This window comes from Halorubrum sp. Eb13, from assembly GCF_002252895.1.
Classification (GTDB): Archaea; Halobacteriota; Halobacteria; order Halobacteriales; family Haloferacaceae; genus Halorubrum.
Genome location: NZ_NHPE01000042.1, coordinates 1 through 56,797 on the forward strand (window position 1 = coordinate 1; position 56,797 = coordinate 56,797).

Annotated in this window: 51 protein-coding genes, 1 tRNA gene and 2 pseudogenes (1 of these 54 cut by a window edge); 14 read left to right on the forward strand and 40 right to left on the reverse strand. The window is 69.3% G+C overall.

Features of this window, described 5'->3' with window-relative positions:
* Positions 1 to 318 precede the first annotated feature (318 nt).
* Positions 319 to 1,515 carry a hypothetical protein gene (locus DJ75_RS04580; protein ID WP_094522976.1) on the forward strand — a complete coding sequence of 399 codons (1,197 nt, stop codon included), beginning with the start codon at positions 319 to 321 and terminating at the stop codon, positions 1,513 to 1,515.
* A 74-nt stretch (positions 1,516 to 1,589) separates the two neighbouring features.
* Here DJ75_RS04580 and DJ75_RS18105 read toward each other — a convergent pair whose 3' ends face one another.
* Positions 1,590 to 1,787 carry a rubrerythrin-like domain-containing protein gene (locus tag DJ75_RS18105; RefSeq protein WP_321169153.1) on the reverse strand — a complete coding sequence of 66 codons (198 nt, stop codon included), beginning with the start codon at positions 1,785 to 1,787 and terminating at the stop codon, positions 1,590 to 1,592.
* A gap of 159 nt (positions 1,788 to 1,946) precedes the next feature.
* Here DJ75_RS18105 and DJ75_RS04585 point away from each other — a divergent pair, with 159 nt between their 5' ends.
* Positions 1,947 to 2,150 carry a hypothetical protein gene (locus tag DJ75_RS04585; protein ID WP_094522978.1) on the forward strand — a complete coding sequence of 68 codons (204 nt, stop codon included), beginning with the start codon at positions 1,947 to 1,949 and terminating at the stop codon, positions 2,148 to 2,150.
* Positions 2,151 to 2,181: 31 nt separating this feature from the next.
* Here DJ75_RS04585 and DJ75_RS04590 read toward each other — a convergent pair whose 3' ends face one another.
* From DJ75_RS04590 to DJ75_RS04635, 9 genes and pseudogenes are all read right to left on the reverse strand, one after another.
* Positions 2,182 to 3,399 (reverse strand): DCC1-like thiol-disulfide oxidoreductase family protein, encoded by a 1,218-nt coding sequence (locus tag DJ75_RS04590; RefSeq protein ID WP_094522980.1) that lies wholly within the window; start codon positions 3,397 to 3,399, stop codon positions 2,182 to 2,184.
* Positions 3,400 to 4,845: 1,446 nt separating this feature from the next.
* Positions 4,846 to 4,918, reverse strand: a tRNA-Thr gene (locus DJ75_RS04600).
* Positions 4,919 to 5,516: 598 nt separating this feature from the next.
* Positions 5,517 to 5,906, reverse strand: coding sequence for a peptide ABC transporter ATP-binding protein (locus DJ75_RS04605; protein WP_094522984.1), 390 nt, complete (start codon positions 5,904 to 5,906; stop codon positions 5,517 to 5,519).
* A complete protein-coding gene (locus tag DJ75_RS04610) occupies positions 5,893 to 6,114 on the reverse strand; it encodes a hypothetical protein (protein ID WP_094522986.1) in 222 nt (73 codons plus the stop codon). Before DJ75_RS04610 ends, DJ75_RS04605 begins: the two co-directional genes overlap by 14 nt.
* 131 nt (positions 6,115 to 6,245) lie before the next feature.
* A pseudogene (locus DJ75_RS04615) lies at positions 6,246 to 7,163 on the reverse strand (class I SAM-dependent methyltransferase); the annotation flags it as partial.
* Positions 7,164 to 7,256: 93 nt separating this feature from the next.
* Positions 7,257 to 8,759 (reverse strand): MATE family efflux transporter, encoded by a 1,503-nt coding sequence (locus tag DJ75_RS04620; RefSeq protein WP_094522990.1) that lies wholly within the window; start codon positions 8,757 to 8,759, stop codon positions 7,257 to 7,259.
* Between the two features lie 104 nt (positions 8,760 to 8,863).
* The gene (locus DJ75_RS04625; protein ID WP_094522992.1) at positions 8,864 to 9,295 is read right to left on the reverse strand and encodes an EamA family transporter; all 432 of its coding nucleotides are present in this window, start codon (positions 9,293 to 9,295) and stop codon (positions 8,864 to 8,866) included.
* Positions 9,296 to 9,353: 58 nt separating this feature from the next.
* A complete protein-coding gene (locus DJ75_RS04630; RefSeq protein WP_094522994.1) occupies positions 9,354 to 11,102 on the reverse strand; it encodes a histidine kinase N-terminal 7TM domain-containing protein in 1,749 nt (582 codons plus the stop codon).
* Between the two features lie 86 nt (positions 11,103 to 11,188).
* Positions 11,189 to 12,307 (reverse strand): UbiA family prenyltransferase, encoded by a 1,119-nt coding sequence (locus DJ75_RS04635; RefSeq protein ID WP_094522996.1) that lies wholly within the window; start codon positions 12,305 to 12,307, stop codon positions 11,189 to 11,191.
* Positions 12,308 to 12,536: 229 nt separating this feature from the next.
* On the opposite strand from DJ75_RS04635, the gene DJ75_RS04640 reads away from it, so the two are divergent.
* Entirely contained in the window at positions 12,537 to 13,307 is a 771-nt protein-coding gene (locus DJ75_RS04640; protein WP_094522998.1) for a VOC family protein, read from the forward strand.
* Positions 13,308 to 13,310: 3 nt separating this feature from the next.
* On the opposite strand, the gene DJ75_RS04645 is transcribed toward DJ75_RS04640, so the two are convergent.
* The 9 genes from DJ75_RS04645 to DJ75_RS04685 all read right to left on the reverse strand — a co-directional run bounded on the left by DJ75_RS04645 (position 13,311) and on the right by DJ75_RS04685 (position 20,987).
* Positions 13,311 to 16,058, reverse strand: a complete 2,748-nt coding sequence (locus DJ75_RS04645) for a PAS domain S-box protein (RefSeq protein WP_094523000.1) — start codon at positions 16,056 to 16,058, stop codon at positions 13,311 to 13,313.
* An 87-nt stretch (positions 16,059 to 16,145) separates the two neighbouring features.
* Entirely contained in the window at positions 16,146 to 16,619 is a 474-nt protein-coding gene (locus tag DJ75_RS04650; RefSeq protein ID WP_094523002.1) for a Zn-ribbon domain-containing OB-fold protein, read from the reverse strand.
* Positions 16,616 to 17,782 (reverse strand): thiolase domain-containing protein, encoded by a 1,167-nt coding sequence (locus DJ75_RS04655; RefSeq protein ID WP_094523004.1) that lies wholly within the window; start codon positions 17,780 to 17,782, stop codon positions 16,616 to 16,618. The genes DJ75_RS04650 and DJ75_RS04655 overlap by 4 nt, the downstream gene beginning before the upstream one ends.
* An 80-nt stretch (positions 17,783 to 17,862) precedes the next feature.
* A complete protein-coding gene (locus DJ75_RS04660) occupies positions 17,863 to 18,615 on the reverse strand; it encodes a proteasome assembly chaperone family protein (protein WP_094523006.1) in 753 nt (250 codons plus the stop codon).
* Positions 18,616 to 18,691: 76 nt separating this feature from the next.
* The gene (locus DJ75_RS04665) at positions 18,692 to 18,874 is read right to left on the reverse strand and encodes an RNA-protein complex protein Nop10 (protein WP_094523008.1); all 183 of its coding nucleotides are present in this window, start codon (positions 18,872 to 18,874) and stop codon (positions 18,692 to 18,694) included.
* 25 nt (positions 18,875 to 18,899) lie between these two features.
* A complete protein-coding gene (locus tag DJ75_RS04670; protein ID WP_094523010.1) occupies positions 18,900 to 19,700 on the reverse strand; it encodes a translation initiation factor IF-2 subunit alpha in 801 nt (266 codons plus the stop codon).
* Between the two features lie 18 nt (positions 19,701 to 19,718).
* The gene (locus tag DJ75_RS04675) at positions 19,719 to 19,892 is read right to left on the reverse strand and encodes a 30S ribosomal protein S27e (RefSeq protein ID WP_008004084.1); all 174 of its coding nucleotides are present in this window, start codon (positions 19,890 to 19,892) and stop codon (positions 19,719 to 19,721) included.
* 2 nt (positions 19,893 to 19,894) lie between these two features.
* Entirely contained in the window at positions 19,895 to 20,176 is a 282-nt protein-coding gene (locus DJ75_RS04680; protein ID WP_053771189.1) for a 50S ribosomal protein L44e, read from the reverse strand.
* A 115-nt stretch (positions 20,177 to 20,291) separates the two neighbouring features.
* Positions 20,292 to 20,987, reverse strand: coding sequence for a cyclase family protein (locus tag DJ75_RS04685; RefSeq protein WP_094523012.1), 696 nt, complete (start codon positions 20,985 to 20,987; stop codon positions 20,292 to 20,294).
* Between the two features lie 203 nt (positions 20,988 to 21,190).
* Here DJ75_RS04685 and DJ75_RS04690 point away from each other — a divergent pair, with 203 nt between their 5' ends.
* Positions 21,191 to 23,362, forward strand: a complete 2,172-nt coding sequence (locus DJ75_RS04690; RefSeq protein ID WP_094523014.1) for a S9 family peptidase — start codon at positions 21,191 to 21,193, stop codon at positions 23,360 to 23,362.
* A 36-nt stretch (positions 23,363 to 23,398) separates the two neighbouring features.
* Here DJ75_RS04690 and mce read toward each other — a convergent pair whose 3' ends face one another.
* Positions 23,399 to 23,782 (reverse strand): methylmalonyl-CoA epimerase, encoded by a 384-nt coding sequence (mce, locus tag DJ75_RS04695; protein WP_094523016.1) that lies wholly within the window; start codon positions 23,780 to 23,782, stop codon positions 23,399 to 23,401.
* 120 nt (positions 23,783 to 23,902) lie between these two features.
* Here mce and DJ75_RS04700 point away from each other — a divergent pair, with 120 nt between their 5' ends.
* Both DJ75_RS04700 and DJ75_RS04705 read left to right on the forward strand, forming a co-directional pair.
* Positions 23,903 to 24,706, forward strand: coding sequence for a formate/nitrite transporter family protein (locus tag DJ75_RS04700; protein ID WP_094523017.1), 804 nt, complete (start codon positions 23,903 to 23,905; stop codon positions 24,704 to 24,706).
* Between the two features lie 77 nt (positions 24,707 to 24,783).
* Positions 24,784 to 25,098, forward strand: a complete 315-nt coding sequence (locus DJ75_RS04705) for a YbjQ family protein (RefSeq protein ID WP_094523019.1) — start codon at positions 24,784 to 24,786, stop codon at positions 25,096 to 25,098.
* 9 nt (positions 25,099 to 25,107) lie between these two features.
* Here the strand turns inward: DJ75_RS04705 and DJ75_RS04710 are convergent, their stop codons facing one another.
* From DJ75_RS04710 to DJ75_RS04725, 4 genes are all read right to left on the reverse strand, one after another.
* The gene (locus DJ75_RS04710) at positions 25,108 to 26,784 is read right to left on the reverse strand and encodes a methylmalonyl-CoA mutase (RefSeq protein WP_094523021.1); all 1,677 of its coding nucleotides are present in this window, start codon (positions 26,782 to 26,784) and stop codon (positions 25,108 to 25,110) included.
* A 164-nt stretch (positions 26,785 to 26,948) separates the two neighbouring features.
* Positions 26,949 to 28,103, reverse strand: coding sequence for a DUF63 family protein (locus DJ75_RS04715; protein WP_094523023.1), 1,155 nt, complete (start codon positions 28,101 to 28,103; stop codon positions 26,949 to 26,951).
* 103 nt (positions 28,104 to 28,206) lie between these two features.
* Complete coding sequence (locus DJ75_RS04720) at positions 28,207 to 28,656, reverse strand: Lrp/AsnC family transcriptional regulator (protein ID WP_094523025.1); 450 nt, start codon at positions 28,654 to 28,656, stop codon at positions 28,207 to 28,209.
* Positions 28,657 to 28,818: 162 nt separating this feature from the next.
* Positions 28,819 to 29,583 carry a phosphopantothenate/pantothenate synthetase gene (locus tag DJ75_RS04725; RefSeq protein WP_094523027.1) on the reverse strand — a complete coding sequence of 255 codons (765 nt, stop codon included), beginning with the start codon at positions 29,581 to 29,583 and terminating at the stop codon, positions 28,819 to 28,821.
* 110 nt (positions 29,584 to 29,693) lie between these two features.
* Here DJ75_RS04725 and DJ75_RS04730 point away from each other — a divergent pair, with 110 nt between their 5' ends.
* On the forward strand, positions 29,694 to 29,930 hold the full coding sequence (locus DJ75_RS04730; protein WP_094523029.1) for a hypothetical protein: 237 nt from the start codon (positions 29,694 to 29,696) through the stop codon (positions 29,928 to 29,930).
* A gap of 68 nt (positions 29,931 to 29,998) precedes the next feature.
* On the opposite strand, the gene DJ75_RS04735 is transcribed toward DJ75_RS04730, so the two are convergent.
* Positions 29,999 to 31,699, reverse strand: coding sequence for a methylmalonyl-CoA mutase (locus DJ75_RS04735; RefSeq protein WP_094523031.1), 1,701 nt, complete (start codon positions 31,697 to 31,699; stop codon positions 29,999 to 30,001).
* Between the two features lie 122 nt (positions 31,700 to 31,821).
* Between DJ75_RS04735 and DJ75_RS04740 the strand changes: the two genes are divergently transcribed.
* Entirely contained in the window at positions 31,822 to 32,178 is a 357-nt protein-coding gene (locus DJ75_RS04740; protein ID WP_094523033.1) for a hypothetical protein, read from the forward strand.
* A gap of 58 nt (positions 32,179 to 32,236) precedes the next feature.
* On the opposite strand, the gene DJ75_RS04745 is transcribed toward DJ75_RS04740, so the two are convergent.
* From DJ75_RS04745 to DJ75_RS04795, 11 genes and pseudogenes are all read right to left on the reverse strand, one after another.
* The gene (locus DJ75_RS04745) at positions 32,237 to 33,931 is read right to left on the reverse strand and encodes a potassium transporter TrkG (RefSeq protein ID WP_094523035.1); all 1,695 of its coding nucleotides are present in this window, start codon (positions 33,929 to 33,931) and stop codon (positions 32,237 to 32,239) included.
* 1 nt (position 33,932) lies between these two features.
* Positions 33,933 to 34,616: a TrkA family potassium uptake protein gene (locus tag DJ75_RS04750; RefSeq protein WP_094523037.1), complete on the reverse strand. Its 684-nt coding sequence runs from the start codon at positions 34,614 to 34,616 to the stop codon at positions 33,933 to 33,935.
* A 68-nt stretch (positions 34,617 to 34,684) separates the two neighbouring features.
* Positions 34,685 to 35,524: pseudogene (locus DJ75_RS04755) on the reverse strand (universal stress protein); the annotation flags it as partial.
* Between the two features lie 89 nt (positions 35,525 to 35,613).
* Positions 35,614 to 37,989 carry an amino acid permease gene (locus tag DJ75_RS04760; RefSeq protein WP_094523039.1) on the reverse strand — a complete coding sequence of 792 codons (2,376 nt, stop codon included), beginning with the start codon at positions 37,987 to 37,989 and terminating at the stop codon, positions 35,614 to 35,616.
* On the reverse strand, positions 37,986 to 38,426 hold the full coding sequence (locus DJ75_RS04765) for a universal stress protein (protein WP_094523041.1): 441 nt from the start codon (positions 38,424 to 38,426) through the stop codon (positions 37,986 to 37,988). Before DJ75_RS04765 ends, DJ75_RS04760 begins: the two co-directional genes overlap by 4 nt.
* A gap of 119 nt (positions 38,427 to 38,545) precedes the next feature.
* Positions 38,546 to 40,084: a TrkH family potassium uptake protein gene (locus tag DJ75_RS04770; protein ID WP_094523043.1), complete on the reverse strand. Its 1,539-nt coding sequence runs from the start codon at positions 40,082 to 40,084 to the stop codon at positions 38,546 to 38,548.
* Positions 40,085 to 40,196: 112 nt separating this feature from the next.
* Entirely contained in the window at positions 40,197 to 41,699 is a 1,503-nt protein-coding gene (locus tag DJ75_RS04775; RefSeq protein ID WP_094523045.1) for a TrkH family potassium uptake protein, read from the reverse strand.
* 7 nt (positions 41,700 to 41,706) lie between these two features.
* Positions 41,707 to 43,044 (reverse strand): Trk system potassium transporter TrkA, encoded by a 1,338-nt coding sequence (gene trkA, locus DJ75_RS04780; RefSeq protein WP_094523047.1) that lies wholly within the window; start codon positions 43,042 to 43,044, stop codon positions 41,707 to 41,709.
* Positions 43,045 to 43,114: 70 nt separating this feature from the next.
* On the reverse strand, positions 43,115 to 44,032 hold the full coding sequence (locus DJ75_RS04785) for a mechanosensitive ion channel family protein (RefSeq protein ID WP_094523049.1): 918 nt from the start codon (positions 44,030 to 44,032) through the stop codon (positions 43,115 to 43,117).
* The gene (locus tag DJ75_RS04790; RefSeq protein ID WP_094523051.1) at positions 44,032 to 44,277 is read right to left on the reverse strand and encodes a YhbY family RNA-binding protein; all 246 of its coding nucleotides are present in this window, start codon (positions 44,275 to 44,277) and stop codon (positions 44,032 to 44,034) included. The genes DJ75_RS04785 and DJ75_RS04790 overlap by 1 nt, the downstream gene beginning before the upstream one ends.
* Positions 44,278 to 44,380: 103 nt before the next feature.
* Positions 44,381 to 44,809 carry an SHOCT domain-containing protein gene (locus DJ75_RS04795; protein ID WP_094523053.1) on the reverse strand — a complete coding sequence of 143 codons (429 nt, stop codon included), beginning with the start codon at positions 44,807 to 44,809 and terminating at the stop codon, positions 44,381 to 44,383.
* A gap of 151 nt (positions 44,810 to 44,960) precedes the next feature.
* Between DJ75_RS04795 and DJ75_RS04800 the strand changes: the two genes are divergently transcribed.
* From DJ75_RS04800 to DJ75_RS04810, 3 genes are read left to right on the forward strand one after another with little or no spacing between them, the layout of a single operon-like run.
* Positions 44,961 to 46,025, forward strand: a complete 1,065-nt coding sequence (locus DJ75_RS04800; RefSeq protein WP_094523055.1) for a metal ABC transporter substrate-binding protein — start codon at positions 44,961 to 44,963, stop codon at positions 46,023 to 46,025.
* Positions 46,022 to 46,777, forward strand: coding sequence for a metal ABC transporter ATP-binding protein (locus DJ75_RS04805; protein ID WP_094523057.1), 756 nt, complete (start codon positions 46,022 to 46,024; stop codon positions 46,775 to 46,777). The genes DJ75_RS04800 and DJ75_RS04805 overlap by 4 nt, the downstream gene beginning before the upstream one ends.
* Entirely contained in the window at positions 46,774 to 47,847 is a 1,074-nt protein-coding gene (locus DJ75_RS04810) for a metal ABC transporter permease (RefSeq protein ID WP_094523059.1), read from the forward strand. The genes DJ75_RS04805 and DJ75_RS04810 overlap by 4 nt, the downstream gene beginning before the upstream one ends.
* Here DJ75_RS04810 and DJ75_RS04815 read toward each other — a convergent pair.
* Both DJ75_RS04815 and DJ75_RS04820 read right to left on the reverse strand, forming a co-directional pair.
* Entirely contained in the window at positions 47,844 to 50,342 is a 2,499-nt protein-coding gene (locus tag DJ75_RS04815) for an RND family transporter (RefSeq protein ID WP_094523061.1), read from the reverse strand. The genes DJ75_RS04810 and DJ75_RS04815 overlap by 4 nt on opposite strands.
* Before the next feature lie 69 nt (positions 50,343 to 50,411).
* A complete protein-coding gene (locus tag DJ75_RS04820; RefSeq protein ID WP_094523063.1) occupies positions 50,412 to 52,118 on the reverse strand; it encodes a COG1361 S-layer family protein in 1,707 nt (568 codons plus the stop codon).
* Positions 52,119 to 52,287: 169 nt separating this feature from the next.
* Here DJ75_RS04820 and DJ75_RS04825 point away from each other — a divergent pair, with 169 nt between their 5' ends.
* Entirely contained in the window at positions 52,288 to 52,974 is a 687-nt protein-coding gene (locus tag DJ75_RS04825; protein WP_094523065.1) for a TetR/AcrR family transcriptional regulator, read from the forward strand.
* Between the two features lie 75 nt (positions 52,975 to 53,049).
* Here the strand turns inward: DJ75_RS04825 and DJ75_RS04830 are convergent, their stop codons facing one another.
* Positions 53,050 to 53,751, reverse strand: a complete 702-nt coding sequence (locus tag DJ75_RS04830; RefSeq protein WP_094523067.1) for an HD domain-containing protein — start codon at positions 53,749 to 53,751, stop codon at positions 53,050 to 53,052.
* 246 nt (positions 53,752 to 53,997) lie between these two features.
* Between DJ75_RS04830 and DJ75_RS04835 the strand changes: the two genes are divergently transcribed.
* A complete protein-coding gene (locus DJ75_RS04835; protein WP_094523069.1) occupies positions 53,998 to 54,930 on the forward strand; it encodes a cation diffusion facilitator family transporter in 933 nt (310 codons plus the stop codon).
* A 295-nt stretch (positions 54,931 to 55,225) separates the two neighbouring features.
* The gene (locus DJ75_RS04840) at positions 55,226 to 55,912 is read left to right on the forward strand and encodes a YqjF family protein (protein ID WP_094523071.1); all 687 of its coding nucleotides are present in this window, start codon (positions 55,226 to 55,228) and stop codon (positions 55,910 to 55,912) included.
* A gap of 105 nt (positions 55,913 to 56,017) precedes the next feature.
* Here DJ75_RS04840 and DJ75_RS04845 read toward each other — a convergent pair whose 3' ends face one another.
* On the reverse strand, positions 56,018 to 56,797 hold the 3' portion of the coding sequence (locus tag DJ75_RS04845) for a Glu/Leu/Phe/Val dehydrogenase (RefSeq protein ID WP_094523073.1). 531 nt of this gene lie beyond the right edge of the window; the window shows 780 of its 1,311 coding nt (coding positions 532-1,311); its start codon lies beyond the right edge, outside the window; the stop codon is at positions 56,018 to 56,020.

A 56,797-nucleotide genomic window follows, 5' to 3' on the forward strand; every position in this document is an offset into this window, starting at 1 on the left:
GTCCGCGCCCGCCGGCGACGACCGCGGCGCCGGCGACGACCGCGGCGCCGGTAACGACTCAGTCCCCGGTGCCAGCGCCGCGAGCGCCGTCGACGCCGTCGCTGACCGTCTCGCCGGATCGCTGACGGACGGCACCGACTTCTTTCGAGGGGTCGTCGGCGGTGTCGATGGCTGAGTCGCGGCGGCTCCGGCCGCGGTCCGAGGCGACCGAGACGGAGCCGAGCGGCTCCGTCGCGCGCCCGCCGAGCCGCCCGAATCGCGGGCGGTCTCGTTTTGAAGATAGGAAGCGATTTATCCGAGCCTCGTAACTGTCCGCCCGTGCAGCGAACGGTACTCCTTCTCGTCGTCGCGCTCGTCGCCAGCGCCGGCCTCGCGTCGGTCGGGGCCGCACAGACCGGGGCGGGGCTCCCGTCCGGCGGCTTCGATCAGATGGACGTCAGCCCGGACGACGTCCTGATAGCGGTCACAGTCGAACCCGACGGCGACGCGGTCTGGGAGACCCAGTACCGGATCCGCCTCGCGGACGACGACGAGGAGCAGGCCTTCGAGGAGCTCCGCGCCGACGTGGAGTCGGACCCGGACGCGTACACGAGCCGGTTCGGCGAGCGGATGCGCACGACTGCGGGGGCCGCCGAGAACGCGACGGGCCGCGAGATGAACGTCACGAACGTCAGCGTGAGCGCCGAGCGACGCGAACTCCCGCAGTCGTACGGCGTCCTGACGTACCGGTTCGAGTGGAGCAACTTCGCGGCCGTCGACGGCGACCGACTCCTCGTGGGGGACGCCGTCGACGCGCTGTTCCTCGACGAGAGCACGTCGCTCATCGTCTCGTGGGAAGACGGGTACCGACTCGGCGAGGCGTCCCCGACCCCGACGGAGACCCGTGACGACGCTGTCGTCTGGCAGGGGCCAGTCGACTTCACCGAGGGGGAACCGCGCGTGACGATCGAACAGGAGGAATTCGCCGCCGGAGCGCTCCCGTTCGTCGCCCTCGGACTGCTCGTGGCGATCGTTGCGGTCGTCGGCTACCGTCGCCGCCCCTGGGGAGCGTCGGCTTCGGGCGAGACACCGGTGGCGTCGGCGGAGTCGACCGAGCCCGGGGCGACCACTTCGACCGCGGCTGACGGCGCGAGCGCCTCGCCCGATTCGGCTTCGGGCGAGGACGACGTGACCAGCGACTCGGCCGCCGGAGAGGACGAGTCGGGCACGGACGCGGACGAGGACGCGGACGGCGCGGCGCCGCCGGTCGACGAGGACCTGCTGAGCAACGAGGAGCAGGTGATCCGACTCGTCGAGGAGAACGGCGGCCGGGTCAAACAGAAACGGGTCGCCGAGGAGCTGGACTGGACCGCCGCCAAGACGAGCCAAGTCGTGACTGGGCTCCGGGACGACGGGGACCTCGACGGGTTCCGGCTCGGCCGCGAGAACGTGCTCTCGCTGCCCGAGTACGACGCGGCCGGCGGGGGAGACGCGGACGGCGAGGCCGACGGTACGACGGACGAACGCGAGGAGTGACGCGTCCGAGCGCCGCTCTCGGACCGACTCAGGCGGCCGGTAACGACCGGCCCCTCACTCGCTCTCCGCCCGCGTCAGAGGTCCCGCGACCGACCGAGGTGCTTGAGTTCGCCGCCGCACTCGCACGTGCCGCCGGAGTCCGTCCGTTCCCCGCATTCGAAACACTCGTACAGTTCTTGTCCGTCACTCTCGTATTCTGGTCGCATATCAACTCTTTTGATAGCAAGTAACATAGCTTCGGCCCTATTATTCTTTAAAGAATACGATATCATATCGGCGAGTGGTTGGACGAACGATCAGACCCGGTACGGGGCGCGCTCGGCGTCGACGGTCCGCCGGTGGGCCGATTCCGTGCCGTCGAGACGACCCGGGAAGACGGGACGAACGGCCGGAACCCGTTCCTTTTTCACTCGAATCGGCGTAGTTGAGGTATGGAGTTCGGCTTCACTCTCGGATCGAACGCCCCGACCGGCGTCTTCGCCCTCCACGCCGCGGTCGCCGCGTTCTTCCTGTACCTCGGGGCTGTGAACGCGGCCGCCGGCGAATCGCTCGGTCTCGCGTTGAACGCGCTGATCGGCGCCATGCTCCTCGTCGCCGGCGTCGTGACGGCGCGGATAACCGAACGGCGAACCTGAGCAATGGGTCGTTTCCGCTGTTCCGATCATTTCACGCGATGATTCGGTCGCCCTTTTGCGCGACGTATCCGTAGACTCGAGCGGTGACGTCCTCGACGAACGAAAGACGCATGACCCAAACGATCGGGACGAAACAACGATACTGGTCAAGAAGTTCGCGACACGCATCGTACCCCTCGTACCGATCACCGTCTCGGAACACGCACACACCACTGGACAAATCGATGTCGGTCCGCCGAGCGTACCGACTCGGGGCCTCGCTTTGTGGATAAAAATCTATGCTGTCCGAGACGTCCAGAATCGCAAACGGGGTGAGAGCACGCATACAGGTGCGGCACTGTTCGTCGAACACGACTGTGATCTCTCGGCGCCTGATGAGACCTTTGAATCCGATGTCCCAGCCCGCGAACAAGAGTAGAATGAAGTACACGTCAACGAAGTGAATTCCGAGCAACAGACGATTGGAGGCGGTGAACGACAGTAGTCCAAGTATTATCGGTGTGATACTGATTTTTGCGAGGACCGCGATGAGGAACCCGAGTTCTAACACTAGCGTTCCGATTCCCGCTGTGCGCGTGAGCAGCGGGTACTCCGCGACGAACTTTAGCGGACCGTCCGGTCGGTACGTGGTGACGATCCGAGCGAGGTTATCAGCGGCCGCGAACTCAAGGCTCGGATTCAGGATCCCGTCGTGGAACACCTTGTCGTATCCGGCTCCGAAGTAAATAATCGCGATGACGATGAGGCACCACTTGAGCGCAGGCATCCTGTAGGACGCCCCGTCGGATTCGAGACGGTGTCTGAGCGTCTCAAGTGACTCGTGTTTGGTTCGGCGGAAGAAATCGACGGACAGGCCCTCCGAGTCGTGGAACAGCGCGAACAGGATCAGAAAGTAGACGCCGATATAGAGCGCTTCCGTCTCCCCGCTGCCGACGAGCGTCGCTCGAACCACTGCCAGATGAGCCAGAAGAAGTGCGCTGGCGACTGCCGTGAATCGGATCCGATATCCGACGACGTATCCGACGAGGAGGCCGATCAGGATCCACTTTTCGACGGTCAGGATTAATCCAGGTGCAACCGGCGGCACAGCCCAGGCGTACTCCGGAGTCTGGTAATAAGGGACCGCAAGGAAGAGCGGCCAGTCATACATGGCCGTCTTCCAGACGAGCCAGAAGCCGATGATCCCCCGGGCTGCTGTGCGATTTATGGGCGAGTCGCGTTCAGAATCCGAAGCGTAGTTGACGAACATAGTTAGTACATCCTCGTCGCGTTATCCGCGCTTCGTTCCGGGTAGAGTTCCAAAGCCAACTCTTCGGACCGGGAGATGATTTCCGTTCCGTCGGTGGAGGTTACCGTTCGAACTTGATATACGCGAATTCCGACAAACTCAGAGTACCCACTCAGCTCCTCCGCCGTCCACCCGCCGGAACTGTGTGCCGGGAAACGGTACAGACGACGCGGATTGTTCCAAACGTCGGACGGTACCGTTCCTCGAGTCGGGTGTCCGCGCTCCACCGCTGTGCGATACTTATTTGTCCGATCGAGTAGCCACCGGGCGATCTCCTGATCCTCCTCGCTCGATTCGTTCGAAATCAACCGTTCCGCAGGCAGGGGGTAAATACCGTCGTGCGCTAATAGTGCCTTTTCATCGACTTTGATCTCCTGTCCGTTCGCGTCGACGACGCGAATCTCTTACTCGGTCGATTCGATCGGCTTCGGCTCCGAAAACTTATGCCAGTTTATGAACGGGCTGATGGTAATCGGCACGACTGTTTGGAACAGTAAGAGAACGACGAGAAATCCCGCTAAGTACGATTTCGTGACGTATTGCCGGTCAGAGAATATAACTGCCAGCGCGCTCAGTAAGAAGAACCCACAAAACACCATCGGAAGAATCAGCTCTGCGTATGGACGCAGAATCTCAATTAGCCCTGCGATGCCTATCACGATCGGTTGCCCCATGAAAGTGTAAATTGAACACAAAGTATTTGTTATACACAATTTAATCTTAAATTCTCTGGATAGAGTTCAGATAGGAAAGTGGAGTGAGGCGGTCCGATCTTTGACTGGTCTATGCTTGAGATCGTCCGCCTCAACAACTCTAGCGTGTTCTACGAGCTGTATTCCCGGAGCGAGAGATCACACGCGAGCCTGCAATGAAGCTCGGTATCTGGCTCCGTTTAATCGTGATTTAACTCTCAGACAACGTCTTTATTTCCGATATATCGGGTGGCGGTCGCTGTCTACCTACCGTTCACAGCAGTGTTTCGAAAGGTGATGTATAGCCGGTCTCGTATGCTGATCTGGGTCACATCACGGCTGATGAGACCGCGATCCAAGTTACTGACGACCAGTTCTGGAGGAATGACTGTTTCCAGTCTCGACCAGACGTTTCACGACTCTCACGTAAGTCGATATTGTCGAGAGGGAACTCTGGTTACCAGTCTTAGTCGTCGTTTACCAGCGCTCCGCCGATAGTTTAGACCGGCTGAGAACCGAGTGGGATTGGGTTATGAATTTGATTTAATCGTCTCCTCGGTTCTCATTGGCGGCGTTCGACCACCCAGAACGCACGACGGATTCGGTCCGAAACGTCCGTCTTGGAGCGCGATCAGTACGCCAGCAATAGGCAGTTTCAGACGAGACGCAACAACGGACAGAGTGATGTAGAAAGCATTGAAGCCGTTATTCTCGAAGCCGGAGGAGGGATTTGAACCCCCGACCTATTCCTTACGAAGGAATCGCTCTGCCAGCTGAGCTACCCCGGCGCGCGTCTAACAATTCCCGAACGGCAAAATAAGGGTTCCGAAACGACGACGGCTCGGGGACCGGGCGCGGGCTCGATGCCCTCGACATCTCTCGATCCCCGCGCCCTCAAATTGTTGTCGTTCGTCTCGGTTAAAGTCTAATTCTACCTAGATGCGGCGGTTTCTATCGATACTATCACAGGTGTATAAGGAAAAAACATAAATACTTGTTCAGGTCTTCAGTACAGTGTGGTCGCGCCGCGACGGCGGAGATCGGCTCCGTCGGTGGTGCGTGCCCGGTCGAAGCCCGTGCCGGGTGCCGATACTCTCGTCGGTCGCTTCCCCCACGGCGACCCGACGTGGCGGTCACCACTATCAGCGATCCACCGCGGCCGTCGTCCACCCACGTCTCCGACGTGTCAAGCGCGAAATCGCCTCTGACCTCGACGCTCCGACGGCCGCGAACTCTTGTCATGTGACGGGCCGTGTCGTCCCGACCCGCTCGTTCCCGGGCGGGACGACTGCCGCGCTGTCGGTCAGTCCATCCGGTCTCCTCGGTAGTTATCGGTGTGAGAGCCACTCGGCGAGGGGCGGCGCTCGTCCGACGCTCGCCGCGCCCCTAAGCGAAGAGCCGCCGCGGCTCGCTCGCGATCGCCGAGAGACCGCTCGCGCCGGCCCCGAGAGCGCCCGCGACCCGCACCTCCGCCGGTGCGACGCCGAGCTCGCGGGAGAGGCGCCCCGGGCGCGCGTCCGCGCCGATCACCGCGACCGTCCGACCGCGGACCCGGACCTCGGTCGTGAGGCGCGTCGCGGTCAACAGCGCGGCGGGGGCGCGTGCGTCGCCGTTCTCCGGTAGCCTCCGGACGACCCGGATCGCGTCGCGGACGGTCGGTACCTCGACGAACAGCCGCTCGCCGGTCGAGCGGACGTCGAGATCGACGCCGTCGACGGTGAGCGTGAGGTCCTCCGTGACGACCGAGAGCGGCGCCCTCGCGTCAGTCCCGCTCACGGGTCGTGACCCGCACGGTGCCGTCGAGCCGCCAGTTGGCGTGCTCGACGTCGTCGCCGGTTCCGCTGGGGACGTCGACGCTCATGTCCTCGAACTCGTACACGATCTCTGCGTTGCGGCCGGTCAGCCGGTCGTAGAGCCCGATTGCGAGGTCGGGCCACGTGGTCGTCTCGTCGATGCGCTCCTCCGGGTCGACTGTGTCGCTCATAGTCGATGGATACCACGTACCACAGTACTATAAAATTGTCACTCTGTCGAAACCACCGGCGGCGCTGGCGACGGGGAGTCACCGACACGTGATGACGCCGGCGTCGCAGGCGCGACCGACCGAACCGCGCTTCAGAGCCGCGTCAGCCGGACGTCGAGGCAGACGTTGTACTCGTGGGGCGCGTACGACCGGACGACGCGCTCCGTCTCGATGTCGACCGCGTACTCGTCGCCGGCCGCCTCGCGGATCGCCCGCGCTCCGGGGCCGAACGGGTCGTCCTCGTGCTGAATGTCGTAGTAGTGGACCGCGCAGTCGTCGCCGGCCAGCCGAACGGCGGTGTCGAGGAACGCGTCGGCGGAGTGCGGGAGGTTCATCACCAGCCGGTCGGCCGCGTCGGCGTACTCGTCCGCGATCTCCCGCACGTCGCCGGCGATCGCGGTCACGCGGTCGGCGACCCCGTTCCGGGCCGCGTTCTCGCGGAGGTAGTCGACGGCGCGCTCGTTGAGGTCACAGGCGATCACGTCGGCGCCGCGGGACGCCAACGGCACCGCGTAGGGGCCGACGCCCGCGAACATGTCGACGGCGGTCTCGCCCGCCTCGGCCCGCTCGATCACGCGGTGGCGCTCCGTGGCGAGCCGCGGCGAGAAGTACACCTCGGCGACGTCGAGCAGGAACTCGTGGCCGTACTCGCGGTGGACGGTCTCCGTGCCGTTCCCGGCCAGCACGTCCCACCGCCGGACGCGGAGCTCGCCCTCGATCGGCGACGCGCGGTTGAGCACCGTCTCGCAGGGCACGTCGGAGGCCATCACCGCGTCGGCGATCTCGCGGGCGCGCTCGTCGTCGTCCTCGTCGACGATGACGATGTCGCCGAGGCGCTCCAGCGAGGGCTCGTATCCGAGGACGTCGGTCGGCGTCTGCGGGCGATCGCGCTCGGCGGCGTCGCGCTCGACGACCCGCGCGTCGAGGTCGGCGGGGACCGCTTCCGGGTCCGTGACGGGGATGTAGATGGTGTCGCCCTCGACCGCGATCTCGTGGTCGCCGTCGACCGCGAGCGCGGAGAGGCGGAGCGAGCCATAAACGCTGACGCTTTCGGCCGTCCGGGACGGACGGGCCGACGATCCGGTGCGACCGCGGCGCCGGAGTCAGTCGTCCGCGGTCGCCTCGGGTCGATACGCCTCGCTTATCCCCTTCCACTTCCCCGACCGGAACCGCCAGTAGTTGATCGCGGCGGGGATCGTCGTCTCCGCGAGGAACGCCGTGTAGAGGCCCCACAGCCCGATCGCGGGGAGCGCGACCTCCGGGAGCGTGAGCCCGGTCAGGGGCACGTCGAGCGCGGGGGTCACGTCGTTAGCGCCGACGTACGCGAGCGGGATCGAGACGCAGAACATTCCCAGAAACTGGCTCGCGAAGGGGATCTTCGTGTCGCCGGCCGCGTCGAGCGGTCCCGCCGCCCCGCCGGAGACGCCCTGGAACACGACGGCGACGCAGGCGGCGTACACGAGGTTCACGGCGATCGGGACCTCCGGGCTCTGTGGGCTCTCCGCGAACAGCACCACGATGTCGGTCGCGAACGCGGCGATCAGCGCCGCGGAGACGACGTACGTCGCCACGGAGAAGCGGATGATGTCGCGGGCGTACGCCTCCGCCTCCCCGGGGTCCTCGCCGCCGAGTTCCTGTCCGACGAGGCTTGAGGAGGCGAGCCCGAACCCCCAGCCGGGCGTGTTCATGAGCCCCCAGATGCGCCGTGCGATGACGAACGCGGCCACCGTGTTCTCGCCGAACACGTCGAGGATGGCGAGCATCGGGAACTCCGCGGCGGTCCACACGAGGTTGCGCGCGCCGACCGGGAGCCCGATCTCGACGAGGTCGCGGAGCATGTCCGGGTTCAGGTAGGAGCCGAAGGGGTCGACGGCGACCGGGAACTCGCCGATCAGGGGTGCGCTACCGCGCACGAGCCCCGCGGTGAAGCCGGCGACGGCGAGGACGTTCGAGAGGACGGTGCCGACCGCGGCGCCCTCGACTCCCCAGCCGAACCCGAAGATGAACAGCGCGCTGAGGACGATGTTCGCGAGCGCGCCCCCCGCCCGCACCTGCATCGCGGTGTACGCGTCGTCGCAGCCGACCAAGACGCGGCTCCCGACGAGGTTGAGAGCGGCGAACGGCACCCCGAGCCCGACGACGCGGAGGTAGTCGGCCCCGAGCGCGATCGCGGCCTCGTTGCTGCTCAGGACGTCGATGAACGCCGGCGCGTACAGCCAGAACGCCGAGCTGACGGGGAGCGTGACGAGCACGACGAGGAGGACGCTCGACCGCACGGCGTCGCCGAGCTCGCCGTACGCCGCCGCGCCGTACCGCTGGGAGACCAGGGCGATGGTACCGCCGGCGACGCCGCCGCCGATCGCGAACGAGAGCCCCCAGTACGGCCCGGCGAACCCGACGCCGGCGACCGCGCTGGTGCCGACCGCGACGCCAACCATCGCGACGTCGACTGCGTTCTTCGACATTCGAGCGATCCCCGTGACGATCCGCGGCCACGCGAGGTCCGTCGTCCGGACCACCCGGTGGCGGTCGATCAGTCCCGCCCTCGCGAGGGCGAAGCCGATGTACAAGATGAGCGCGCGGAAGGGGTTCGGGAGGCGGACCACTGCGAGTACGCCTCTTTCCCGGTGGGCGCTAAAGGGATTTCGTCACGCGGCGGTCGTTTCCGGATCGGGGGGACTCGACCGCGACGTTGAGGCGGAGACAGATATCAGGCGCCCGACACGAGGTACACGGCCGCGGCGGCGAAGACGATCCCGACCGCCTTGCGGGCGGTGAACGACTCGCCGAGGAAGAGGAAGCCGATCACAGACGAGAAGACGAGGAACATCGCGAAGATGGGCGTCACGACGCTCACCGGCCCCAACGCGAGCGACCGGTACAGCGCCAGGATGCCGATCCCGAGGAACACTCCGGCCGCGAGCACGTGGAGGATCTTCGGCGACCCGAGGTGGACGGCGAACCCCTGGCCGGTGTACGCGAGCACGCCGACGGCCATGCAGATGAGCAGGGTGTTAGAGACGACGACGGCGACGTCGCTCGGGACCGCGTCCGGTCCCGTGGTCGCGACGCGCATCAGCGGCGAGACGAGCGCGTACGCGCCCATCGCGAGGAGCGCGTAGGGGAGATACGTAGCGTCCATACCGGCGGGTCGACCGGGGCGAACTAGTGCCTACCGACCCGCGGCCGTCGGCCGGCGGCTACCGACCCGTGCCCGCGGAGCCGGCGGACGCGTGGGTCTCGGCGCCGGCCGACTCCTCCCCGCCCGCCGGCGCCGCGTCGCCGGTGGGGACGGAGACCGTGACGGCCGTCCCGCGGGGCTCCCGCTCCGCGAAGGAGACGCTCCCGCCGACCTCGTCGATCCCCCACTTCACGATCCAGAGGCCGATCCCGCTGCCGTGTTCCAGCGGCGTCTCCGTGCCCTGCGCCAAGACCTCGTACTCGGCCGGGTCGATCCCCGGGCCGTCGTCGGCGACGGAGACCTCGACCCAGCCGTTCGCGACGGTCGCCTCGATCCACACGGACGGCGCGTCCGCGTCGTTGTGCTCGACCGCGTTCGAACAGAGGTTCGCCGCGACGACGCGGAGGGTCGACGGAACCGGCACGTCCGGCACGTCCCCGTCGATCGACACCCGAGCGTCTGGGAACTCCTCGCGGAGGTCAGCCGCCGCCTCCTCGACGACCGCGGACAGCGCGACCGGCGGCTCCGGCTCCGAGACCGGGTCGAACAGTTCGCTCGCGGTCCGGGTCCGCTCGCTGAGATCGAGGATCCGCGATGCGCTCTCCTTGACGACCGACAGCGCGCGCTCGTCTCCGGAGTCGGCCGTCAGTCGGTCGGCGTACCCGTGGATCAGGTTCGTCTCGGTCCGGACGTCGTGTCGAAACACCCTGTTGAGCACGTTCAGCCGCTGCTGCTGACCGAGATACTCGCCAACGTCGTGGAAGACCATGAGCCGCCCGACCGCCCGACCGTGGTTGTCGGTCACGCGTCGCACCGTGACCTCGTACGGTCGGCGCCCGTTCCGTCCCACGACCGAGAGGGGCCCGACGTCGCCCCCTTCACCGTCGAGCGTGTCGTAGCGGGGTACGACCGCGCCGGCCGCCTCGCCGACCGCCGTTCGGCGGTCGACCTCGAACACGTCGGCGGCGCTGCGGTTCAGGTCGAGCACGTGGCCCTCGGTGCCGACGACGAACACGGGGTCGTGGAGCTGCTCGAAGACGAGCTGGCGCGCCCGGCGGCGCGGCGCGGGCGTGAGCGTGAGCAGCCGGAACCGCGACAGCGCGAGGAGGTACGCGACCCCGGAGGCCGCGAACGCGACGGGGGTCGGGTCGAGTCCGGGGATGGGGATCGCCCCGGTGAGATAGAGGACGCTGCTCACCCACGGCACCGCCGTCCCCACGAGCAGCGCCGCGCTCTGCCCCCGGAACGGGCGGGCGTCGTCGCGGACGAGCTGGAGGATCGGGACCGACCCGATCAGCCCCATCAGGTAGGTGTAGCCGGCGATGACGTAGTACCAGGGACCGACGTCGACGCGGAGGAACGACCCGACCGCGGTGTCGGCGACCGCGCGGTCGGTGGTGATGAGCCCCAACGGGTCGCCCGTCGCGACCACGAGGACGGTTATCGCCGGTGCGACGCAGGCCGCCGCCACGACGCTCGGCCGCACGTACCGGTCGCGGCCCGTGTACTCCAGCGCGAACAGCAGCCACCCGACCGGGACCACTACCACGCCGACCCACTGCACGTCGTACCAGAGCGCCTTCGCGGCGAGCGTCGACGCCTCTAACTCGAAGACGAGGAACGTCGTCCACCACACCTGCCCGAAGAGGAGCAGCGCGAGCCACGTCGCCCCCGCCTCCGGCCGCTCCCGCCACGCGAGGATCGCCGCGGACATCCCGGTCACGACCGCGGCGAGAAGCGCGATGGAGAGCGGACTCAGCCCGATCACACTTAATTACATGTAAAGGTGATATAAATCATTTTGTTTCCCTGATTCGACATCCGCGCCGCGATCGGGCGGACGGCGGGAGTCGGTCAGCCGACCAGCGACACCCCCGCGATCGCGGCGCCGACGACGAGGTAAGTGCAGTCCGGGGCGACGCCGAGGACCGCGGCGTCGTCGACGCGGCCGGCGAGGGCGGTGACGCAGACCGACGCGACGATGCCGACGCCGAGCGCCCCGACGAGCGGCCACGCGAACAGCCCGGCGACGGCGGCGGCCGTCACGGCGCCCGCGACGATCAGGTCGACGCCGTACAGCACCCGCCGGGTCCGGGCGACGCCGAGCACGACGGGGAGCGTCTCGACGCCGACCGCCGCGTCCGCCTCCACGTCCCGGACGTTCGGGAGTTCGGCGTCGACGAACGACCGGAGGAGGAAGTACGCGAAGACGACCGGGACGGCCGGCCCCACCGCCGCCTCGGCGAACGCGATCGGGAGGAACGTGAGGGCGGTCGCCCACCCCACGGCGACGACGATCGAGTTGACGACGAGCACGTCCTTCAGGCGGGGGACGTAGCTGTGCCCGCCGTCGGTGACCCCCGCACCGACTCGCCCGACGGGCTGGTCGTCGGGCGCGACGCTCGCGAGGACGTCGCCGACGGCCCGGCCGAGGTCGGGCAGCCAGTCGGAGGCGTACACGACCCAGAACGCACCGGGGAGCAGCGTGACCGCGAGCGCGACCGGTCCGCCGATGACCGCGAGCGCGACCGCGGTGCCGTACGCGAGCGTGGCGGCGACCATCAGCTGGTCTCCGTAGCGCCGGGCGAGCAGCGCCCGCTGCGGGGTCGAGGCCGCGTCGGCGTCGGCGTCGGCGACGTGGTCGACGGTGTACACCGCGAAGGTGACCAGTGCGACGACCACCGGGGCGGCTGTCGGCCGGACGCCCAGCAGAACGGTCGCGATGAGCGTCTCGACGGCCGCGACGAGCGCGATGAACGGGGCCCCCGACGCGAACGCGCCGAGGAGGCGCGCGGGGTCGGTAGTCGTCCCGACCGCGGCCGGAGACGTGCCTTTCGGCGCCGCTGACTCTCGACGCGGTGGCGTCGACTCCGTCGAGGCGCGCGGCGGCGTCTCGGACGGGAACTGTTCGGTGTGATTCTCCGAGTCGGTGCCGTCGATGAACTCCGACGGCGGATCTGTCCTGTTTGACATTGTTTGCGGCCGGCACCCCGACTGTCGGTGGCACCCGCCAGCTATACTCAAACCACCGAACCTATTTATACATAATAAAATGAATAAACAAACTGATAATAGTGGGCGTTTTATCTCTGACTGAGCCGATTCGATCTCGCGTGCGTCGCCCACCGGTGGATCGGCGGCGTCCCGAGTCCTCCGTGCCCCCTTCAGTACGCTTTTGGGGCGAGCGGCCGATCCGTCCCCTATGGACGGAACCTTCGACCACACGATGATCCGCGTCGAGGACTTAGAGGAGAGCCTCGACTGGTACCAGACGCACCTGAACTACGAGGAGAAGGGACGCTGGGAGGCGGACACGTTCACCAACGTCTACCTCGGCCCCGAGGACGTCCACGAGGACGGCGCGCTCTTAGAGCTCACCTACAACCACGGCGACCGTACCTACGAGATCGGCGACGCGTGGGGTCACATCGCCGTGCGCGTCCCCGAGGACGCTCTCCAGGAGTCGTACGACCAGCTGATGGCGGAGGGCGTCGAGGACTACCGAGACCCCGAGTCGTGCGGCAACCGCTACGCGTTCGTGAAGGACCCGGACGGCCACGAGATCGAGATCGTCAAGCGCGACTACGGCGAGAAGTGGAGCATCGACCACACGATGATCCGCGTCGAGGACGCCGACGAGGCGCTCGGCTACTGGACCCGAAAGTTCGAGTACACGGAGCAGCCGGGTGGCCGCTGGGAGGCGGACACCTTCTCGAACTACTTCATGGCTCCCGAGGACGCCCCGAAGGAGGCGATGAAGCTGGAGCTCACGTACAACTACGACGGCCGCGAGTACACGATGGGCGACGGCTGGGGCCACCTCTGCGTCCGCGTCGACGACCTCGACGAGGCGTGGGAGACGCTGATGACCCGCGAGGCGCCGGACTACCGCGACCCCGCCTCCTGCGACCACAACTACGCGTTCACGAAGGATCAAGACGGCCACGAGATCGAACTGCTCGTCCGGGAGTAGGCGTCAGCGCCCCTCGTTTCTCGCCGCTCGCTCCGCGACGTCGACGCCGTGCACCTCGAACCGGGCGCCGCCCAGCTCGGGGTCGTCCGTGACCCGCACGTCCCAGCCGTGAGCGGTCGCCACCTGCTCGACGATCCGGAGGCCGAACCCAGTCCCCTCCCGCGAGGTCGAGTAGCCGACGTCGAACACGTCCTCCCGGTCGTCGGGCGGGATTCCGGGCCCGTTGTCTGCGACGAAGAACCCGTCGCCGTCGGTCAGGCCGCCCACCGTGACGGCGACGCGATCGCCGCCGTGCTCGACGCTGTTGCGCATCAGGTTCTCGATCAGCTGTTGCAGCCGGCTCTCGTCGGCGTGCAGCGTCAGGTCGGTCTCGACGGCGAGCGTCGCGTCCGCGGTGTCGACGTTCAGCCAGCAGGACTCGACGACCGCCGCGAAGTCAACGAGCTCCGTGTCGCTCACGCGCTCCCCCTCGCGGGCGAGAGTGAGCAGGTCGCTGATCAGTCCGTCCATCCGTTCATGGGCGCCGGCCGCGGCGTCCAGGTGCGGCGAGTCGCAGTCGTCTCGAGCCAGCTCTACCCGGCCCTGCGCCACGTTGAGCGGGTTTCGGAGGTCGTGGGAGACCACGCTTGCGAACTCCTCCAGCCGGTCGTTCTGCCGTTCTAGCTCCGCGCTCCGCCGGTGGAGCCGCTCGGTACGGGCCTCCGACTGGAACGCCGTCTCCGCGGCGGTCGCGAGGATCTTCGCGAGGAACACGTCGGTCCCGTCGAAGACGCCGGGGTCGGTTTCGCCGATCGATACCGTCCCGTACTCGCCCGCCGGGAGGATCATCAGGCTCCGGAGCCCCGTCCCGTTGTCGACGGCGTCGAGAGTCTCGATGTCGTCGTACACCCGGACCTCGTTCGCCTCGTAGGCCGCCCAGTTGAGGCTCCCGCCGTCGGGCGTGAACACCTCGCGCTCGGGGAGCGTCGCCTCGACGGCCTCCGACACGGCGACCGGGACCAGCCCGCCGGCGTCCTCGTCGTGGATCCGGACGGTCGTCACGGAGAAGCCGAGCACTTCGGCCGCGGCGTCGACGACGCGCTCGGCGATCGCCTCTCGAGAATCCGCGCGGATCAGGTTCCGCGTCGCGTCGTGAAGCCGCTCCAAGCGCGTCTCGCGGTCGACGCGGTCGAGGGCGGCCTCCAGGTGGTTCGCCAGGATCACGGCGATGAGGACGTCCGTGTCGGTGAACGCGTTCGCCGCCGACGCGGAGATGACGAACAGCCCGTGCCCCTCGATCGGGTGGAGCACGAGACTCTCCGCTGGCGTCTCCTCGTCGAGGCGGTCAGACTCGGAGAGCTCGTCGATCGCGAGCGGCTCGTCGCCGCGGTACGCCTCCCACGCGAGGGCCGCGCGCGACCCCGGCGGCCCGCCTCGGTCGTACGACGGCTGCTCGTCGAAGAACATGGGGACCGACTCCGCGAGCGCGATCGGCTCCAGCGCATCTCCGGCGTCGTTCTCTAGGTGGATCCCGCTCAGCTCCGCGCCGATGATCGCCGACGCGGCGTCCACCGCCAGCTGCGTCGTCTCCTCGACCGTGCGGGTGTAGTTGAGGTCCCGCGTCCACTCGCGGAGACGGGCCAGCTTCTCCTCGCGCCCCTTCCGGTCGGAGACGTCCCGCGTGTTGATCACGTACCCGTCGATCCCGCTGTCGTCGAGCCTGTTGCTGCCGACAGACTCCACCCACAGGTAGTCGCCGTCGGCGCGCTCCAGCCGGTGCTCTATCGTCGGATTCTCCGCGTCGCCGGCGATCGACTCCCTGAACCCTTCGAGGACGCGTTGGCGGTCGTCCGGGTGCACGTACTCGAACGCGTCCTCACCGAGGAGGTCCGCCGGCTCGTAGCCGAGGAGCGACTCGACGGACGGGCTCGCGTACTGGAACATCCCGTCCGCGTCGAGCGCCGAGACGATGTCGTTGGAGCGCTCGAGGAACGCGCGATGCCGCTCGCGCTCGGTCACGTCTCGGATGATCCCGACGAACCGGCGCTCACCGTCTTCCTCGAACTCGCCGAAGGAGATCGACAGCGGCACCTCGTGGCCCTCGCGGTGCTGGCCCGGGAACTCGACGGCCGACCAGTCCATCTTCGGGTCACCGCCGGAGACGTACCGTTCGACCCCAGCGGTGTGATCCGCGGCCTTCCGGTCCGGCATCAGCTTCGTCAGCGGTTCTCCCTCCAGCTCGCTCGGCGCGTAGCCGAACAGCCGTTCGACGGCGGGGTTCGCGAACCGGATCTCGCTGTCGGCGTCGATGGTGACGATCGCGTCCATCGAGTTGTCGGTGATCGCGCGCAGGTGCGTCCGGGTCCGTTCGGCCTCGCGCTCGGCGCGGCGCTTCATGACGGCGTCGGCGATCCGGTTCGCGAGGATCTCGTACTTCTCGGTACCCCCGCCCTTCTGGAGGTAGTCCGTCACCCCGGCGGAGATCGCCTCGCTGGCGACGGTCTCCGACCCCTTTCCGGTGTACAGGACGAAGGGGAGGTCGGGATCGCGCTCCCGGACGCGCTCTAAGAACTCGATCCCGTTCGGTCCGGGCATGTCGTGGTCGGAGACGACGCAGTCGATCCCGCCCTCGTCGAGCCGCTCCAGCCCGACCGTCGCGTTCGGGGCGGCCTCGACGGCGATCCGCTCGTCCTCGCGTTCGAGGAACGATCCCGTCACCTCCGCGAGGTCCGGGTCGTCGTCGACGAGGAGGACGCGGATCCGGTCTCTCATTGATCCCGAGTACTGGTGACGACGGTATAACCATTTGGTCGGCCAGCGGAAACATCGACCACCCTAGGGCGGGCGGATCCGCGGCTCCTACTCGCCGTCATCCGGCCGGAACGCGACCAGCGGCTCCCCGTCCGTCGCTCGCTCCTCGACGCCGGCCGTCACCGACAGTCCGACCTCGACCGCGTCGCCCTCGGGCTCGACGCCGCGCAGGACCCCCGTCGCTCGGACCGGCCCGAGGTCGACGACCGCGGTGACGTACGGGGCGTCGTCGGCGAACCGCGGCGAGGGCACGTGGACGACGCTGAACGTCTCGACGCGTCCGGTCTCCGCGAGCGGTTCCCGCGAGAGCGCGTCCGACCCGCAGTCCGGACAGATCCGGCGCGGCGGGAGCGACCCGTGGCCGTCGGGACAGACCAGCGCGTACCCCTCGCCCGCCGCGAGCGCGTCGAGCCACTCGTCGTAGTCGGCGTCGCTGACCGGCGTCGGCGTGGGGCCGGTCCCGTCGGCGTCCCCGCCGTCGCTCCCCGCGTCGCCGTCGTCGCCGGCACCGTCGTCGCTCATTCCGCCACCTCCAGCACGTGGACGACCGCGCTGGCAACGGTTCCGCCCGCGTTGTGCGCGACGCCGACCTCGGCGTCTGGGACGTGTTCGCTGTTCGGGTGGTCGCCCCGCAGCAGCCGCGTCAGTTCGGCGATCTGGGACCCGCCGGTCGCGCCGACCGGGTGCCCCTTCGCCTTCAGGCCGCCGGAGAGGTTCACCGGGAGGTCGCCGTCGGCGGTCGTGATCCCCTCGCGGGCCGCCGAAACCCCCTCGCCGACCTCGAAGAGCCCGAGCGACTCCGTGGCGAGCACCTCGGCGATGGTGAAGCAGTCGTGGACCTCGGCGACGTCGACGTCGTCCGGGCCCACGCCGGCGGCCGCGTAGGCGGCCTCGGCGGCGTCGTCGGCGGCCGGCGTGCGCGCGAGGTGTTCGCGGTCGCCGAGCGCCATCCGGTCGGTCCCCTGTCCGGTCCCCGCCACCGCGACGGGGGCGTCCACGTCGTGTTCCGCGGCGTACTCCGCGGAGACGACCACCAGCGCGCTCGCCCCGTCGGTGATCGGGCAGGCGTCGTAGAGGTGGAGCGGTTCGGCGACCGGCGGTGCGTCCATCGCCTCGTCGACCGACACCTCTCGGCGGTACTGTGCGTACTCGTTCGGGAGCGCGTTCGCGTGGTTCTTCGAGGCGACGTGGGCCAGGTCCCGTCGCTCCCCGCCGTACGCCTCGAAGTAGGCGGTCGCCATCAGGGCGTACGCGCCGGGGAACGTGACGCCCGACCGGACCTCGAAGAGGTCGTCGGCGGCCATCGCGAGCCCCTCCGTCACCTCGGCGGTCGGCAGGTTCGTCATGCGCTCCATCCCCCCGGCGAGGACCACGTCGGCGTCGCCCGCGGCGACGGTCCGGACGGCCTCGCGGACGGCGACGCCCGCGGAGGCGCACGCCGACTCGTACCGGGTCGCGGGACAGCGCACGCCGGCGGCCTCGGCCATCAGCGGCGCCTGGTGGCCTTGATGCTCGGCGAGCGCGCCCATGAAGTTCCCGTAGTTCAGTTCCTCGACGTCCTCTCGCGGGACGCCGGCGTCCTCGAACGCGCGCTCCGCGGCCGTCGCGAAGAGGTCGCGTCCCGCGCGGTCCGCGTGGCTCCCGAAGCGCGTGAGCCCGACTCCGGCGACGCGTGCGTCGGTCATACCTGAACGATAATCGGGGTCCGGTTTATCGCTGCCGGAAGGCGCGGTCGCTCTGTATAAAAAGCCGGTCGGACCGCGTCCTACCCGATGTACCGCAGGTCGTCGTCGGGCACCGCGGGACCGTCCTGCATCTCGCGGATCTTCCCGACCACCTCCTCCATCTCCTCGGCGCGGTCCTCTAAGCTCTCGTAGTCGACCGAGAAGTCGAGGACCACCTCGAGTGTCTCGAGCACCGCCCGGGCGCTCTTGGGGTCGACGAGGTAGCCGCTCGTCTCGCCCATGAGGCAGGCGGCGTCGAAGCCCCGGCGGCCGCCGAGCCCGAGCACGAGTCCGGAGACGCCGACGATCCCGCCGGCCGGCTCGTCGGGCCGGAACTCGACGCCGGCGTCTTTCAGCCCCTCGACGAGGTCGGCGTCGGAGACCGCGCCGAGCACGGTGTACTCCTCGACGAGCTCGCCGGTCGGCACGCCGCCGAGCGCGTACGCCCGCGTCGCCCCGAACTCCTCGGCGATGTCGAGGAACGTCGTCGTGAGCGTGTAGTGGCCCGCGTTCGAGCCGGCCTGGTGGTCGCCGGTCAACACGAGCAGGTCGGCGCCGTCGGTCTCGACGGCGTGGAACTCGGCGCAGGTAAGCTCCGCGACCCCGTCGCCGTCGACGCTCACCTGTGGCGGGAACTCCGTGGTGTACACGCGGCGGACCAGCTCCCCGTCGAACTCCTCTAACAGGTGCTCCGCCGCCAGCTTCCCCACGTGGCCGACGCCCGGGAGGCCCTCGATGAGCACCGGGTCGTCGAGCTCCGGCGTCGCTACCTCGTCGATCTCGATGTCGTCCATACCGGACTGGTCGGGGCGGCGGTCACAAGAGGGTGGCTATTCCGGCGGCGCGAGAGCCGGACGACCGTCCGACGGCCTACTCCGAGTCCCGCCGCCGCGCCCGCCGCCGGTACTCCCCGTAGGGGTCCTCCGGGCTGAACGGCGCGGGCGCGCTGTTGGCGGTCGGGCCGTCGCACTCGGGACAGCAGTCGCCGAGCGTGTACACCGGCCGATCGTGGGTCGCCTCCCAGTTCGCGCAGACGCGAATGTCGGATTTCACGGGTAGAAAGGTGTCCGCGGAGGGGTTACTCGTCGTCCTCGCGGCGCTCGCGGTGGAAGTCGCCGGCGCCGCCGCGGCCCTCGATCGCCTCGCGGGCGCGGGCCGCGGCCGCCTCCAACTGGTCCTCGGCCGTCTTGTAGTCGGGCGCGCGGACCTTGATCCGGTACTCGGGCGAGCCGACGTAGCCGACCTCCAGGTCGACGCCGTCCGGGATCTCGCCGTTGCCCTCGGCGGCCTCCAGCGCGGCCTTCACGTCGTCGACGCCGTCGGGGGCCGCGGACTCGAGGTCCACGTAGCCGGTCACGTCGACGTACGGCACCGAGACGTTGTCGCGGGCCGCCTCGACGATCGCCTCGCGGGCGTCGTCGTCGAGGTCGACGCCTTCGAGCGCCTCGCTCCCGCTTATCGCCGCCGCCTCGAAGGCGTCGTACAGCGAGTCGTACTCGGCGAGGAGCGCGTTGGCGACCGTGGTGTAGCGGTCGTCGTCGACATCCTCGCCCAGCGCGATCAGCATCCAGTTGTCGGCCTTCTGCGAGTTCTTCCAGGCCTGTATCTTGTCCTTCCGCTGGTGTTCGTTGACGTCTTTGATCGACAGATCGATCTGGTTCGCGGACTCGTCGACCTCGAGCACCTTCGCGACGACCGTCTGTCCCTCGCGGACGTGGTCGCGGACGTTCTTGATCCAACCGGAGGCGACCTCGCTGATGTGACAGAGGCCGCGCTTCTCCTCGTACTCGTCGAGGTCGACGAACACGCCGAAGTCGGCGATCTCGTCGACGTCGCCGACCACCAGCTCGCCGGGTTCGGGCCAGCCGCTGTACTTCATACGGGGTGGGTGAGGCGGTTACCGCGCCTCAACGGTTTCGACGATCTCGCCGTGGAGCTCCGCCTCCCCGCCGGTCGGGGTCGCGAGCGTCGTGCCGCAGACCGCACACGACACCACGGAGGAGGCCTTGCCGAAGACGACCTGTTCGTTCTCGCAGTCGCCGCAGGCGACGCGGTGGAAGCTTCCCGCCATGCTTACTCCTGGAACGTGAGCCGGCCGGCGCGCCATCCCTCGCGCATGTGGGCCTTGCCGCAGTCGCCGCAGCGGTACTTCAGGTGGGTCTTCTTGGTCGGCTTGTCGCCACCGGGGACCTTCGAGTACCCGCCGGCGTTGCCGATCGTCGCGAGCGCGCGGCGTCGCTGGCGCGCGTCTCGCTTCATTCCGGTCGCCCGACCCGATCGAACCTTCTCCACTTCGTGCTCCTGATGGGAGTCACAGTGTGGACAGTACGTGTTGAAACGACGTGGCATCTCCATGGATATCGACCTTGAGTCGCGGTTCGTCGCCGACGCTTAAAACGGGTTTGGTCTGGCTCCCGGCCGGCGATCGGGCCCGCGGAGCGGTCGAGATACCCGCGCGCCGCCCGGCCAGTTATCCCTCCCACTCCGCGACCGCCCGCACCGGCGACCCGTCCCCGCCGCGCAGGCGGAGCGGGAACGCGTACAGCCGGAACCGCGCCGGCAGCCCGTCGAGCCCGCACAGGTTCTCGACGATCGGGAGGCTCTCTTTTAAGAGGACGTCGTGAGCGGGCGTGCCGTCGGGCTCGTCGCTCGCGGGCGCGACGTTCGTCCTCGCCGCGGTCGGCGTCGGATCCGGCCCGAACGCGTCGACGCCGACGCCGACGCCCCGGTCTCGGCACCGCGCCGCGGCCGCCTCGGTCAGGTACGGGTGGTCGCGGTACCGGTCGCTCCCCCAGTGGGCGGCCCAACCGGTCCGCAGGACGAGGAGGTCGACTCCGAGATCGACCGCGTCCCCTCCGTCCCCGAGGAGCCTCGCCTCGTTCTCGAGCGCATCGGCCGTGATCGCCTCCCGCGGCCTCAGCGGCCGGAGGTCGACGAGGCGGGCGTCGAACGCGAACCGACCCGGGTCGACCTCCTCGACGGTCGCTCCCTCCGAGAGCGTGTGGCGCGGCGCGTCGAGGTGGGTCCCGGCGTGGGTGCCGGTCCGGAGCTCGCTCGTCGCGTAGCCGTCGGCCTCGTGGGTCGCGTCGGGCGCGAGCGTCACCTCGGGGTCGCCGGGGTAGGTCGGCATCCCCGTCTCGATCGGTCGCGAGAGGTCGCGGAACACGGGTCGGGGTGGGACGCGGCGACGCTTAAAAGGGCGGGCGAACGGGCGCCCGGCCCCGGCGGCACCGTCCGTCGACCGCGGGCTTCGTTTCTCGATCGCGCCGACGCCGTTTTCCGGCCGGTGGCGCCGTTCTCCGACCGCCGGCGCCTCCCCCGACTTCCGCGGCCAGAACGTATTTCCTCCGGCCGCCGTTCGGTGCGTCCATGTCGAAACTGCCGCTCGACGCCTACTACGACCTGACGCAGATCGGCGAGGTCGCCGTCTCCCCCTCCGGGGACCGCGTCGCCTTCACCGCCACCGAGTACGACCAGCGCGAGGACGAGGCCGTGGCCTCGCTGTTCGTCGTCCCGACCGACGGCTCCCGCGAGCCGCACCGCCTGACGAGCGCGTCCGGCGCCTCCGCGCCGGCGTGGGGCCCCGAGGGCGACCGCCTCGCGTTCGTGGCCGCCCGCGACCGCGACGCCGAGCGGCGCGTCGGCTGGCGGGACCGGGAGGAGGAGAGCGACGGAGACGAGGCCGAAACGGCGGACGACGAGAACGGCGCGTCCGGCGACGACGCGTCCGGCGAGGACGACGAGGCGGGCGACGACGAGGGCGAGGGCGCGCCCGGCGACGACGAGCCCAAGCCGCAGGTGTGGCTGTTCGACCTCGCGCTCGGCGGCGACGCGCGGCAGGTCACGGAGCGCGACGAGGGCGTCGCCGACTTCGACTGGTCGCCGTCGGGCGACCGGCTAGCGATCGAGTCGCGCGACCCGACCGACGAGGAGACCGACTACCTCGACCAAGTGCGCGAGGAGGGCGGGCCGATCGAGACGACCCGCCTCCAGCACAAGCTGAACGGCGTCGGCTGGACCGACGAGGTGACGCCGTACCTGTTCGTCGTCGACCTCGACGATCCCGAGAGCGACCCGCGCCGGCTCGACGACGCGTACGGCGGCGGCGCCTTCCAGGACGTGACCGGGATGGACCCTCACTGGGGCGACGACGGCCGGATCGCGTTCACCTCCTGCCGGCTCGACCGCCCCGACGACACCACGGTCCGCGACGTCTACGCGGTGTCGCCCGAGGGCGGCGACGCCGAGCGGCTCACCGGCGGCGACCGCTCTCACGGCGTCCCGACGTGGCGCCCCGGCGCCGGCGAGCTGGTGACGGTCGCGGGCGACCCCGACGACCCCCCCGCGCCGGCCGAGGTGTACCTCGTCGACGGCGACGCGGACGGCGAGGGGGACGCCGAGAGCGTCGCCTCTCTCACCGTCGACCTCGACCGGACGGTCGCCCGCGGCGGCGCGCCGCGCTGGGTCGACGGCGCCATATACGTCCCGATCGCCGACGAGAGCCACACGCGGCTGGTCCGCGTGGAGACCGACGGCTCCGTCGAACGCGTCTTCGCGGCGCAGGGCCGCGACCGCGCGCTGGCCGGCTTCGACGTCTCGGCCGACGGGTCGACGTCGGTGATGATCCTCTCGGACCCGATCGACGGATCCGACCTGTACGCGGTCGACGTCGACGACCTCGATTCGGAGACGGAACCGAACTCGTTCCTGCGGCTCACCGCGGTCAACGAGTCGCTGATCGACGAGTTCGCGATGCCGGAGGCCACGCGCGTCGGGTGGGAGTCGGACGGCTGGACGCTCGACGGCGTCGTGTATCACGACCCCGAGATCGAGCCGACCGGGGGCGACCACCCGCTCGTGGTCGCGATCCACGGCGGACCGATGTCGTACGACGAGCCCGTGTTCAGCTTCGCGCACGCCGCGCTGACCAGCCGGGGGTACCTCGTGTTCCGACCGAACTACCGCGGGGGCACCTCCCGCGGCCGGGAGTTCACCGCGGAGCTGACCGGCGCCTGGGGAACCGCCGAGGTCGACGACATCGCTGCGGGCGTCGCGTCGCTCGCGGACCGGGGCTGGGTCGACCCCGACCGCGTGTTCGGTCACGGCTTCTCGTACGGCGGGATCGCGCAGGGGTTCCTCGTCACCCGAGAGCCCGACCTCTTCGCCGCCGCCGCGCCGGAGCACGGCATCTACGACCTCCGGTCGGCGTTCGGCACCGACGACACCCACACGTGGTTCGAGGCCGAGTACGGGCTCCCGTGGGAGAACCCGGAGGCGTACGACGCGTCGACCGCGATCCTCGACGCCGGGAGCATCGAGACGCCGCTGCTCGTGATGGCCGGCGGCGAGGACTGGCGGTGCCCGCCCTCCCAGTCCGAGCAGCTGTACGTCGCGGCCCGGAAGCAGGGGGTCGACGCCGAGCTGGTCGTCTACCCGGACGAGCACCACAACATCGGCGACCCGGACCGGGCGATCCACCGGCTGGAGAAGATCCTCGACTGGTACGAGACGCACGACTCGGCGGCGGACGGCGGCGACTGAACCGCGGTCGGCGTCGCCGCAGAGGGGCCTTCGGGCTCAGTGCTCGACGAACTCCACGAGTACCCCGCCCGTCGACCGCGGATGGAGGAACGCGACCTCGTGGCCCCACGCTCCCGGACGCGGCTCCTCGTCGACGAGGTCGACGCCGAGGTCGTGGGCGCGGTCCAGCGCCCCGCGGAGGTCGTCGGTCGCGAGCGCGACGTGGTGGATCCCCGGCCCCTCCCGGTCGAGGTAGTCGGCGATCGCGCCGCCGTCGTCGGGCTCGAGGAGTTCGAAGTAGCCGCCGTCGAGTTCGAGGAAGACGACGTCCATCCCGTCGAACGTCTCCTCGTGCGCGATCGGCGCGTGGAGCAGGCCCTCGAACAGGTCCGCGAGGTCGGCGGCGTCGCGCGTCGCGACGCCGACGTGATCGAATCGCATACGACTCGGATCCGGCGCCGCCGACTTATAAGAACCGAGCGACGGTCGGGTCCCTCGCTCCGCTCACCGGAATCAAAAGGTTTGGGTAGGCCCCGCGGGAATCGAGGATCGACTCTACCAGTGAGCGACTCACAGACCGACGCGGCGACGGAGCAGATGACGTCGCGGAACATCCTCGGCTCGCTGCTCGAGAGCGCGCTCCACGAGATGAATCGGGAGCGCTCGGGGCTGCTGCTCTCCGGGCTGTCGGCGGGGCTCGACATCGGGTTCGGCCCGCTGATGATGGCGGTGATCCTGACGCTCTCGCCGGGGAGCTTCGGCGACCTCGGGACCGAACTGCTGTTGGCGAGCGTCTACTCCATCGGGTTCATGTTCGTCATCCTCGGCCGCTCGGAGCTGTTCACCGAGCACACGACGCTGGCCGTGATCCCGGTGCTCGATCGGCAGGCGTCGGTCAGGCAGTTGGGCCGGCTCTGGGGGTGGGTGTACGTCGGGAACCTCGCCGGCGGTCTGCTGTTCACCCTGCTCGTGACCCTGTTGATGCCGGAGCTCGGCGTCGTCGATCCCGAGTCGTTCGAGACCATCGCCCTGAAGCTCGTCGACCACGACCTCCCGTGGCTGTTCGTCGGCGGGGTCTTCGCCGGCTGGCTAATGGGCCTGCTGGCGTGGCTCGTGACGGCGGCGCAGGAGACGACCGCCCGAATCCTCCTCGTGCTGATCGTCACCGGGACGATCGGACTGCTCCACCTCCCGCACTCGATCGCGGGCAACGTCGAGGTGCTGTTCGGGCTGATCGTCTCGGACGCGATCTCGCTGTCCGACTACGTCGGGTTCCTCGTGCTGTCGACGGTCGGCAACGCCTTCGGCGGCGCGGTGTTCGTCGCGCTGCTGAAGTACGGTCACGTCGTCCGCGGCGCGGACTGAGGACCGGCGGCGCGGCGGTGGCCGGAGCGGTCGACTGTCGTCGAGATTTATACCGGTGGTCGACGAATCGGCCTCACATGGAGCTCTCCAACACCGAATCGATCGCCGGCAAGGAAGTGACCGAGACGCTCGGGCTCGTCCGCGGGAACACGGTCCGCGCTCGCAACGTCGGCCGCGACATCACGCAGGGCCTCCGCAACCTCGCGGGCGGCGAGCTGAAGGGGTACACCGAGCTGATGACTGACGCCCGGGATCAGGCGCAGGACCGCATGATCGAGGAGGCGGAGGCGCTCGGCGCCGACGGCGTGATCAACGTCCGGTACACGACCTCCTCGATCGCCGACAGCGGCGCGGAGATCCTCGCGTACGGGACCGCGGTGCGGCTTCGGTAGGTCGCCGCCCTACCGCCCCGGCTTGTACTCGCCGAACTCGTCGCGGAACACGTCCGATATCTCCTGGACCGTCGCGTACGCCTTCACGGCGTCGACGACGTGCGGCATCACGTTCTCGGTGCCCCGCGCGGCCTCGCGAAGCGACCCGAGCGCGTCCGCCACCGCGTCGTCGTCGCGGTCGGCCTTCACCTCCTGCAGGCGCTCGCGCTGGTTCTGCTCCTGCTCGGGGTCCACCTCTTCGAGGTCCATCTCCGGCTCCTCGTCGACCGCGTACTCGTTGACCCCGACGATGATCCGCTCTCCCTCCTCGACCTCCCGCTGGCGCTCGAAGGCGACGTCCTGTATCTGCCGCTGGACCCACTGGCTCTCGACCGCCTCTAACATTCCGCCGCGGCGGTCGACCTCGTCGAGGATCTCGAACGCCTCCTCCTCGATCCCGTCGGTGAGGCTCTCCACGTAGTACGACCCGGCCAGCGGGTCGATCGTGTCGGCCGCGCCGGACTCGTGAGCGAGGATCTGCTGGGTGCGCAGCGCGGTGCGGACCGACTTCTCGGTGGGGAGCGCGAGCGCCTCGTCTTTCCCGTTGGTGTGGAGGCTCTGGGTCCCTCCCAACACGGCCGCGAGCGCCTGATACGCGACGCGGACGACGTTGTTCTCGATCTGCTGGGCGGTGAGGGTGGAGCCGCCGGTCTGGGTGTGGAACTTGAGCTGTTTCGACTTGGGGTTCTCCGCGTCGAACCGCTCCTCCATGATCTTCGCCCACATGCGCCGGGCGGCGCGGAACTTCGCGGCCTCCTCGAAGACGTTGTTGTGGGCGTTGAAAAAGAAGGAGAGCTGCGGGGCGAACTCGTCGACGTCGAGGCCGGCGTCGATCGCGGCCTGCACGTACTCGATGCCGTCGCCGAGGGTGAACGCGACCTCCTGGGCCGCGGTCGAGCCCGCCTCGCGGATGTGGTACCCCGAGATGGAGATCGTGTTGAAACTAGGGGTCTCCGCGGCGCAGAAGTCGAAGATGTCCGTGATCAGCCGCATCGACTGCTTCGGCGGGTAGATGTAGAGGTTCCGCGCGATGTACTCCTTCATGATGTCGTTCTGAATGGTGCCCCGGAGCTCCTCGCGCGGGACCCCTTGCTCGTCGCCCATCGCGACGTACATCGCGAGGAGGACGGCCGCGGGGGCGTTGATCGTCATCGACGTCGACACCTCGTCCAAGGGGATCCCGTCGAAGACCGTCTCGAAGTCGTCGAGGGTGTCGATGGCGACGCCCGAGCGCCCCACCTCGCCCTCGGCCATCGCGGCGTCGGAGTCGTACCCCATCTGCGTCGGGAGGTCGAACGCCATCGAGAGCCCGGAGGAGCCCTCGTCGATGAGGTAGTTGAACCGCTCGTTCGTCTCCGCGGCGGTGCCCATCCCCGCGTACTGGCGCATCGTCCAGAGCCGGCCGCGGTGCATCGTCGAGTAGACGCCGCGCGTGTACGGCTCCTCGCCCGGGTTCCCGACGTCCTCGCGGTAGTCGTGGTCGGGGACGTCGGCGGGGGTGTACAGCGGGTCGACCTCCTGGCCGCCCGTGTCGGTGGTGAACGTCTCCTTGCGCTCCCCGAACCGGTCGACCGTCTCGCCGTAGGTCCCGGACTCCCACGACTCCTTGGCCTCCCGAATCTCGGCCAGTTCCTCAGGATCGTACATTAGTGAACCAGTCGTCCGAACGCGACTTAACCCTTTTCGGGAATGGCGTAACGCCGACAGTTCGACGACGGCGACGGGGCGAGGGAGAACCCCTCCGCCTGCGACCGGGGCGGACCGCCGGCGACGACGCGACCGGCGGGGTCAGACGGGTCGGCCTCCGGTACTCAGACCCCGAAGGTGGCTCGGAGCATGTCCCGCGTCCCGGGTCCGAGCCCGACGGCCAGCACGGTGATGAGCAGCATCAGCGTGTAGCGCGGCGACTCCTCGAACATCTCGCCGTTGAACACCCAGACGACGAACGTCGCGGCCGCGAGCTTGACGAGGAGGAACGGCCACGCGTCGCCGGTGACGGCGAGGACCGAGTCCGGGAGGAGCCGCCCGGTCCAGTTCACGATCAGCGCGTTGACGACGTGTTTCGGCACGAGGTTCGCGGTCCCGGTCAGCGCCGGCATCCAGTTGAGCCCGATCACGTTGGCGACGCCGTCGATCGCGTGGCCCCAGATGATGACGATCCCCGCGGCCCCCGTCCCCTGCCGGACCGTCGGTTCGTACGCGGTCGCGAGCTTCCAGGTGGCCGCCGTCGAGACGGTCGCGAGGAGCAGCGTGAGCGCGAGCACCTGCGGGTAGAACTCGACGTAGTCGGTCGCGGCGGCGAGGTACGAGAGGTAGCCGAGCGAGGCCGCGAGGGCGAGCGTCCCCATCGCGAACAGCGGTCGGGCGTAGTCGTCGACGACCCCGCGGTCCGCCAGCGCGTACGCCGCGATGACGCAGGCGAGGGTGACGCCGAACGCGGTGAAGTAGATGAACGGGCTGATCAGCACCGCGCTCGCGGGGAAGGGGATCAGCGGCTCCGTGCCGGCGCGGACCGCGGCGACCCCCGAGTCCTCGACGGTGCGGAGCGCGCCGCCGAGCAGCATGAACGGGAACAGCGCGTAGAAGAACCGCAGCTCGTCGCCGATATCCAACCGGCGGAGCAGGAAGACGACGCCGATCAGCATCCCGAGCAGAACGACCACGTAGCTCACCGTCGAGACGGTGGTGTACCCCGGGAACGCGACGACTTCCCCAGCGTCGACGGCGGCCTGACACGCGCCCGAGCCCCCGAGCAACTCCGTGCCGCCAGCGTCCCGGACGGCGCACTGCGCCCCCTGCCCGTCGGCGACGACCGGTCCCCAGAAGTACCGCCAGACGAACCGATCGTACACGGCTCGCGGGAAGACGACCGATCCGACCGCGAGCAGGAGCGCGACCCCGCCGACGACCGCCGCCCACGCCCGCTCCGGAGACTGCCTGATCCGTCCGGCGACCGGTGTGCTCATGACTCCCGTTCGGAGTGTTCCCGAGTTGAGCGTTCCGGTCCCGGCTCGCCTCGTCGTCGTCCGCGACGGGTCCCGAAGAGCGCGACGCGGCGCGGAGCCCCGCTCAGATCGGCGGGCCGTCGGCCTCGAAGTCGGTGCCGAGGATGATCATGGTCTGCGACCGCGAGAACCCGTCCATCTCCGCTATCTCGTCGAACATCAGATCGCGGAGGCTGTCGGTGTCGGCGGCGACGACGCGCAAGATGACGTCCCACTTGCCGGTCGTCAGGTGGATCTCGCTGACGCCGTCGATGTCGCGGAGCCGGTCGAGCGCGTCCTCCTCGCGTCCCTGCTCGATGCGGAGTCCGACGAACGCGCTGACGCCGTAACCGACGGCCTTGGGGTCGACCTCCGCGTGGTACCCCTCGATGACGCCGGCCTCCTCCATCCGCCCCACTCGGTCGTGGACGGTCGCGCTCGACATGTCGATCCGCCGCGCGATCTCCGAGAACGGCGTCCGAGCGTCCTCTTGGAGGATCCTGAGGATGGCGCGGTCCGTCTCGTCGAGTTCCATGGCCGGGCCTACGTCGGGAGCGGACTTTTCAGTTCCGGCGTTTCGGCGTCGCTACGGGTTGTATTCTCAACACCTCCGGCCACTCGCCGGGCGGCCGATCTCCGCCCGAGACGCCGGCCGAGGCGATTCGTCTGAGTACGTCTCGGGCGGGATTCCGTCCGATTACGCCTCGGCCGGAGTCTCGAACGACCCCTCTCGGATGGCCGCTTCCGCCGCCGCGAGCGCCTCGTCGGCGTCGAACGCGTCGACGATCTCCCGCAGCTCCTCGTGAGACGCGTCCGCGAGGTCTCGCGCGTGCGACGCGACGTTCGGCACCGCCCGGATCAGGTTGTCGACGATCGGAACGTCCGCGGTCCGCGGCGACCGGCTCCCGGGATTCAGGTCGACCACGATCTCCGTCTTCCCCATCGCGTCGAGCGCCGCCGCGCGGTCGCCGTCCTCCAGCGGGACGACCACGACGTCCGCCGCCTCGATCCCGTCGGCGTCGACGACGCCGCGAGCGTGCGACAGCCCGGGGATCTCCCCGTCGCCGGCCATGCCCTTGACCCGGTCGGCGCCGTGCTCGCGGAGGTGGTCGGCGATGCGCCGGACGCGCTCGTCGGTGTGGTTGAAGAGGTTCACTTCCAGGTCGGCGTCGACCGCCTCGGCGAGCGCGACCGTCTCCGCGGGGGCGAGGGCCGCGACGTTGCCGTTCACCGAGATCACCGGACGGTCGGCCGTCAGCAGGGTCGCCGCGGCGGCGCGCGCGGCGCGGTCGGCGCTCGGGAGGGTCCGCTCGCCGAGGAGGTAGTCGAAGGCCTCCGCGCGTCCCTGGGCGATGAGTCCCTGCTTCGATGTGATCCCCTTCTTCACCCCCTCCTCGATCCGGTGGCGCGTCACGAGCGAGGCGTACCGCGGGTGGTCCTCCGGGACCTCCGTCTCCGTCATACCGGAGCGAGGCGGCGCGCCGATTAAAGTGGACCGTTCGCGGCCACCGTGTGGCTCCGGTACCCGTACGCACAAACGTTAACATGGGTTACTTCGTAGCGCCACACGGGATGGATCGCACTGGCAAGTACACGATCGTGGACGCGTGCAACGACCACGGGGCGATCACGCTCCGTGAATACCCCCGGAACGGGACGCTGTACGTCGTCGAGTACGACGATCCCGACGTGGAGGCCGAGCTGTCGTCGCTCGACGCCGGCACGGTCGTCGAGCTCGACCTGCGGCGCGCTGGTCGCCGGGGCAACGCGTGGTGCGCGGAGTCCGCGCGGCCGGTCGATCCGGCGTAACGCGGCGGATCGATGCGGCTTCGCGCGCGGTCGGTCCGTCCGCTTCGACGTCCCCGCTTTTTCCCCGCTCAGGCCACCCCGATACGCTCGCGGTACGTCCCGTACTCCGCCTCGAACACCGCCATGATCTCGCCCATCGTCGCGTACGCCTTCACCGCCGCGACGATCGCGGGCATCACGTTCTCGCCGGCGTCGACCGCGTCGCGGAGGTCGTCCAAGGCGGCGTCGACCGCGTCGTCGTCGCGCTCCGCCTTCACCGACTCGAGCCGGTCGAGCTGGCGCTCCCGGGTCGTCTCGTCGACCCGGAGCAGGTCCGGCTCCGTGTCCTCTTCGACCTGATAGGCGTTGACGCCGACGACGGTCTCCTCGCCCTCGTCGACCCGCTCTTGGTACTCGTAGGAGGCCTGCTGGATCTCGCGGTGGAAGTACCCCTGCTCGATCCCGGCGAGCACCCCGTCGCGGACCGACCCGTCGCCCATCTCTCGGATCTCTTCGATATACGCGGTCGCCTCCGCCTCCACCTCGTCCGTGAGCGCCTCCACCGCGAAGGAGCCGCCCAGCGGGTCGACGATGTCGGCCGCGCCCGACTCCTCCGCGATGATCTGCTGGGTGCGGAGCGCGACCCGCACGGCCCGCTCGGAGGGGAGCGCCAGCGCCTCGTCGAAGGAGTTGGTGTGGAGGCTCTGGGTTCCCCCCAAGACGCCCGCCAGCGCCTGTAGCGTGACGCGGACGACGTTGTTCAGGGGTTGCTGGGCCGTCAGCGACTGGCCCGCGGTCTGGGTGTGGAACTTCAACTGCTTCGAGGCGTCGGCCTCGGCGTCGTACCACTCGTCCATGATCCGCGCGTAGATCCGACGGGCGGCGCGGAACTTCGCGACCTCCTCGAAGATCGAGTTGTGCGAGTTGAAAAAGAAGGAGAGCTGCGGGGCGAACGCGTCGACGTCGAGCCCGCGGTCGAGACACGCCTCGACGTACGCGAACCCGTCGGCGAGGGTGAAGGCGAGCTCCTGGACCGCGGTCGAGCCCGCCTCGCGGATGTGGTACCCCGACACCGAGATCGGTTTGAACGAAGGGGTCTCGTCGACGGCGAACTCGATCGTGTCCGTCACCAGGTCGAGGGAGGGCTCCGGCGGGATCACCCACTCCTTCTGCGCGATGAACTCCTTCAGCATGTCGTTCTGGAGGGTCCCCCGAAGCTCCTCGCGCGGGACACCTTGCTGGTCCGCGATGGCGACGTACATCGCGTAGATCACCGGCGCGCTGGGGTTGATGGTGAAGGAGGTGGACACCTCGCCGACGTCGATCCCGTCGAAGAGGACCTCCATGTCTCGGAGCGTGTCGACGGCGACGCCCTCCTTGCCGACCTCGCCGAGCGACATCGGGTCGTCGGAGTCGAGCCCCATCAGCGACGGCATGTCGAAGGCGGTCGAGAGCCCGGTCTGGCCCTCGTCGATGAGGTAGCGGAAGCGCTCGTTCGTCTCCTCGGCGGTGCCGAACCCCGCGAACTGCCGCATCGTCCACGTCCGGCCGCGGTGCATCGTCGGGTAGACGCCCCGGGTGTACGGCTCCTCGCCGGGGAAGCCGAGGTCCTCGCCGTAGTCGAGGTCGGCCACGTCCGCGGGGGTGTACAGCCGGTCGACCTCGTGGTTCGACACCGTCGCGAACCGCTCGTTCCGCTCGCCGTGCCGGTCGAGGGTCGGGTCGAGCGTCTCCGCCTCCCACGACTCCTTGGCCTCGCGGATTTCGGAGAGCTCCTCGTCGTCGTACATGCCGCCCGCTACCCGCCGGACTCATATAAATATTCATTACAATTTGCCGCGCGGCCGGCCGGATTCGCCGGCGGTCCGAATCGCCACCGACCGTTATGAGGGCTCGGAGTCAATCCCCACCCATGACCGACCCATCGGAGTCCCCGACGCCGCCCGAAGGATTACCGCCGAAGCTCGTCAAGCAGCTGAAAAACTGCACACCGGAGGAGCTCCGTAAGGCGATCGTCCACGCGCAGGAGCTGCTGCACTACCACGAGGAGACGGAGCTCCCGGTCGACGCGGAGGCCGGCGAGGACATCCTGCGCGTCACCGAACACGAGGGATACACCGAAGTCGTGAAACAGTACTCCTGTCAGGAGGGCTGTGACGACTGTCCGCACGGGCCGTACCTCTACCACGTCACCGAAGAGACCCTTCCGAACGGAACTCACGAGACCCACTGGTCGTTCATCGGTCGCGTGAACGCCGATGGGGAGTGACCCCGACCGCGCTGTGGGTTCGATCGCCGTCCGGCGGTGACCGTCGGCGTCGAGCCGGTCACGGGTTCAGCCCCCAGATACCGGCTCGGAGGAACACGAGCACCGGAATGATCTCCAGGCGGCCGATCCACATGTGGAAGAGGAACATCGCCTCCGCCGCCGGCGACATCGACGGGCCGGTGATCCCGGACGAGAGCCCGACGTTCCCCTGTGCGCTCGCGACCTCGAACAGCGCGTCGGCGTAGCCGAACTCCGAGCCGGCGACGTTGACCAGCACGAGGCTCCCGACGACGAGCGCGACGACCCACAGCAGCGTGACGATGGCGGCCTCGCTGAACTCCCGCTCCATCGTCTCGCGGTCCAGCGTGCGGTCGCCGATGCGCGCGGTGACGACGGCGTTGCCCGGGAGGAACACGCGGGAGAACTGCCAGATGATTCCGCGAGCGGCCGTGTACGCACGAATGATCTTGATCCCGCCGACCGTGGACCCGGCGGCGCCGCCGAGCACCATCGCGACGACGACCAACACCTTCGCGCCCGCGACCCAGCTCCCGATCGGCGCCGACTGGAAGCCGGTGGCGGTCAGCGCGCTGATCCACTGGAACGCCGAGTCCCGGACCGCGTCGAGCCCCGCGCCGTCGAGGAGCGGAACCGGGAACGAGAGGAACGACTCCGTCGCGAACGCGCCGGCGGCGACCGGAACGGACGCGGCGTTCTGTATCGCGAGCACGGCGACGCCGGCCCCGAGCAGCGCGAACAGCCACCTGGTCTGGAGGTCTGCGACCAGTTCGCGTACGCTCCGGTCCCTGAGCACGACGTAGTGGACCGGGAACGCGATCGCGCCGAGGACCATGATCGGCAACAGCACGACCTCGACCAGGGGGGAGCCGTACGTCGCGATCGAGTTGTCGGTGACGGAGAACCCGCCCGTCGTCAGGCCGGTCATGGCGTGGTTGAGCGCCTGCCAGGCGATTTCGCCGAGCGAGAGCGACTCGGCGTAGTCGCTCTCGCTCGCTCGGATCGCGACGAACAGCATCGCGAACGCCAGCAGGGTGTAGCCGACCACGAGCTTCCAGACCGTCCGGACCGTCGAGACGACGCTCGGGTGGATCTTCTGCTCCCGGGCCTCGCTCCTGTAGAGCGCGTAGCTCCCGCTTCCCGGACGCGAGAGGATGGAGACGGTGAGGACGATGACGCCGACGCCGCCGACCCACTGGATGAACGACCGCCACCACTGCACTGCCCGCGGCAATGACGGCTCGTGGACGGCCATCGTCAGCCCGCTCCCGGTCCAGCCGCTCATGCTCTCGAAGAGGGCATGCAGGGGGTCGCGGAAGTAGGCGAGACTGGAGACCGTCGTGGTCCCTCCGACGGCGATCGGCTCCCACGAGGCCGTGTCCGCGGCGGCGGGGACGAACGCGTCCATGACGGCGGACGGCGTCAGCCACGCCGTGAGGAACAGCGGGAGCGCCCCGAAGACGGCGACCATGAGCCACCCGCCGGCGGCGATCACCATGCCGTGTTTCATCTTCGGGTCTGGGGCGTCGGCGAACCGCCGATTCGCGAGCCCGCCGACGAGGGCCGTCGCGCCGCCCGCGACGAGGAAGCCGAGCGCGGCGTGAAACTCCCGGAACGCGAGGGCGACGACAACGGTGACCGTCATCAGCCCGGCCTCCATCAGGAGGAGCGAGCCGACGTCGCGGGCGATGACTCCCAGGTCGGTCGGGAGCCGGCCGCCGTTCCGCTCGGACATCTCAGTCGTGGTCCTCCTGGTGGCCGAACACGTCCGTCACCTCTGGCGTCGCGCCCTCTCCCGAGTACACCGTGAGCAGGTCGCCGGCCTCGATACGCGTGTTGCCCCGGGGGGTTATGGGCGTCCCCTCCCCGTCGCGCTCGACGGCGATGATGAGGGTCTCGCCGCCGATGAGATCCGCCTCGTCGGCCTCGCGCAGCGTCTTCCCGGCGATCGGCGCGTCCGGACCGACGGTGATCTCGAACACCTCCGCCTCCTCGCCGATGTGCATGAAGTCGACGACCGACGGTCGGCTCACCGCTCGGTAGAGGTACTCCGCGATCAGACTCTGCGGGTTCTGCATCGTGTTGATGCCGATCTGTTCGAACACGTTCATGTGCTCGGGGTTGTGGACGACCGAGACGATGTTCGGCACCGACAGCTCTTGCGCCAGCAGACAGACCATGATGTTCGTCGCGTCCTGATCCGTCGTCGAAATGAGCGCGTCCGCGCGATCGGCCCCGGCGTCGAGCAGCGTCTCCTTCGAAGTCGCGTCGTCGTTGATGACGAGGCAGTCGTACCCCCGGGACGCCCGCTCCGCCCGTTCCTCGTCGCGCTCGATCACGACGACCTCGTTGCCGCTCTCGGTCGCGAGCTTGACGAGCGGCGTCCCGATATCGCCCGCGCCCACGACGATCAGATACATGTGTCAGCGGTTCAGGAGCGACCACCGAAAGCCTACCGCAATCCGCCGAGAGGCGCGGGACCCCGCCCTCAGCGCCCGCCGAACAGCCGCTCCCACAGCGACCGCGAGGACGGCCGCTCCGCGAGCAGCACCGGGGTGTCGAGCGTCTCTATCGTCTCGAACGCCAGCGACCCGCGGACGATCCGCGAGAGCAGTCCGCGCTCGGTCGCACCGACGATAACGAGGTCGTACTCCTCGCCGACGCGACCGATCGTCTCCTCGACGCCGCCCGTCTCGACGCGCAGTTCCGCGTCGCCGAGGCCGTGGCCCGCCGCCCAGTCGGTGAGGAATTCCCGGCCGGCCGCCTCGTCTCCCGGGTCGACGACGTACAGCAGCGAGACGTCCACGTCGATCTCGTCTCGGAGCGCCCTCGCGACCTCGGCGGAGAGGTCGGAGGAGGGACCGCCGGCGGTCGGCACGAGCACCCTCGAGAGGTCCAGCCGTTCCCCGTCCAAGACGAGGAAGTCGCACGGGAGGTCGTGGGTGAGTTCTTCCAGCGAGCCCTCGGCGCGCCCACCCGCGAACCGCGTCCCGCCGTAGCCCATCACGACGGTGTCGGCGTCGTTCGTCCGCGCGGCGTCGAACACCTCCTCGATCCCGCGGTGCGAGAGGATCGTCTTCGTCTCGATCGGCACGTCGAACGCCTCGGCGTCGGCGGCCGCGGCGGCCAACAGCTCCTCGGACGAGTCGTCGAGGTCGGTCCGGTTCTCGGCCGCCTTCTCCAGCGACGTCTGGTCCGGAACGGTGACGATGTGCGTCGCGAGCACGCGACCCCCCTCGTGACTCGCGACCGCGCCGGCCAGCGTGACGAGCGCGCTCTCCGTGCGCGGGTTCGACACGGCGACCATCACCGTCGGCCCGTCGGTTCCGACCCCGTTCGCCGCCCCGAACGCGGTCACGACGCCCTCGGTGGCCGCCCGGTCGCTCGTTCGTCCGGTTCGCTCATTTCTCCGTTCGGCTACTCCTCCGTTTGTTCGTCCGCTTCCGCCCGTCCGACCCCGCCGTCGCCTCGCGCCTCGGCGGTCGCGTCGCCCGCCTCAGCGGCGTCGGCCGTGACATCGTCAGGGGCGTTCTCCCGTGCCCCGCTCCCGAACAGCCGAGCCCAGACGCCGCGGTCGTCGCGCTTCTCCGCGAGCAGCACGGAACACTCCACGTCTTCGAGCACCTCCAACACGAGCGAGCCGCTCACCAGCCGCGAGAGCAGCCCCTTCTGAGTCGCGCCGATGATAACCATCGTCGCGTCGCGCGCGGCCCGTTCGATCGACTCCTCGATGTCGCCGCTCTCGACGCGGAGCGTCGCGTCGGCGAGGTCGTGCTCGGCGGCCCACCCCATGAGGAAGCGCCGTCCGGCGCTCTCGTCGTCGGCGACGTGCAGCAGCGTGACCTCGCCGTCGAACTCCGTCTGGAGCATCTTGGCGACCGCGCCGGAGAGGTCCGAGGCCGGTCCGCCGGCGGTCGGCACGAGGATCCGCGAGGGGTCGAACCCGCGGTCGCGGAACACGAGGAAGTCCGACGGGAGCGAGTGCGCGAGCTCGTCGACCGCCGTCTCCGCGCGCCCGGGCGACCCGTGCGAGTCCTCGCCCCAGCCCATCACGGTCATGTCGGCGCCGTAGGTCCGGGCCGCGTCGAACACCTCCTCGAACACGCGGTGCGAGAGGACGACGTGCGTCTCCACGTCGACGCCGAACGTCTCGGCGTCTTCACGGGCCTTATCGAGGAGACTGTGCGCCGCATCGTGGGCGCCGCGGTCGCGGGCGGCCTCCAGCGACGTCTGGTCCGGGACGTTCGCGATGTTGACCGCGACGACCGTCCCGTTTCGCTGCTTGGCGATGGCCGACGCGAGCGTGATCAGGTGCTCCTCGGTCGCGGGGTTCGCGAGCGGCACCATCACGCGGTAGTCGTCGCCGCTCGGCTGGACCGACGTGGCCGCCGACACGGCGGCCTTGGGCAGCTCGTCGGAGCGGTCGAGGATCCACGCCCCCAGCACGCCGCGCGCCTCCACCTTCCGGCGGGCGTACAGCAGGTACCAGAGCAGGGCGAAGGCGACGAGGCCGAACGAGATCAGGATGATCGTCGGGTCAATGTAGATGATCAGCGCGAACGACGACAGCGTCCCGATGATCGGAACGGCCGGGTAAAACGGGACCTCGAAGTCGGGGTCGTACCCCTCGACCCCCGACTCGCGCATCACGATGAGCGCGATGTTGAGCAGGCCGTAGACGATGAGGTGGAGCACGGATCCCATCGTCGACAGCGACTCGACGCCGCCGGCGACGAGGAACACGAGGATGAGCGCGCCTGTGAGCGCGATCGACTTGTACGGGGTGCCGAAGCGGTCGTGGATCTCGTTGAGCTTCGGGGTGACGATCTTCTCGCGGCCCATCGCGAAGTTGATCCGCGACGACGAGAGGATCGAGGCGTTCGCCGAGGAGGCGGTCGCGAGCAGGCCGCCGATCAGGAGCATCCCGGCGCCGACGGCGCCCAGCGAGAAGCCGAACACCTGGTAGTTGCCGAAGAGGAGGCGGGCGGCGTCGACCACCGCGGTCTCGTTGTTCGCGACGAGCTCGTTCGGGACCGCCGCGAGCAGCACGACGAGGAACAGCGCGTACACGACCGTGACGATCACGACCGAGCCGAGGACCGCGAGCGGGAGGTTCCGCCCGGGGTTCTTGATCTCCTCGGCGACCGAGGTGATCTGGACGAAGCCGAGGTACGAGACGAAGATGATCCCCGTCACCGGGAGCACCTGGCTCGTCGTCCCCGGCGGCGCGATCGGCCGCAGCGACTCCATGTCGGCGTTCAGCAGCCCGACGACGGTGAAGACGGCGAGGATGCCCAAAAGCGACATGACGATGACGATCTGGAGCCCGCCCGTCTCCTTCGCGCCGAAGTAGTTGACGGCGATGAACAGCAGCGCGCCGGCGAGCCCGATCACTTGGGCGGCCTCCAGCGTCACCGGGCCGAGCCCGACCGGCCCGAGCCCGAGGAGCGCGTTGACGTACTCGCCGAAGCCGTACATGTAGAACGCGGAGGCGAACGCGAGCCCGAGCCAGTTCGCCCACCCGGCGACGGAGCCGAACATGGGCCCGAGCGCCCGGTTGACGTAGAAGTACGCGCCGCCGGACTTCGGCATCGCCGTCCCGAGCTCGGAGGCTGAAAGCGCCGTGAACAGGGCGATGACGCCACCGAGGACGAACGTGGCCGCCGCGAGGGGACCGGCCCGCGCGACCGCGGTCCCGGGGAGCACGAAGATGCCGGCCCCGATCATCGTCCCGATCCCGATCGTGAGCGCGGCGAGGGGACCGAGGTCCTTGGCCAGCTCCTCGTCGCTCATTCGGTGGATCCCTCGCGCGGGAGCGCGACCACGGGCACGTGCGACTCCGTCACGAGCCTCGTAGAGCGGTCGCCCGAGAGGAACTGCATCAGGCGGTTCCCGCCCCGAGACCGGTAGGCGATGGCGCTCGCGCCGACCTCGTCGACGGCGTCGAAGATCGCGCCGACGACGTCCCGTGAGTAGGCGGTGTGTTCCTCGGCGTCCGGGAATACGGTTCGAACTGCGGCGTAGGACTCGTCGGCCAGCTCTTCCGACTGTTCGACCGGCGTCTTGTCGGGGACGCCGCCGCCCTTCTCGACGACGTGTAGCGCCGTCACCTCGGTCGGTCGATACGGCTCGAGCGCAATCGCCGTCGCCAGCGCGTCCTCCTCGTTGGCGACTGGCAGGAGGACGTGGCCGAGCAGATCCCGCTCCTGCGGTTGGTCGGTGCTCGTCATACGAACACTCATATCCTCGTCAGTTAAGAAGATACGCTCTCCGAGGTCACGGCGTTAGATCGGCGTAAGTACTGTCTCCGTCGGTCTGAATGCGCTCTTCGTGCTCCCGACACGGATCGTCACCGATCATCGACGCCGGCGACGAACAGCGCGAGCACGGGGACGATCTCCAGCCGACCGATCCACATCAGCCCGATCATCAGCAGCTTCGTCGTGTTCGGCAGGAACTCGTAGCTCCCGAAGGGGCCGAGCGGCCCGAGCCCCGGTCCGATGTTCCCGATCGTCGCCAGCGAGGCCGCGAACGCCTCCGTACCGGTGAGCGCCTCTCCGACTCGCGCCGTGTCGATTTCGATGAACACGGCCGCGAGCGCGAACAGCAGGAAGTACAGCATCGTGAACACCAGAATCCCGCGGATCACGTCCTCGTCGACCACCTCGCCGCCGAGTCGTACCGGTCGGACGACGTCGGGATTCGCCGTCGTGTACAGCTCCCGGCGGAGCGTCTTCAACAGGATGAGCCACCGGATGATCTTGATCCCGCCGCCGGTCGAACCCGCCGAGCCGCCGAGGAACATCGCGAACAGCAGAACGAACTGCGTCTGGGTGTCCCACTGCGCGAAGTCCGCGGTGGCGAACCCGGTCGAATTCAACAGCGAGGCGATCTGAAAGGCGCCCTGTCTGAGCGCGTTCTCCGTGACGCCTTCGGTGATCCCGCCGATTTCGGTCGCGGGTGCTCCGCCGTAGAACAGGCCGATCGCGAGCACCGCCGCGAACCCGGTCACCAGCCCGAGGTACATCCGGAACTCGGAGTTCTCGAACATCCGCGTGGGATCGTCGCGGAGCACGAACCAGAACAGCGCGAAGTTCACGCCGGCGATCACCATGAACGGGACGAACACCCACTGGACGACGGGCGAGAACGCCGCGATGCTCTCCGCCTGCGGCGAGAACCCGCCCGTCGGAAGCGTCGAGAAGCCGTGGGCGATCGCGTTGTACAGGTCCATGTTCGGCGCGAGCGGCGTGAGGCCGAGTCCGAACAGGATCGCGATCAACGCGGCCGTGAAGCCGGCGTAGATCAGCCAGAGCGCCCGCGCCGTCTCGGCGATCCGCGGCGTGAGCTTCTGGAGTCCCGGCCCCGGCGCCTCGGACTTCATCAGCTCCGCGCCGTTGACCGCCAGCTGCGGGAGGATCGCGACCATCAGCACGATGATCCCCATCCCGCCGAGCCACTGCGTGAGCTGCCGCCACATCAACACGGCGTGCGAGTGCCGCTCGAAGCTGATCTCCGCGGTCGCCGTCGCGCCGGTCGTGGTGAAGCCGCTCATCGACTCGAACAGCGCGTTCACGGGGTGCCCGAGCGCCGAGGCGGTCCCGTACCCGGCGATGACGTACGGGATCGCGCCGACGATCGCGGCCATCAGCCACGCGAGCGAGACGACCGCCAGCGCGTCCCGCGGTCCGAGATCCGGCTCGTCGTCGAGCCGCTCCATTCCCGCGCCGATCGCGACGCCGAGGGCCAGCGAGACCGCGAACGCGATCGCGTCCTCCCCGTAGATCAGCGCCACGACGAGCGGGACGCTCATCGAGGCCGAGAGGTATTTGACGACGCTCCCGGTGTAGCTCAGCGTCGCCCGCGTGTCGACCGTGGTTCGCGTCATGAATGCCCCGTAGGGATACCGATATCAGTCGTAGCCTTCCCACGCGCAAAGAAGTCGTCGATGGCCGGGCCGGCCGGCGGCGAGCGGTTATTCACGCCCGAATGCGTGCCCGTCATGACGTCCAGAACGCCTTCGTGAACAGCACGAGCACGGGGATGATCTCGATCCGGCCGATCCACATCAGGACGATCATCACGGCGCGGGTGCTTATCGGGAAGGAGGCAAACGTCCCGTACGGGCCCGCGTCGCCGAACGCCGGGCCGATGTTGAGGAACGTCGTCGCCGCGGCGCCGAGCGCCTCGAACTCGTCGATCCTGAGGTTCGCCCGCTCCGCGTCGACGACGATGACGATCGCGAGCAGGAAGAAGATCACGATGCTCAACAGGAGGTACGCGTAGATGTCGCGGATCGCGCCCTCGTCGATCGACTTCCCGGAGATCCGGACCGGTCGCACCGCCTCCGGGTGGACGGCGGTGAAGAGATTTCGTTTGAACGTCTTCAGCGCGACCAGCCACCGCAGAGACTTGATCGAGCAGGTGGTCGACCCGACCATCCCGCCGATGAACATCCCCATGAACAGCATGTGCTTCGCCGCGGGCGCCCACAGCACGTAGTCGGTGCTCGCGTACCCCGTCGTCGTCACGATGGACGCGACGTTGAAGACGGCGTGGCGGATCGTCGCCTCGGCGCCGAAGGCGGTTCCCGGATCGAGGAACAGGCTGAAGGCGACGATCGACGCCAGCGTCCCCATCGCGCCGAGGTAGAAGTGAAATTCCTCGTTCTTTAAAAGGCGCATCGGCTCGCCGTTGATGGCGAAGTAGATGAGGACGAAGCTGGTCGACCCGATCACCATGAACGGGACGACCGCCCACTGGATGAGCGGGTGGAACGCCCCGACGCTCAGCGGCTCCGGCGAGAACCCGGCGGTCGCGACCGACGTGAACGCGTGTGCGACCGCGTTGTACAGGTCCATCCGGGGGTCGACGGCGAGACCGAGCGAGTAGTAGACGGCGACCGCGAGCCCCGTGAGCCCGAAGTAGATCCCCCAGATGAGCTGTGCAGTCTGCGAGATCTTCGGCGTGAGCTTGTTGACGTCTTGGGTCTGTGACTCCGTCTCCATGAGCTGTGCCCCGCCGACGCCGAGCTCGGAGAGCACCGCGGTCGCCAGGATGAGGATGCCGAGCCCGCCGAGCCACTGGATCACCTGCCGCCACATCATGACGGACCGGGAGTGGATCGAGAAGTCGCGGAGGACCGTCGCCCCCGTCGTCGTCAGCCCGCTCATCGACTCGAACATGGCGTTTACGGGATGCGCGACGGTCCCGACGCCCGCGACCACGAAGGGGATCGCGCCGACCGCGGCGACGAGGAACCAGATCATCGCCACCGCGAGGAACGCCTCGCGCGGCCCGAGGTTCTCCTCCGGGTCTTGCACCGACCGGAACGCCGCGCCGAGCGCGAGCGAGACGGCGATCGCCGCGAGGAACGGCAGCGGCGACTCGCCGTAGTAGAGTCCGATCAAAAGCGGGAACGCCAGCGGGACCGGAAGGGCGGCGAGGACGTCGCCCGTGAGTCCGACGCTCGCTCGCCAACCGACTCGGATTGCGGCGCTCACGGCGAGCTCACGCCATCGAGGTGATCGCGCTCACCGAGTCGGACTCCACGAACAGGATGACGTGGTCGCCCGCCCGAAGCACTGTGTCGCCCCGCGGCGTGACGAGCTCGCGTCCCCGGGTGATCGCGCCGATGACGAACCGGGCGTCCGTGTCGGCGACGATCTCCGAGATCGGCCGTCCGACGAGTCCGCACCCCTCGGTGAGCTCGAGCTCGAGGACCTCCGCCTGGTCGTTCTCCAGCACGGCGATGTTCTCCGCGACGCTCTCGTAGGTGAACCGCGTGATCTCCTCGGCGGTCACGGTCCGCGGGTTGATCGCGATGTCGATTCCGATCTCCTCGAAGACGGTGACGTAGTCCGGGCTGTCGACGACGGCGATCACGCGGTCGACGCCGAGTCGCTTGGCGAGCACGGAGATGAGGAGGTTCTTCTCGTCGGAGCGGAGGGCGGTGACGACGATGTCGGCCTCGTCGACGTGCTCGCGCGCGAGGAACTCCGTGTCGGTCGCGTCGTGTTCCATGACGACCGTGTTCGGGAGGTTCTCGGCGAGCCAGCGCGCGCGGTCGGGGTCCTGTTCTATCAGCCGCGGCCTGAAGTCGCGCTTCTCGAGGAGCCTGGCCGTCTGATACCCGATCTCGCTCCCGCCGACGACGACGATCTCGTCGGCGCGGCCGGGCGTCGTCTCCGGGGCGACGTCGGTCGCGAACGCCTGGACGCTCTCGGGGCTTCCGATCACCACCGCGCGGTCACCGACTCCGATGTCGGTGTCGCCGCGCGGCATGATCATCTCGCCGTCGCGGAACAGCCCCACGAACGTGAGCGACTCGAAGCGGTCCGCCTCCGAGACCGTCTGTCCCGCCACGGGGCTCCCCTCGGCGATCTCGAACTCGGCCATCTGGACCAGCCCGCTCGCGAACGGATCCACGTCGATCGCCGCCGGGAGGCCGATGACGCGGACGATGTTCTCCGCGGTCAGCAGGTCCGTACACACCATGAAGTCGACGCCGAACGCACCGTCGCTGCGCTCCCACGTCCGGAGGAACTCGGTGCTCTTCACGCGGGCGATCGTGAACGGCTCCCCGAACGTCTTCGCGGCCCCGCAGGCGACGAGGTTCGTCTGGTCGTTGTCAGTGCAGGCGATGACCATGTCCGCGCGGCCGACCTCCGCCGCCGTCTGGATCTCGGAGGTCGTCCCGTCGCCGGCGATGGTGAGGACGTCGAGCTCGTACTTCAGCTGTTCCGCGCGCTCGGGGTCGACGTCCACGACCACGACCTCGTGGTCCGACGCGAGGCTCGCAGCGATGCTGGTGCCGACCTCGCCGGCCCCGATGACGACCACGTGCATGGACACAACCAGTTACCGGACCCTGAAGTTCGTTACTATCGGTGTCGCCGCGGTCGCCGGGAGGAGCGGGCTACGAGTCCCCGCCGATCCCGGCCTCCGCCGCCCCGCCGAACGACGAGGGGTCCGTCCACTCGTTCCGCCCGGAGACGGTGCGCTGCGGGAACGGGATCGAGATGTCCTCCTCGTCGAACCGCTTTTTCACCGCCTTCACGTAGTCGGCCCGCGCCTTCACGAAGTCCGCCCGCGACGGGTCGTCGATCCAGATCCGCGACTGCAGGCCGACGTACGAGTCGGCGAGTTCCGTCAGTCGGACCGACGGGGCGGGGTCGTCGAGAATGGCGTCGCTCCGCTCCGCCTCCTCGACGATGATGTCGGTCGCCTTCTCGACGTCGTCCTCGTAGTCGATCCCGAAGACGAACTTCAGCCGGAGCGTCTTCTTCGCGACCGGGTTCTTCACCACGTCGCCGGTGAGCACGGCGTTCGGCACCGTGAGAAGTTCGTTGTCGAACGTGCGGACGCGGGTGACTCGAAAGGAGATGTCCTCTACGACCCCCGAGTTCCCCTGCCACTCGATCCAGTCGCCGATGCGGAACGGCTTGTCGGTGTAGATGAACACGCCCGCGACGAAGTTCTTGATCACGTCCTGAAGCGCGAAGCCGATGGCGAGCGTCGCCGCCGCGGCGATCGTCGCCAGCGACCGGAGGAATCCCTGATATCCCGCCGCCCCGAACGCGACCGTGACGCCCGCGAACAGCACGAGGAACGCGACGATCTTCTGGAGCGGTCGCCGCGCGTGCTCGTCGAGGCCCTGCCTGTCGAAGAGCCGCAGCACGAGCGGCGCGATGACCGCCTTATACAGCAGGTACGTCGCGAAAACGACGGCGAGGAAGATCGCGGCGTCGATGACGATCCCGGTCAGCGGCCGCAAAAACGGCTCCAGCGTCCCCGCGACGGCGACGATGTCGCTCGTACCGCCCGCGGCGCTCATCAGTGGAGTACCGCCGTGTTCCCTCGCGTCTCTACGAGTTCGGCGTCGACGGCGTCGGCCAGCTCCGCGGCGAGCTCGTCGGTCGTGGTCCCGCCTCGGGCCGCCCGGAGGAACTTCACCTTCACGAGCTTGGCGTCGTCGAGCTGGTCGGCCGTCTCGTCGACGACGGCGTCGACGCCCTTCTTCCCGACCCAGACGGTGACGTCGAGGTCGTGCGCTTCCTTGCGGAGCTGTTGATCGCTCATACGTCGTTCACTCGGTCGCGGCAGTTGAACCTTGAGGTTCGCGGACGAGGGGGCCGTTCGGGGCCTGCGGGCGACGCTCGCGTCCGGATCGGCCGCGGTCCCCCTACTCGCGTTCGACCTCGCGCGCCGGTTCCCGGGAGCGCTCTCGACGCACGTACTCGGCGGCGTCTTCCGGCGTCTCCGTCTCGAGGAGCCGGTCGAGCTTCCGCTCGAACTGCTCGTCGGTGAGGTCGCCCTCGGCGTACCGGCTCCGGAGCCGGTCGAGCGCGTCTCGCGTGCCCGCCGGCTCCTCGTCGACCGCGTCGCTCTCCGTGGTCCGGTCGACCGCGGGTCCCTCGGCCCGCTCCGCCTCCTCGTCCCCGTCGAACAGCATCCCGACCACCGGCACGACGACGACGTAGCCGAACAGCATGAGCGGGAGCCACCACTCAAAGCCGAGGAACAGCGCCGCCAGCCACGCGCCCGTCACGACCGTGCCCGCGATCTCGCTCGCGTTTCGCTCGAACCGCTCGCGCAGGGAGGACTCCGCCATCGTGGGGGTCCTCTCGGTGTGGCGACTAAATCGTATCGGCGGCGTCGGGACGCTCCGTCGGCGCTTCTCCCGTCCGCGGCTAGAGTTAGACTTGTCTAATCTTTTTCTTAGACCCAAAGCGTATTACGTTCCCACCGACAAACGGCTGGTAATGCGCACCGACACGAACGAGGCCGCGGGCCTCTCTCGACGGCGGTTCGCCGGCATCGGCGCCGGCGTCCTCGCGGGGGGTCTCGCCGGCTGCACGGGAAACGCCGCCGATCCGGGAGACGGCGGCGGCGGAAGCGACGGTGAGGGCGCCGACGCCGGAGAGTACACGGTCGTGGCCTCTTTCTTCACGTTCTACGACTTCGCCGACACGCTCGCCGAGGGGACGGTCCTGAACGTCGAGAACCTCGTGCCGACGGGCCTCCACGGTCACGGCTGGGAGCCGGACCCGTCGATCCAGCGGCGGATCACCGACGCCGACGCCCTGGTCCACGTCGGGCCCGACTTCCAGCCGTGGGTCGACCGCGCGATCGACACGCTGGAAGCGGAGACGACGGAGACGGCCCTTATCAACGCCCGCGCCGGGGTCGAGCTGCTCGACCTCGCCGACTCGCTCACCGAGGACGAGGCGGTCGAGGACGCGAAGGACCCGCACTTCTGGCTCGACCCCCAGCGCGCGAAGGTCGCGGTCGAGAACATCGCGGACGGGCTCGCGGCGCTCGCTCCCGACGACGAGGCGACGATCCGCGAGAACGCCGACGCGATCGACGCGGAGCTCGACGCGCTCGACGATGAGTGGACGGCCGTCTTCGACGCCGCCGAGCGCGACGTGGCGTTCCTCGCCGCACACAACGCCTTCGCCTACGTCTCGGAGCGCTACGGCGCGACGATCGAGCCGCTGGTGGTGAACCTCGCGGCCAGCAACGACATCCGGCCGGCCGACATGCAGCGGGCGCAGGACACGATCGCCGCCAACGACATCCGACACATCGGCGCGGCCGTGTTCGAGCCGATCCGGCCGGCGAGACAGCTCTTGGAGCAGACCGACGTCGAGGCGTACTTCCCGGTGACGCCGTACGCCGGCACCGCCGAGTCCTGGGTCGAGCGGGGGTGGGGGTACTTCGAGATCGCCCGTCAGGTGAACCTGCCCACCTTCCGGATCCTCCTCGGTCTCGACGACCCCGAGGACGTGACGTTCGCCGACTACGGCCGGAACTTCGAGCCATGAGCGGTGACACCCCCCTCGTCGACGTCCGCGGGCTGACGTTCGGCTACGCCGCGACGCCGGTCGTCGAGGACGTGGACCTGCGGGTCGACCGCGGCGAGTACGTCGGGATCGTCGGGCCGAACGGCTCCGGGAAGAGCACCCTGCTCCGCCTCCTTCTAGGCCTCCACGAGCCCGACGCGGGGTCGGCCGAGCTGCTCGGTCACCCCGCCCGGGCGTTCGCGGAGCGCGAGCGCGTCGGCTACGTCGCGCAGGACGTGACCGAAGACGAGAAGCGCATGCCGATCACCGTGAGCGAAGTCGTCCTCATGGGGCGGTTCCCGCACGCCGGCTTCGGCCGGGTGACCGCCGCCGACCGCGACCGCGTCCGCGACGCCCTGGCGACGGTCGGCATCGAACACCTCGCCGACCGGAAGATCACCGCGCTCTCGGGCGGGCAGCGCCAGCGGACGTACATCGCGCGGGCGCTCGCCGGCGAGGCCGAACTGCTCGTCCTGGACGAGCCCACCGTCGGCGTCGACGCCGAGTCGGTCGACGCCTTCTTCGACCTGCTCGACGAGCTCGTCGACGACGGGATCACCGTCCTCCTCGTCGAACACGACATCGGCGCCGTCATCGAGCACGCCTCGCGGGTCGTCTGTCTCAACCGCGAGGTGTACTTCGACGGCGAGCCGGCCGCGTTCGCCGAGAGCGACGCGCTCGACCGCGCGTACGGGACGAACGTCCGCCGCGAGGAAGGGGGGATCGTCACGTGACCCCCGCCGGTTCCGCGTCCGTCGCGTCGGCGGCGTCGCCCGACGCCGTCGTCCCGCTCCTCTCCGCGCCGTACGACCTCCTCTCGCGGCTCGTCGGCCTGTGGAGCGACGGGCTCGGCTGGGTCGGCGACCGGCTCGGGATCGCGATGCTGGAGTACGTCTTCATGCACCACGCGTTCCTCGTCGGCGCGCTCATCGCCGTGATGGCGCCGCTGATCGGCACCTTCCTCGTCCACCGGCAGCTCGCGCTCATCGGCGACGCGCTCGCCCACACCGCGTTCGCGGGCGTCGCCGTCGGGCTGTTCGTCAACTCGCTGCTCGGGACCGGGATCTCGCCGTACGTCACCGCGATCGTCGTCGCCGTGATCGCCGCCCTGGCGATCGAGCTGATCGCCGAGACCACCGACGCGTACAACGACGTGTCGATGGCGATCGTGCTCTCGACCGGGTTCGCGCTCGGCGCGGTCCTCATCAGCCTGAACACCGGCGGGCTCGCGGTCGGGATCAACCAGTACCTGTTCGGGAACCTCTCGACGGTCTCGCGGGAGAACGCGGTCCTGCTGGTCGTGCTCTTCGCGATCGTCTCGCTGGTCGTCACGGTCACGTACAAGCAGCTGCTGTACGTCACGTTCGACGAGACGGCCGCCCGCGTCGCCGGGATAAACGTCCCCTGGTACAACCGCCTGATGACGACCCTGACCGCCCTCGTCGTCGTCGGCGCGATGCAGATCATGGGCGTCATCCTCGTCGCGGCGATGCTCGTCGTCCCCGTCGCGGCCGCCGCCCAGCTCGCCCGCGGCTTCCGCGAGGCGCTGCTCGCGTCGGTCGTACTGGCGCAGATCGCCGTGGTCGCCGGGATCACGCTGTCGTTCAACTACAACACCACCGCCGGTGGCACGATCGTCCTCGTCGCCGTCGGCGTGTACATCGTCGCGGTGCTCGCCGGGAAGGTCCAGTCGCGGCGGGCGGGCGGCGAGGCCCCCGAGCGCGTCGACGGCGCCGAGCGGGCGACGGGCGAGGCCACCGACGTCGGCGGCGACGACGTCGCCGGAGCAGAGTCGACCGACTAGTCGGCCCGCTCCGTCGGCTCGTCGCGGAGGGTCCCGTCGAGCCCGAGACCGACGCGGTCGCCGTACCGGCTCCAGACGACCACCAGCGACGGGACGAGCAGGATCGAACAGAGGTACGCGTACAGCACGCCGAGCGCGAGCAGCACGCCGAAGTCCCGCAGGAGCGGGATCACGGCGAGCCACAGGACGCCGAGCCCGCAGACGGTCGTGAGCATGCTCCCGGTGAGCGCGCCGCCCGTGCCCGCGATTGTGATGTCGAGCGCGTCCTCGACCGCGTTTCCGGCCTTGAACTCGTCGACGAACCGGTGAACGAAGTGGACGGTGTAGTCCACGCCGAGTCCGATCGAGACCGAGAGGATCGGCGCGTTGATCGGCGTCAAGGGGATGTCGAACAGCCGCATCGAACCCACGAGCAGGCCGACCGTGACGAGGACGGGCACGAGGTTGAGCAGGCCGTACACGGCCTTCCCCTCCAAGTAGGCGTAAGAGAGCGCGAGGAACACGGCCGTGAGCACGAACGCGGCGATCAGGCTCCGGATCGCGGACTCGGTCAGCCGGTCGATCACGGCCTCGTTGACGACGAGGTCGCCCGTCGGAACCGCCTGCAAGGGAGTGCGCTCCGCGAGCGCCCGGACGCCGGCCACCGCTTCCGAGTCGTCGGCGCCGGGGCGGATCGTGTAATCTATCCGCGCGCTCCCGCGGTCGGCGGCGAGGTACCCGCGCGCCCGGTCCCGGTCGGGCGAGTCGAGCAGCGCGTCGTACACCTCGTCGACGTTGCGGTCGGGGACGCCCGTCCCGAGCCGGTCGTTGCGGTCCACGAGCGCGCCGAACTCTGGATCGCGCGCCGCCCGGTCCTCGATGACGGTCACGACGCTCGTGGAGGCGGCCCGGCGCTCGTCGGTCGTCTCGAAGGCGTCCGGCGGATCGCGCGTTGTCCGGTCGATCAGCTCCAGGGCGTCGTCGTCGCGCACGGACTGGTCGACGTACAGGGTCACGCTCCCGACGAAGCTCTGCTCGAACTCCTCCTCGAACAGCGTGAGCACCCGGAGGAAGGTGTAGTCGGTCGGCGCGAGCGGCTCCGGCAGGTTCGAGTACGTCTCCAGCCGGTCCTCGTCTGGGAAGAACGCCTCCTCCGAGAACTCGGTGTTCACGCCGGTCCCGTACGCGCCCCCGACCGCGCCGCCGACGAGCAGGACGGCGACGACCGCCACGGGCGCGACCTTCGAGAGGTCGACCCCGACGCGGAGCACGCGCCCGAGCCGCGAGCCGCCCGACCCGAGCGGCGTCGTGCCGAACGCCGGGATCGGCAGCCGCTCGCGCCAGCGGTCGACCACCACCTTCGTCGCCGGGAGAAAGACGCCGAACACCGTGAGCGTGAACGTGATCCCCGCCGCGGCGACGAGCCCGAAGTCCCGGTTAGGCTCGAAGGGACTCACGAGGTTCGAGGCGAGCCCGAACACCGTGGTGATCGTGACCAGCAGGAAGGCGATCAACAGCTGATCGGTCGTGGTCCGCATCGCCGCCGCGATCGAGAGCCCCTCGCCGCGCTCCTCCCGGTAGCGGTTGACGATGTGGATCCCGAAATCGATCCCGACCGCGAGCAGCAGCGGGAAGACGGTAATAAGGGAGTCGGAGAAGGGGATCCCCGCGTATCCCATGAACCCGAAGGTCCACAGGAGCGACATGAGCAGGGCGGCGAGGCCGATCCCCATGTCGATCGGGTCGCGGTAGGCGAACACGAGGAAGCCCAATATCAGGAGCAGCGCCGCGGGGAACACGATGACCGCGGTGTCGGTCAGCAGCGCCGTGACCTCCGACTGGAGGATCCCGTCGCCGAAGAGGACCGCGTTCTCGCCGGCCTCGTTGCCCGGCACCGAGTCGACCACGTCGACGCTCCGCGTCTGTAGCTCTGTCACTCGGGCCGTCGTGGCCGCCTCGGGCAGGTCGTAGGTGACACCGACGATGGCGGCCCCGGCTCGCTGGGCTGTCGGGTTGTAGTCGACAGACACCTGCGCCGCGACGGCGCCGGACGCGTCGGCGTCGGCGATGGCCGTCCGCAGCTCGCTCGGCGTCGCCTCCGCGACCGCGTCGCGGCGCTCGCCCGGCGTCTCCGCGGTCGGGTCCAACCGTCGGGCGACCGCGTCGGCGTGGCTCGTCGTCGAGCTCACTCTCAGGGTCGACCGCGACTCCAGCCGCTCCTGAGTCTCTAGGACCCGTATCAGCGCCGATCGCGAGAGCACGTTGTCGCCGGTGACGATCACCTGCGCCGACGTCGCCGACCCGCCGATCGACGTCTCGAACTCCTCGTCGATGTCGTCGAGCGCGCGCTGGGCGGGGATGTCCTGCGTGAACTGGTCGGCGCCGGCCGAGGTGGTGATCCCCCCCACCCCGCCGACGGCGACGACGCTGATCAGGAGGAAGACGGCGATCACCGCCACCGGTCGCTCCGTGACGAGCTCGTCGACCCGCTCGACGAGCCGGTCGGCCGCGGTCACCGTCGCCTCCGTCGACTCAGGGCCCCCCGGTCGCTCGGAGACGCGCGGGCATTGGTGTCGCCCATCCGGTCACCGCCGCCGGTACCGGACGAGCGCTCCCGCGCCGGCGACCACGACGAGGAGGCCGACGGCGAGCGGTAGGAGTGGGAGCCCGCCGTCGTCGGTCGGTTCGGTCACCTCGACGGGGTACTGGGTGACGTCCGATATCCGGTCGTTACCGCGCTCGTCGTCGTAGCGGAAGTCCAGCTCGATCGGGTGGGTCTCGACGGTCGCCCCAGGCGCGGCCGCCACGTCGAAGGCAATCTCGGTCGACTCGCCGGGCGCCAGCTCGTCGACGAACGCCTCGTCGTCGGGGGCCGACAGCGGGCTGTCGGCGTACAGCCCGGCGTTGATCGACGAGAGCGTCTCCGGGCGCTGATTCGTGATCTCGAAGGTGATCCGCCGGGTTTCGCCCGCCGGGACGGTCGCGTTGTCGGCGGCGAGCTCGAACTCGGGCTGCCGCGGCGCGACCTCGATCCGCCGGGTCTCCTCGACCGCGATGGCCGAGTCGCCGTTCGTGTACTCGGTGGTGAACCGGAACTGCCGGGGGCCGGGGTCGGCGCTCCCGCTCACCTGGGCGTCGAACGAGAAGTCGACGGACTCGCCCGCCGGGATCTCCGGGAGGGCGTACCGCCGCTCGCCGACCGTCACCCGGTCGCTCTGCGGGTCGGCGACGAGCACCGCGTCGTCGACGTCGAGCGGCCCCTCGTTGGTGAGCGTCCCGCTGACGCTCCCGGAGTAGCCGACCTCCAGGCTCCCCTCCACGCCGTCGATCGAGAACGACTGCTCGGAGATCGGCACCACGCCGGCCCGGGACGCGGGAGAGGTCTCGTCGATCCCGTCCGCGTCGCGGTAGTCGACGGTGGAGACGAGCGCGTACGCCCCGCCGCCGAAGTCGGGCGAGACCGTCGACTCGAACGTCACCGTTCGGTTCTCGCCGGGCGCCCAGTCGCCGACGAACGACTCGGCGCTCCCGTCGCTTCCGATGACGGCCTCGCTCCCGGTCGTCGTTCCGGTGACGACCGCGTCGCGAGCGACCTCGTCGCCGACGTTCCGCATGGTTGCGGTGACCTCGCCGCCCCCGCCGACCTGCGCCTCGGTGCCGGTCTCGACGATCGCGAAGCGCGCGCCGTCGTCGACGACGATCGTGACGTCGAACCGGTCGGTACCGCGCCGGTCCTTGTGGTCGTTGAACTCGGGGATGATCTCGAAGGTGTACCGGTAGCGGGCCGTCACCTCGACCTCGTAGGAGCCGTCCGGCACGTCGTCGGGGACCGTCACCTCGAGCGGGACCTGCACGGGGCTCGCGTCGGTCCGCACGTCGCCGACGACCGTCCGGCCGTCGCCGACCTCGATCGGCACGTCGCCGTCGTCGACCGAGAGCGTGAGTCCGCGCGCCGTCGTCACCCGCGGGTCGAGCTGGTTGCCGAACTCCATCTCGCCGGTGTTGAGGACGTCCAGCGTCACCGTCGATTCCGCGCCGCTCGGCACCGTCCGCTGGGAGGCGAACAGATCGAGGGCGGGCGAGCCGCGGATCTGGCGCTCCGTCGTCTGCGCGGCGATACCGCCGTCCGCCGTCGGACCGACCGCGGCGGTCCGCGCGCCGTCGACGTCCTGCCCGGCCGTGGAAGCCTGTCCGACCGGCGCCGCGGCCCCGGCGAACGCGGCGGCGCCGACGAGGGCCGTGACGGCGACGACTGCGAGAGCGAGCGCGCCCGCCCGCGCTGGCCGGCTCATCTCTCGCCTCCGCCGTTTCTCCCATCGACCGCGTGGGGGCGCCGAATCGGGGACCGACCGCCGGACGCGTCGCGTCGAGTCATACGGTCGTGTGGGTCGCTTCCGTGTTAAGCGTGTTGAATGAACGTTCAATCAGGAGCGTTTTGTGCGTGGCCGCGGTGGACTCACCATGCACGACCCGTTCGCGGAGCCCGCCGACACTCGCCAGGCTATCTTGGGGGCGGCGTTCCGCGCGCTCTGCGAGCACGGGTACGCCGACCTCACGATCAGCCGGATCGGCGAGGAGTTCGACAAGAGCCCGTCGCTCGTCTATCACCACTACGACGGGAAAGACGAGCTGCTCGTCGATCTCCTCGGGTTCCTGCTCGACGGGTTCGAGGCGTCGGTGTCGGCGGGCGAGTTCGACTTGACGCCCCACGAACGGCTCGACATCTACCTCTCGGCGACGACCGACCCCGGCTCCGTCGACGACGAGCACGCGCCGGACGCGCAGTTCCTGACCGTCATCGTCGAGCTCCGAGCGCAGGCCGCCAGCGACGGCGCCTACCGCGACCACTTCGACCGCAGCGACCGCGTGTTCGAGGCGTTCCTCGAACGGACCGTCCGCGAGGCGGCGGCGGAGATCGACGGCGGCACCGACGTCGACGCCGACCGCGACGGGGACGATTCGACCGATCCGCGCGGCGACGCGTCCGCGATACCCCCCATCGAGGTGGCCTCGACGCTCCAGACGCTCGCGACCGGAGGGATGCTCCGCTGGGCGACGACCGCCGACCGGGACTGGACCGACGACACCCGTCGCGGCGCCCGTCGATATCTGGAGGCGATGCTCCCGCGGGTCGACGTCGAGGGGTGAGCCTGGAGCGAAGCCGGGGCTGACCGGGAACGACCTCTCGGGGGATAGGTGGCCCGCGAACGAGGAGTCCGGCGGTCAGCGTTCGGTGACGCCTTCGACGTCCATCCGCGTGACCTCCTCTTCGAGCCACTCTTTCAGCCACTTCACGCGCTTGATGCGCTGGTGGGCGATGCTCTCGGCGCTGTCGGAGACGACGCGCTCGGTGTGGTCGTGGGCGCGCTGGAGGACCCGGTCGACCATCTTCGCGGCGTCCATGTGCGTGCGGGACTCGTACCCCATCCGCAGCAGCATCAGCACGGCGCCGTTGGCGCCGACCTTGTCCAGCACGTCGGCCTCGATCAGACACCGACTCTCCAGCGGCACGTCCGCCAGATCGCCCGTGTACGAGTGGTCGACGACCGCTCCGCACACCTCCTCGATGAACGACTCGGGGTAGTTGCCGCGGCTCTGGAGATACTCTCGAGCGACCCGCGCGCCGGCCTCGGCGTGCACGTCCTGTTCCGCCTCAAGCTTCGCGACGTCGTGGAACACCGCGGCCACGCGGACCACGTCGACGTCGGCTCCCTCCGCCTCGGCTATCTCGGTCGCGAGGTCGACGACGTTGACGATGTGGTTGAACCGGTACTCCGCGGAGTGCCAGGGGTACCAGCGCATCCGCCCGCCGTCCTCCTCGCTCTCGACGCTGGCCGCGAGGTAATCCCTCACAAACCCCATCATCTCCTCGAAGTCCTCGTCGCTCACCTCCGTTTCCTTAATCTCGACGCCCACGGAGACCACCCCGGGCGAAAAACTCGTGATTCATTATCGGTACCGAGGAGCGTTTCGTTCTTAGTCGTTACGACGGGGGGCGATCGGCGCCGCTCGGGCCCGACGCGTCGGCCGCCGGCGGTCTCGGCGCTCTGGCCGTCCGCGGACTCGCGGCGCGCTCGCGGCACCCCCGCACTCCGTCCGTGCCCCCGGAGGAAGTGACCCGCCGGGCGACGCGGCGAGGCTCTTAAGAACGGCCGGCGACGACCCGAACGTATGTGGCGCCCCTGGGGTGACGGCGAGAAGGCCCGCTTCCAGCGGGCCGCAGGGGTGAACATCTTCGGCAACGCGCTGAAGATCGCGGTCGTCGGCGCGACCGGACTGGCCTTCGGCAGCGTCGCGCTCCTCGCCGACGCCGCGCACTCGGTCGCCGACCTCGTCGCCAGCGCGGTCGTGTTCGTTTGGGGGGGCTCCCGGTACGACGCCGCCGACGAGACGCACCCGCACGGCCACCAGCGGATCGAGCCGCTGACGGCGCTGTTCGTCGGTGCGGTCATCGTCCTGCTCGGCGTGTTGCTGCTGCGGGAGTCCGTCTCGGAGTTCCTCGGATCGCCGGATATCACGGCCAGCCCGATCCTCGTCGCGGCGCTGCTGTTCGCGCTGATCGACATGTACCTCCTCTACCGGTACACGGAGCGCGTCAACGCGACCCTCGGGTCGACGGCGCTGACCGCGCTCGCGGCCGACTGTCTCAACGACATCTACACCACCGTCGCGGCGCTGTTCGGCGTGTTCGGCGCCCTGCTCGGGTTCCCCGTCCTCGACCCGGTCGCCGGCGCGCTGGTCAGCGTCCTCGTCGTCTACCAGGGCGTCGAGATCGGCCGCGAGAACGTCACCTACCTCGTCGGCGCGGCGCCCCCGGCCGGGGACCGCGAGCGGGTGACCGAGGCGCTCCGCGAGCACCCGGCCGTCGAAGGCGTCCACGACTTGACGGTGTATTACGACGGGACCGACCTGGAGGTCGAGGTCCACGTCGAGGTCGACGGCGGGATGACGCTCCGGGAGGCCCACGACGTCGAGACGGCGCTCGTCACCGGCCTCCGCGACCTGGACGACGTCGGCGATGTCCACGTTCACCTCGACCCCTCCGGACTCGGCGAGTGGAAGGACGCCGAGGACGCCCCCGACGGGATCGACCTCGGTACCTGAGCCCCCGCAGGCGGGGACGACGACCGTGTGCGGCGCCGTCGGAGACGGAGCCGGCGCGATTCCCGACGGAGCCGGCGCGATTCCCGACGGAGCCGGCGCGATTCCCGACGGAGCCGGCGCGACTCCCGACGGAACCGACGCGACTCCCGACGGAGCAGACGCACTCTCGATCCGGGGAACCGGCGCGACTGATCGGCGAGGGGACGCATCCGACCGCGCTTCGGACCGCCCGTCCGAAACCGGAACGCGCCTCGACCGTCGTGCGGGTTTTGCCCCTCGCGGCCCTACCGATCGCATGTTCGGACGCCGCTGGCTGGAGATGACGTGGCGCGACGGGCTGTTCTGCCACTGGCCGGTCGATCCGGCCGTCGTCGACGAGACGCTCCCCGAGCGGCTCACGGTCGCCACGCACGACGGAGACGCGTACCTCGGCGTCGTCGCCTTCGTGATGGATGACATCCGCCCGCGAGGCGTCCCCTTCGGGCTCTCGTTCCCGGAGCTCAACCTCAGGACGTACGTCGAAGGGCCGAGCGGCCCCGGCGTATATTTCTACAACCTCGACGCCGACGACCGCCTCGGCGTCGCGGTCGCCCGGCGGCTGTTCGCCCTGCCGTACTACCGCGCCGAGATGAGCGCGACCCGTCGAGACGACGGGGCCGTCCGGTTCCGGAGCCGTCGGACGCACCGGGGGGTCCCGGACGCCCGCTTCGACGCCACCTACGGTCCGGCGGGCGAGCCGTTCGCGGCCGAGCCGGGGTCGCTCGCGGCGTTCCTCCTCGAGAACTACCGCTTCTACGCGGACGGAAATCGCCTCTACCGCGGCGAGATCGCCCACGAGCCGTGGACGCTGCGAGAGGGAACCGCCGATCTCCGAGAGAACACGCTCTTCGGGGCGAACGGCTTCGAGCGCCCCGCGGGCGAGCCGCTCGTCCACTACGCGGAGCCGGTCGACGTGAGCGCGGACCGGCTCCGGCGGGCCTGAACTCGGAGTCTCGGCGCCACCCGAGAGGCCGCCGACCGGGGCGCTGACCGGGAGGCCACCGACGGCGGCGCCGACCGCGACGACGCTGACCGCGGCGCCGGCCCTCTACGGGAAGAGACCGCGGTACTCGTGGGCACTCGCCGTGCGTTCGAGCGCGAGGGTGTACGCCGCGGTCCGGAGGTCCGGGAGCCCCTTCTCGTCGTACTGGTCGATCGTCTGGTCGAACGCCGTCCCGATGCGGCGTTCGAGCTCCGCGTTTACCGTCTCAAGCGGCCACGAGAACTCCTGAGCGTTCTGGACCCACTCCAAGTACGAGACGATGACGCCGCCGGCGTTCGCGAGGATGTCCGGCACCACTTGCACGTCGCGCTCGGTCAGCGCCTCGTCGGCGGCGACGGTCGTGGGCCCGTTCGCGGCCTCGACGATGGACGACGCGCGCAGGGAGTCGACGTTGTCGGCGGTGATCACGCCCTCGACGGCGGCCGGGATCAGGACGTCGACGTCGAGCCTCAGCAGCTCGTCGTTGCCGATCGCGTCGGGGTCGTCCCAGCGCTCGCCGCCGTCGGTCGCTCGCCCGCTGTCCGGCGTCGCCCGCAGATCGCCGGCCACGTACTCCTCGATCAGCCCGCCGGCGCTCACGTGCGCGGCGAGCGCGCTCACGTCGAGCCCGTCGGGGTCGTAGGCGGCGCCGGTCACGTCGGAGGTGGCGACGATCCGGGCGCCGGCCTCGTCGAGGAGCCGGGCCGCGTTCGACCCGACGTTGCCGAACCCCTGGATCGCGACGGTCGCCTCCGAGAGGTCGCGGTCGAGGTACTCGAAGAGCCGCTCGGTGACGATGGAGACGCCGCGTCCCGTGGCCTCGACCCGTCCGGGCGTCCCGCCGAC

Bases quoted from the DNA above. Each gene is read 5' to 3' on its own strand.
- DJ75_RS18105 (WP_321169153.1), bottom strand. From the start codon at position 1,787: ATGATATCGTATTCTTTAAAGAATAATAGGGCCGAAGCTATGTTACTT.
- DJ75_RS04585 (WP_094522978.1), top strand. From the start codon at position 1,947: ATGGAGTTCGGCTTCACTCTCGGATCGAACGCCCCGACCGGCGTCTTC.
- DJ75_RS04590 (WP_094522980.1), bottom strand. From the start codon at position 3,399: ATGTTCGTCAACTACGCTTCGGATTCTGAACGCGACTCGCCCATAAAT.
- DJ75_RS04610 (WP_094522986.1), bottom strand. From the start codon at position 6,114: ATGAGCGACACAGTCGACCCGGAGGAGCGCATCGACGAGACGACCACG.
- DJ75_RS04625 (WP_094522992.1), bottom strand. From the start codon at position 9,295: ATGGACGCTACGTATCTCCCCTACGCGCTCCTCGCGATGGGCGCGTAC.
- DJ75_RS04635 (WP_094522996.1), bottom strand. From the start codon at position 12,307: ATGTCAAACAGGACAGATCCGCCGTCGGAGTTCATCGACGGCACCGAC.
- DJ75_RS04640 (WP_094522998.1), top strand. From the start codon at position 12,537: ATGGACGGAACCTTCGACCACACGATGATCCGCGTCGAGGACTTAGAG.
- DJ75_RS04645 (WP_094523000.1), bottom strand. From the start codon at position 16,058: ATGAGAGACCGGATCCGCGTCCTCCTCGTCGACGACGACCCGGACCTC.
- DJ75_RS04650 (WP_094523002.1), bottom strand. From the start codon at position 16,619: ATGAGCGACGACGGTGCCGGCGACGACGGCGACGCGGGGAGCGACGGC.
- DJ75_RS04655 (WP_094523004.1), bottom strand. From the start codon at position 17,782: ATGACCGACGCACGCGTCGCCGGAGTCGGGCTCACGCGCTTCGGGAGC.
- DJ75_RS04660 (WP_094523006.1), bottom strand. From the start codon at position 18,615: ATGGACGACATCGAGATCGACGAGGTAGCGACGCCGGAGCTCGACGAC.
- DJ75_RS04670 (WP_094523010.1), bottom strand. From the start codon at position 19,700: ATGAAGTACAGCGGCTGGCCCGAACCCGGCGAGCTGGTGGTCGGCGAC.
- DJ75_RS04675 (WP_008004084.1), bottom strand. From the start codon at position 19,892: ATGGCGGGAAGCTTCCACCGCGTCGCCTGCGGCGACTGCGAGAACGAA.
- DJ75_RS04680 (WP_053771189.1), bottom strand. From the start codon at position 20,176: ATGGAGATGCCACGTCGTTTCAACACGTACTGTCCACACTGTGACTCC.
- DJ75_RS04690 (WP_094523014.1), top strand. From the start codon at position 21,191: ATGTCGAAACTGCCGCTCGACGCCTACTACGACCTGACGCAGATCGGC.
- mce (WP_094523016.1), bottom strand. From the start codon at position 23,782: ATGCGATTCGATCACGTCGGCGTCGCGACGCGCGACGCCGCCGACCTC.
- DJ75_RS04705 (WP_094523019.1), top strand. From the start codon at position 24,784: ATGGAGCTCTCCAACACCGAATCGATCGCCGGCAAGGAAGTGACCGAG.
- DJ75_RS04710 (WP_094523021.1), bottom strand. From the start codon at position 26,784: ATGTACGATCCTGAGGAACTGGCCGAGATTCGGGAGGCCAAGGAGTCG.
- DJ75_RS04715 (WP_094523023.1), bottom strand. From the start codon at position 28,103: ATGAGCACACCGGTCGCCGGACGGATCAGGCAGTCTCCGGAGCGGGCG.
- DJ75_RS04720 (WP_094523025.1), bottom strand. From the start codon at position 28,656: ATGGAACTCGACGAGACGGACCGCGCCATCCTCAGGATCCTCCAAGAG.
- DJ75_RS04725 (WP_094523027.1), bottom strand. From the start codon at position 29,583: ATGACGGAGACGGAGGTCCCGGAGGACCACCCGCGGTACGCCTCGCTC.
- DJ75_RS04730 (WP_094523029.1), top strand. From the start codon at position 29,694: ATGGATCGCACTGGCAAGTACACGATCGTGGACGCGTGCAACGACCAC.
- DJ75_RS04735 (WP_094523031.1), bottom strand. From the start codon at position 31,699: ATGTACGACGACGAGGAGCTCTCCGAAATCCGCGAGGCCAAGGAGTCG.
- DJ75_RS04740 (WP_094523033.1), top strand. From the start codon at position 31,822: ATGACCGACCCATCGGAGTCCCCGACGCCGCCCGAAGGATTACCGCCG.
- DJ75_RS04745 (WP_094523035.1), bottom strand. From the start codon at position 33,931: ATGTCCGAGCGGAACGGCGGCCGGCTCCCGACCGACCTGGGAGTCATC.
- DJ75_RS04750 (WP_094523037.1), bottom strand. From the start codon at position 34,616: ATGTATCTGATCGTCGTGGGCGCGGGCGATATCGGGACGCCGCTCGTC.
- DJ75_RS04760 (WP_094523039.1), bottom strand. From the start codon at position 37,989: ATGAGCGACGAGGAGCTGGCCAAGGACCTCGGTCCCCTCGCCGCGCTC.
- DJ75_RS04765 (WP_094523041.1), bottom strand. From the start codon at position 38,426: ATGACGAGCACCGACCAACCGCAGGAGCGGGATCTGCTCGGCCACGTC.
- DJ75_RS04770 (WP_094523043.1), bottom strand. From the start codon at position 40,084: ATGACGCGAACCACGGTCGACACGCGGGCGACGCTGAGCTACACCGGG.
- trkA (WP_094523047.1), bottom strand. From the start codon at position 43,044: ATGCACGTGGTCGTCATCGGGGCCGGCGAGGTCGGCACCAGCATCGCT.
- DJ75_RS04785 (WP_094523049.1), bottom strand. From the start codon at position 44,032: ATGAGCGCCGCGGGCGGTACGAGCGACATCGTCGCCGTCGCGGGGACG.
- DJ75_RS04790 (WP_094523051.1), bottom strand. From the start codon at position 44,277: ATGAGCGATCAACAGCTCCGCAAGGAAGCGCACGACCTCGACGTCACC.
- DJ75_RS04795 (WP_094523053.1), bottom strand. From the start codon at position 44,809: ATGGCGGAGTCCTCCCTGCGCGAGCGGTTCGAGCGAAACGCGAGCGAG.
- DJ75_RS04800 (WP_094523055.1), top strand. From the start codon at position 44,961: ATGCGCACCGACACGAACGAGGCCGCGGGCCTCTCTCGACGGCGGTTC.
- DJ75_RS04805 (WP_094523057.1), top strand. From the start codon at position 46,022: ATGAGCGGTGACACCCCCCTCGTCGACGTCCGCGGGCTGACGTTCGGC.
- DJ75_RS04820 (WP_094523063.1), bottom strand. From the start codon at position 52,118: ATGAGCCGGCCAGCGCGGGCGGGCGCGCTCGCTCTCGCAGTCGTCGCC.
- DJ75_RS04825 (WP_094523065.1), top strand. From the start codon at position 52,288: ATGCACGACCCGTTCGCGGAGCCCGCCGACACTCGCCAGGCTATCTTG.
- DJ75_RS04835 (WP_094523069.1), top strand. From the start codon at position 53,998: ATGTGGCGCCCCTGGGGTGACGGCGAGAAGGCCCGCTTCCAGCGGGCC.
- DJ75_RS04840 (WP_094523071.1), top strand. From the start codon at position 55,226: ATGTTCGGACGCCGCTGGCTGGAGATGACGTGGCGCGACGGGCTGTTC.